This is a genomic window from Streptomyces sp. NPDC013457 (genome assembly GCF_043089925.1).
GTDB lineage: Bacteria > Actinomycetota > Actinomycetes > Streptomycetales > Streptomycetaceae > Streptomyces.
Genome location: NZ_JBICBL010000001.1, coordinates 55421 through 112100, shown reverse-complemented (window position 1 = coordinate 112100; position 56680 = coordinate 55421). Strand labels below are relative to the sequence as shown.

48 protein-coding genes, 1 tRNA gene and 4 pseudogenes (2 of these 53 cut by a window edge) are annotated in these 56680 nt (G+C 70.8%); 24 read left to right on the top strand and 29 right to left on the bottom strand.

Annotated features, from left to right (window positions below; translation table 11 throughout):
• From ACF1G2_RS00580 to ACF1G2_RS00570, 3 genes are all read left to right on the top strand, one after another.
• Window positions 1-707: the end of a cation acetate symporter gene (locus ACF1G2_RS00580; RefSeq protein WP_391796093.1), read on the top strand. The gene continues 871 nt to the left of window position 1, outside the view; 707 of the gene's 1578 nt are visible here — the last part of the coding sequence; its start codon lies beyond the left edge, outside the window; it ends in the stop codon at window positions 705-707.
• Window positions 708-1175: 468 nt separating this feature from the next.
• Window positions 1176-1598 carry a DUF6003 family protein gene (locus ACF1G2_RS00575; protein WP_391796092.1) on the top strand — a complete coding sequence of 141 codons (423 nt, stop codon included), beginning with the start codon at window positions 1176-1178 and terminating at the stop codon, window positions 1596-1598.
• Window positions 1599-2268: 670 nt separating this feature from the next.
• Complete coding sequence (locus ACF1G2_RS00570; protein ID WP_391796091.1) at window positions 2269-2931, top strand: class I SAM-dependent methyltransferase; 663 nt, start codon at window positions 2269-2271, stop codon at window positions 2929-2931.
• 82 nt (window positions 2932-3013) lie between these two features.
• Here ACF1G2_RS00570 and ACF1G2_RS00565 read toward each other — a convergent pair whose 3' ends face one another.
• Window positions 3014-3967 carry a YihY/virulence factor BrkB family protein gene (locus ACF1G2_RS00565; protein ID WP_391797000.1) on the bottom strand — a complete coding sequence of 318 codons (954 nt, stop codon included), beginning with the start codon at window positions 3965-3967 and terminating at the stop codon, window positions 3014-3016.
• On the bottom strand, window positions 3967-4770 hold the full coding sequence (locus ACF1G2_RS00560; protein ID WP_391796090.1) for a phosphatase PAP2 family protein: 804 nt from the start codon (window positions 4768-4770) through the stop codon (window positions 3967-3969). Before ACF1G2_RS00560 ends, ACF1G2_RS00565 begins: the two co-directional genes overlap by 1 nt.
• 485 nt (window positions 4771-5255) lie before the next feature.
• Here ACF1G2_RS00560 and ACF1G2_RS00555 point away from each other — a divergent pair, with 485 nt between their 5' ends.
• Window positions 5256-5873, top strand: coding sequence for a LuxR C-terminal-related transcriptional regulator (locus ACF1G2_RS00555; protein WP_391796089.1), 618 nt, complete (start codon window positions 5256-5258; stop codon window positions 5871-5873).
• Between the two features lie 235 nt (window positions 5874-6108).
• Here the strand turns inward: ACF1G2_RS00555 and ACF1G2_RS00550 are convergent, their stop codons facing one another.
• The 4 genes from ACF1G2_RS00550 to lanKC all read right to left on the bottom strand — a co-directional run bounded on the left by ACF1G2_RS00550 (window position 6109) and on the right by lanKC (window position 12932).
• Window positions 6109-7818, bottom strand: a complete 1710-nt coding sequence (locus ACF1G2_RS00550) for an ATP-binding cassette domain-containing protein (protein ID WP_391796088.1) — start codon at window positions 7816-7818, stop codon at window positions 6109-6111.
• 134 nt (window positions 7819-7952) lie between these two features.
• On the bottom strand, window positions 7953-9959 hold the full coding sequence (locus tag ACF1G2_RS00545) for an ABC transporter ATP-binding protein (protein ID WP_391796087.1): 2007 nt from the start codon (window positions 9957-9959) through the stop codon (window positions 7953-7955).
• 181 nt (window positions 9960-10140) lie between these two features.
• Window positions 10141-10269, bottom strand: coding sequence for a SapB/AmfS family lanthipeptide (locus ACF1G2_RS00540; RefSeq protein ID WP_015037662.1), 129 nt, complete (start codon window positions 10267-10269; stop codon window positions 10141-10143).
• The gene (gene lanKC, locus ACF1G2_RS00535; RefSeq protein WP_391796086.1) at window positions 10266-12932 is read right to left on the bottom strand and encodes a class III lanthionine synthetase LanKC; all 2667 of its coding nucleotides are present in this window, start codon (window positions 12930-12932) and stop codon (window positions 10266-10268) included. Before lanKC ends, ACF1G2_RS00540 begins: the two co-directional genes overlap by 4 nt.
• 527 nt (window positions 12933-13459) lie before the next feature.
• Between lanKC and istA the strand changes: the two are divergent.
• Window positions 13460-14714 (top strand): annotated as a pseudogene (gene istA, locus ACF1G2_RS00530) (IS21 family transposase).
• Window positions 14715-14717: 3 nt separating this feature from the next.
• Complete coding sequence (gene istB, locus ACF1G2_RS00525; protein WP_391796085.1) at window positions 14718-15539, top strand: IS21-like element helper ATPase IstB; 822 nt, start codon at window positions 14718-14720, stop codon at window positions 15537-15539.
• 1 nt (window position 15540) lies between these two features.
• Here istB and ACF1G2_RS00520 read toward each other — a convergent pair whose 3' ends face one another.
• Window positions 15541-16008 (bottom strand): hypothetical protein, encoded by a 468-nt coding sequence (locus ACF1G2_RS00520; RefSeq protein ID WP_125819619.1) that lies wholly within the window; start codon window positions 16006-16008, stop codon window positions 15541-15543.
• Between the two features lie 161 nt (window positions 16009-16169).
• On the opposite strand from ACF1G2_RS00520, the gene ACF1G2_RS00515 reads away from it, so the two are divergent.
• Window positions 16170-16541, top strand: coding sequence for a hypothetical protein (locus tag ACF1G2_RS00515; RefSeq protein WP_391796084.1), 372 nt, complete (start codon window positions 16170-16172; stop codon window positions 16539-16541).
• Between the two features lie 247 nt (window positions 16542-16788).
• Entirely contained in the window at window positions 16789-17040 is a 252-nt protein-coding gene (locus tag ACF1G2_RS00510; RefSeq protein ID WP_391796083.1) for a hypothetical protein, read from the top strand.
• 150 nt (window positions 17041-17190) lie between these two features.
• On the opposite strand, the gene ACF1G2_RS00505 is transcribed toward ACF1G2_RS00510, so the two are convergent.
• The 3 genes from ACF1G2_RS00505 to ACF1G2_RS00495 all read right to left on the bottom strand — a co-directional run bounded on the left by ACF1G2_RS00505 (window position 17191) and on the right by ACF1G2_RS00495 (window position 19987).
• Entirely contained in the window at window positions 17191-17796 is a 606-nt protein-coding gene (locus tag ACF1G2_RS00505; RefSeq protein WP_391796082.1) for a dihydrofolate reductase family protein, read from the bottom strand.
• Between the two features lie 228 nt (window positions 17797-18024).
• The gene (locus ACF1G2_RS00500; protein WP_391796081.1) at window positions 18025-19257 is read right to left on the bottom strand and encodes a PP2C family protein-serine/threonine phosphatase; all 1233 of its coding nucleotides are present in this window, start codon (window positions 19255-19257) and stop codon (window positions 18025-18027) included.
• 650 nt (window positions 19258-19907) lie between these two features.
• Window positions 19908-19987: transfer RNA gene (locus tag ACF1G2_RS00495), tRNA-OTHER, on the bottom strand.
• Between the two features lie 264 nt (window positions 19988-20251).
• On the opposite strand from ACF1G2_RS00495, the gene ACF1G2_RS00490 reads away from it, so the two are divergent.
• Entirely contained in the window at window positions 20252-21463 is a 1212-nt protein-coding gene (locus ACF1G2_RS00490) for a glutamate--cysteine ligase (protein ID WP_391796080.1), read from the top strand.
• Window positions 21464-22485: 1022 nt separating this feature from the next.
• Entirely contained in the window at window positions 22486-22743 is a 258-nt protein-coding gene (locus tag ACF1G2_RS00485; RefSeq protein ID WP_391796079.1) for a hypothetical protein, read from the top strand.
• A 13-nt stretch (window positions 22744-22756) separates the two neighbouring features.
• Here the strand turns inward: ACF1G2_RS00485 and ACF1G2_RS00480 are convergent.
• Both ACF1G2_RS00480 and ACF1G2_RS00475 read right to left on the bottom strand, forming a co-directional pair.
• Window positions 22757-23059: pseudogene (locus ACF1G2_RS00480) on the bottom strand (transposase); the annotation flags it as partial.
• Between the two features lie 725 nt (window positions 23060-23784).
• Window positions 23785-27168, bottom strand: coding sequence for an RHS repeat-associated core domain-containing protein (locus tag ACF1G2_RS00475; protein WP_391796078.1), 3384 nt, complete (start codon window positions 27166-27168; stop codon window positions 23785-23787).
• Window positions 27169-27759: 591 nt separating this feature from the next.
• Between ACF1G2_RS00475 and ACF1G2_RS00470 the strand changes: the two genes are divergently transcribed.
• On the top strand, window positions 27760-28167 hold the full coding sequence (locus tag ACF1G2_RS00470; RefSeq protein WP_391796077.1) for a DUF2267 domain-containing protein: 408 nt from the start codon (window positions 27760-27762) through the stop codon (window positions 28165-28167).
• Between the two features lie 232 nt (window positions 28168-28399).
• Here ACF1G2_RS00470 and ACF1G2_RS00465 read toward each other — a convergent pair whose 3' ends face one another.
• From ACF1G2_RS00465 to ACF1G2_RS00440, 6 genes are all read right to left on the bottom strand, one after another.
• Window positions 28400-29830: an ATP-binding protein gene (locus tag ACF1G2_RS00465; RefSeq protein ID WP_391796076.1), complete on the bottom strand. Its 1431-nt coding sequence runs from the start codon at window positions 29828-29830 to the stop codon at window positions 28400-28402.
• A 222-nt stretch (window positions 29831-30052) separates the two neighbouring features.
• On the bottom strand, window positions 30053-30643 hold the full coding sequence (locus ACF1G2_RS00460; RefSeq protein WP_391796075.1) for a hypothetical protein: 591 nt from the start codon (window positions 30641-30643) through the stop codon (window positions 30053-30055).
• A gap of 157 nt (window positions 30644-30800) precedes the next feature.
• Window positions 30801-31583, bottom strand: a complete 783-nt coding sequence (locus tag ACF1G2_RS00455; RefSeq protein WP_361647916.1) for a cytochrome c biogenesis protein CcdA — start codon at window positions 31581-31583, stop codon at window positions 30801-30803.
• Entirely contained in the window at window positions 31580-32179 is a 600-nt protein-coding gene (locus ACF1G2_RS00450) for a TlpA family protein disulfide reductase (RefSeq protein ID WP_391796074.1), read from the bottom strand. The genes ACF1G2_RS00455 and ACF1G2_RS00450 overlap by 4 nt, the downstream gene beginning before the upstream one ends.
• The gene (locus ACF1G2_RS00445; RefSeq protein WP_391796073.1) at window positions 32179-32955 is read right to left on the bottom strand and encodes a thioredoxin family protein; all 777 of its coding nucleotides are present in this window, start codon (window positions 32953-32955) and stop codon (window positions 32179-32181) included. Before ACF1G2_RS00445 ends, ACF1G2_RS00450 begins: the two co-directional genes overlap by 1 nt.
• A 269-nt stretch (window positions 32956-33224) precedes the next feature.
• Window positions 33225-33446 (bottom strand): hypothetical protein, encoded by a 222-nt coding sequence (locus ACF1G2_RS00440; protein ID WP_391796072.1) that lies wholly within the window; start codon window positions 33444-33446, stop codon window positions 33225-33227.
• Here ACF1G2_RS00440 and ACF1G2_RS00435 point away from each other — a divergent pair.
• The gene (locus tag ACF1G2_RS00435) at window positions 33439-33765 is read left to right on the top strand and encodes a hypothetical protein (RefSeq protein WP_391796071.1); all 327 of its coding nucleotides are present in this window, start codon (window positions 33439-33441) and stop codon (window positions 33763-33765) included. The two genes, ACF1G2_RS00440 and ACF1G2_RS00435, sit on opposite strands and share 8 nt — an antisense overlap.
• Window positions 33766-34225: 460 nt before the next feature.
• Window positions 34226-35023, top strand: a complete 798-nt coding sequence (locus tag ACF1G2_RS00430; RefSeq protein WP_391796070.1) for a CAP domain-containing protein — start codon at window positions 34226-34228, stop codon at window positions 35021-35023.
• 8 nt (window positions 35024-35031) lie between these two features.
• Here ACF1G2_RS00430 and ACF1G2_RS00425 read toward each other — a convergent pair whose 3' ends face one another.
• Window positions 35032-35739, bottom strand: coding sequence for a response regulator transcription factor (locus tag ACF1G2_RS00425; RefSeq protein WP_391796069.1), 708 nt, complete (start codon window positions 35737-35739; stop codon window positions 35032-35034).
• Between the two features lie 246 nt (window positions 35740-35985).
• Window positions 35986-36792, bottom strand: a complete 807-nt coding sequence (locus tag ACF1G2_RS00420; RefSeq protein ID WP_391796068.1) for a hypothetical protein — start codon at window positions 36790-36792, stop codon at window positions 35986-35988.
• Between the two features lie 528 nt (window positions 36793-37320).
• Here ACF1G2_RS00420 and ACF1G2_RS00415 point away from each other — a divergent pair.
• A complete protein-coding gene (locus tag ACF1G2_RS00415; protein ID WP_391796067.1) occupies window positions 37321-37743 on the top strand; it encodes a DUF3592 domain-containing protein in 423 nt (140 codons plus the stop codon).
• 306 nt (window positions 37744-38049) lie between these two features.
• Here the strand turns inward: ACF1G2_RS00415 and ACF1G2_RS00410 are convergent.
• The 3 genes and pseudogenes from ACF1G2_RS00410 to ACF1G2_RS00400 all read right to left on the bottom strand — a co-directional run.
• Window positions 38050-38308: pseudogene (locus tag ACF1G2_RS00410) on the bottom strand (hypothetical protein); the annotation flags it as partial.
• An 80-nt stretch (window positions 38309-38388) separates the two neighbouring features.
• Entirely contained in the window at window positions 38389-38547 is a 159-nt protein-coding gene (locus ACF1G2_RS00405; RefSeq protein ID WP_391796066.1) for a hypothetical protein, read from the bottom strand.
• Window positions 38548-38746: 199 nt separating this feature from the next.
• Window positions 38747-39162: pseudogene (locus ACF1G2_RS00400) on the bottom strand (CBS domain-containing protein).
• Window positions 39163-39543: 381 nt separating this feature from the next.
• Here ACF1G2_RS00400 and ACF1G2_RS00395 point away from each other — a divergent pair.
• The 4 genes from ACF1G2_RS00395 to ACF1G2_RS00380 all read left to right on the top strand — a co-directional run bounded on the left by ACF1G2_RS00395 (window position 39544) and on the right by ACF1G2_RS00380 (window position 43912).
• Entirely contained in the window at window positions 39544-40386 is an 843-nt protein-coding gene (locus tag ACF1G2_RS00395) for a MerR family transcriptional regulator (protein ID WP_391796065.1), read from the top strand.
• 495 nt (window positions 40387-40881) lie between these two features.
• Entirely contained in the window at window positions 40882-41649 is a 768-nt protein-coding gene (locus ACF1G2_RS00390) for a VOC family protein (protein ID WP_391796064.1), read from the top strand.
• Window positions 41650-42026: 377 nt separating this feature from the next.
• Window positions 42027-42920, top strand: coding sequence for an SDR family oxidoreductase (locus ACF1G2_RS00385; protein WP_391796063.1), 894 nt, complete (start codon window positions 42027-42029; stop codon window positions 42918-42920).
• On the top strand, window positions 42917-43912 hold the full coding sequence (locus ACF1G2_RS00380) for a PHP domain-containing protein (protein ID WP_391796062.1): 996 nt from the start codon (window positions 42917-42919) through the stop codon (window positions 43910-43912). The genes ACF1G2_RS00385 and ACF1G2_RS00380 overlap by 4 nt, the downstream gene beginning before the upstream one ends.
• A gap of 227 nt (window positions 43913-44139) precedes the next feature.
• Here the strand turns inward: ACF1G2_RS00380 and ACF1G2_RS00375 are convergent, their stop codons facing one another.
• Window positions 44140-44526: a hypothetical protein gene (locus ACF1G2_RS00375; protein ID WP_391796061.1), complete on the bottom strand. Its 387-nt coding sequence runs from the start codon at window positions 44524-44526 to the stop codon at window positions 44140-44142.
• A 594-nt stretch (window positions 44527-45120) separates the two neighbouring features.
• On the opposite strand from ACF1G2_RS00375, the gene ACF1G2_RS00370 reads away from it, so the two are divergent.
• The 3 genes from ACF1G2_RS00370 to ACF1G2_RS00360 all read left to right on the top strand — a co-directional run bounded on the left by ACF1G2_RS00370 (window position 45121) and on the right by ACF1G2_RS00360 (window position 46829).
• Complete coding sequence (locus ACF1G2_RS00370) at window positions 45121-45597, top strand: hemerythrin domain-containing protein (protein WP_391796060.1); 477 nt, start codon at window positions 45121-45123, stop codon at window positions 45595-45597.
• 50 nt (window positions 45598-45647) lie between these two features.
• On the top strand, window positions 45648-46043 hold the full coding sequence (locus ACF1G2_RS00365; RefSeq protein ID WP_391796059.1) for a hypothetical protein: 396 nt from the start codon (window positions 45648-45650) through the stop codon (window positions 46041-46043).
• A gap of 81 nt (window positions 46044-46124) precedes the next feature.
• Window positions 46125-46829, top strand: coding sequence for a DUF6766 family protein (locus tag ACF1G2_RS00360; protein WP_391796058.1), 705 nt, complete (start codon window positions 46125-46127; stop codon window positions 46827-46829).
• A gap of 111 nt (window positions 46830-46940) precedes the next feature.
• Here the strand turns inward: ACF1G2_RS00360 and ACF1G2_RS00355 are convergent, their stop codons facing one another.
• Together ACF1G2_RS00355 and ACF1G2_RS00350 are read right to left on the bottom strand one after the other, a co-directional pair.
• Entirely contained in the window at window positions 46941-47129 is a 189-nt protein-coding gene (locus tag ACF1G2_RS00355; RefSeq protein WP_391796057.1) for a hypothetical protein, read from the bottom strand.
• A 214-nt stretch (window positions 47130-47343) separates the two neighbouring features.
• Window positions 47344-47667 (bottom strand): plasmid stabilization protein, encoded by a 324-nt coding sequence (locus ACF1G2_RS00350; RefSeq protein ID WP_391796056.1) that lies wholly within the window; start codon window positions 47665-47667, stop codon window positions 47344-47346.
• A 243-nt stretch (window positions 47668-47910) separates the two neighbouring features.
• On the opposite strand from ACF1G2_RS00350, the gene ACF1G2_RS00345 reads away from it, so the two are divergent.
• The 3 genes from ACF1G2_RS00345 (at window position 47911) to ACF1G2_RS00335 (ending at window position 51431) form a co-directional block, all read left to right on the top strand.
• Entirely contained in the window at window positions 47911-49176 is a 1266-nt protein-coding gene (locus ACF1G2_RS00345) for a cation:proton antiporter (protein WP_391796055.1), read from the top strand.
• Window positions 49177-49445: 269 nt separating this feature from the next.
• Window positions 49446-50099: a hypothetical protein gene (locus ACF1G2_RS00340; RefSeq protein ID WP_391796054.1), complete on the top strand. Its 654-nt coding sequence runs from the start codon at window positions 49446-49448 to the stop codon at window positions 50097-50099.
• Between the two features lie 69 nt (window positions 50100-50168).
• Window positions 50169-51431: a DUF6357 family protein gene (locus ACF1G2_RS00335; RefSeq protein ID WP_391796053.1), complete on the top strand. Its 1263-nt coding sequence runs from the start codon at window positions 50169-50171 to the stop codon at window positions 51429-51431.
• A gap of 449 nt (window positions 51432-51880) precedes the next feature.
• Here ACF1G2_RS00335 and ACF1G2_RS00330 read toward each other — a convergent pair whose 3' ends face one another.
• The 3 genes from ACF1G2_RS00330 to ACF1G2_RS00320 all read right to left on the bottom strand — a co-directional run.
• A complete protein-coding gene (locus tag ACF1G2_RS00330; RefSeq protein ID WP_391796052.1) occupies window positions 51881-53506 on the bottom strand; it encodes a hypothetical protein in 1626 nt (541 codons plus the stop codon).
• 1 nt (window position 53507) lies between these two features.
• Complete coding sequence (locus ACF1G2_RS00325) at window positions 53508-56261, bottom strand: hypothetical protein (protein ID WP_391796051.1); 2754 nt, start codon at window positions 56259-56261, stop codon at window positions 53508-53510.
• 324 nt (window positions 56262-56585) lie between these two features.
• On the bottom strand, window positions 56586-56680 hold the end of the coding sequence (locus ACF1G2_RS00320; protein WP_391796050.1) for a DUF427 domain-containing protein. 724 nt of this gene lie beyond the right edge of the window; 95 of the gene's 819 nt are visible here — the last part of the coding sequence; the start codon falls outside the window, past its right edge; it ends in the stop codon at window positions 56586-56588.

The following is a 56680-nucleotide window of genomic DNA, read 5'->3' as shown; positions in this document are numbered from 1 at the left end:
GGACCGTGCGTCATACGCTCATGATCGTCGGCGCGTTCTGCTTCACCACGGCTCTCATGGGTCTGGCCGCCTCCGCGTTGATCGGCGCCCCGGCGATCCTGGCCGCCGATCCGGGCGGTAACAGCGCGCTGGTGATGCTGGCCGACGAACTGGCCGGAGGCGCGGACGCGCCCACCGGCGGCGCGCTGCTCGTCGTCCTGGTCGCTTCCGGAGTCTTCCTCACCACACTGGCCGTCGTCGCGAGCGTCACCCTGGCGGCAGCGGGGACGATCGCCCACGACGTGTACACCCATGTGCTGCGCCGTTCCCGAACCACCGAAGGGAGGGAAGTGGCCGCCGCCCGCCTTGCGTCCGCCGGTGTCGGCGTACTGAGCATCGCTCTGGCGGTCTGGGTGCAGGGGTGGAACGTCCAGTTCCTGACTGCGCTTTCCCTGGCGGTGGCCGCTTCCTCGCTGCTGCCGGCCCTGGTGTACTCCCTCTTCTGGAAGAGCTACACGCGAACCGGGCTGCTCTGGACGCTGTACGGAGGTCTGGGCTGCGCCGTCGGGCTCCAGCTGTCCGGTCCGGTCTTCTCGGGCAACCCTCTGGCGCTCTTCCCCGACTGGCACGTCGACTGGTTCCCGCTCCAGACGGTCGTCCTCGTGTCGCTGCCCGTCGCCTTCCTCCTGGGCCGACTGGGCAACACGCGAGGCACGCGGGTGCCGTAGCCGTCGGGGTGGCCCTGTTCCGCGGTCTCCTCCCACAGCTTCCAGGTATGGGTGGAGCCCTCCTGCCATGTGCCGGTCGACGGGGATGATCTTCGTGTCGCCGCCGGCCTCTTCGGGGAGCACCGCCTTGGCCGCAACAGCATCACCCTCGACCAGGGGCCCGGCGACGAGAGGTCACTCCTCCGGGGTGCCTCCGCGGGGGCGGAGGGCGCCGCCGACGTGGTGATCGACCACCTGTCCGACGGCTCGACACCGACCTGTCTCCCGCGCTGTGCGGGTGGGGCGCAGGGTGGGCGACCCCGTCGGCGCCGGTCGAAGTGGGGGCCGGCGCGTAAGCGGTGGGGGGAGGGCAAATTCCGTGGGGATGACGGCCTGCCCGCACAGCGGTTAGGCGAAAGAGGTGCGCAGCCGCGAGAGCGCTAGCATCAGTGCGCCGCTGATGGCCCACCGAGAAGGCGATGTCGCACGATGGCTGATGACGCATACCTGTTCCTGCTCCCTCCCCGGCATCCTCGGATCGGGGCGGCCCTGGCCACCGTCGGTGCGCTCGAATGTTCCGAAACACCAGCCGTGCACGGATGGTTGCAGGCGCACGGCGTCTCCGCTTCTTCCGAGGAGGTCAGGATCCTTCCGGCGGAGGCCGAGCTCTTCATCCCGCAGGACGCCGAGCGGCTGCCCGTCCCCCTGAGCGAGGAGGAGACGCTGCGCGTCCAGCAGGAGTGCGCGCCCCAGTCCGTCACGGACATGGAGCACGAACTGCTCGAGTTCCGCGACGCTACCCAGGACTGGGAGGCTCTCGTCCACCGCGCCCTGACCGCGGGCATCCCCGCGCAGCGCATCGCCCAGCTCACCGGCCTGGACCCGCAGGACATCGCGCGCCTGACCGCCTGACCGCGGGCCCCGAGGCCGACCGCCCGGAACGGTCCGAACACCGGGCATGAGGGCGGCCGTTCGGGGCAAGCGGGCCGTGAGCGGTGGGGACCGCTCGAATCGCCGGTCCGCGACCGTCCCCCAGGCCGTGGACAGCACGAAGACCGGTGCCCGCGCCTCACCAGGCGCGGGCACCGGTTCCGTGAGGGCTCCGTGCGCCGATGCCCAGCCGCCCGCGCCCACGCCACGCGCACGCAGGCCCCGACGGCCGCGCCCTCCGGGCTGTGTCGACGACGTCGCCGACGACGGCGGGCAGGCCGCCGCGCCGCTCCGGCGGCGGCCGGCGACTCAGTGCGCCCACACGGGGACCAGGAGTCCGGGCGCCGAGGGGCGCGCGAAAGGGCGTTCGGCGAAGGCGGTACGCCCGTGCAGGACAGCCCTGTTGTCCACCAGCAGCTGGTCACCCCGCACCAGGGACACCCGCAGGGCGTGAATCGCGGGGGAGTGGTCTCGGGCGGCCGCCCCGGTCACCAGGCCGCTGGGCGCTCCGACCAGGAGGGCGGGCCTGGCCGAAGCTCTGGTCGCCGCCCCGTTCCCGCAGCTGTCCGCGGGCCGGGTGCTCCTGGTCCGGCCTTTGCCGAACCGGCAACAACAGTGGCGTCGTGGACCCACCTTCAGGAACGGTGGACCGGTGACCGAACACATCGCAGCAGAGGGATCGCCCGCCGACACGTACCGGGGAGACCCGACCGTACGGGCCGAGTGGGACAACCGCTACGCCGACCGCCACCGACTCTGGAGCGGCCGCCCCAACGGAGCGCTGGTGGCCGAGACCGCCGACCTCACCCCCGGCCGAGTGCTCGACGTCGGCTGCGGCGAAGGCGCCGACGCCGTCTGGCTCGCGCGCGGCGGCTGGGACGTCACCGCGCTCGAGGTCTCGGGCGTGGCGCTGGACCGGGCCGTGGGCCACGCCCGTGATGCCGGAGCCGTCGTCCGCTGGATCCACGCGGAGCTGACGGAGGCGAAGCTGCGGCCGGGCTCCTTCGACCTGGTCTCCGCCCAGTACCCGGCGCTGCTCCGCACCCCCGAAGCCGCAGCCGAACGCGCCCTCCTGTCCGCCGTCGCACCCGGGGGCGTCCTCCTGCTGGTCCACCACGCCGGCATGGAGGCCCAGCGACCGGACGAGGGCGGCTTCGACCCGGCCGACTACGTCTGGCCCTCCATGGTCGCCGCCCTGCTCGACGACGACTGGCGGATCGAGGTCGATGAACAACGTCCCCGCGTCGGCCCCGAGGGCGGCGCCGGCGCCCACCACACCGACGACATCGTCCTCCGCGCCCGCCGCCTCCGCTGACCGACGCGACCGGACCGCCACGACGCACCGCCACGACGCACCGCCACGACGCACCGCCACGACGCACCGCCCAGGGAGGGCCTCAGACGCCGGGATCGGGTCCGGCCGGCTCTTCCACGCCGGCCCGGACGGCCTCCAGCTGTGCCGCGAACGCGACACCGAGGAAGAGGGCCAGCGACGTCAGGTACGACCACAGCAACAACGCCATGATCGCGCTGAGGGGCCCGTACACGCTGGTGAAGGAACCACTCGCCCCGACGTACAGACTCAGCGCCCAGGTGGCCCCGTTCCACAGCACCAGATACAGGATCGCGCCGAAGGCCAGCCACGTGTAGCCGGGCTGGTCCCGGCGCGGGGAGAGACGGAAGATCGCGCTGGTGGCCAGCACAGCCAGCAGCACGCCCACCGGCCAACGCAGCATCTCCCAGGCACGGGTGGCGTCCGGCCCGACGCCGTAGACCTCCGCGAACGCCCGCGTCAGATCGGAGCCGAGGACGGTGAGGAGGAAACTCAGCCCCAGCGGCAACCCGGCCAGCACGGCCATCACCATCCCCCGCACGTACTTGCTCAGGAAGGGCCGGTCCCGCTCGACGCCGTAGATACGGTTGGCGCCACGCTCGACCTGGCACAGGCTCGTGGTGAGGTTGACCAGCGAGAAGAGCAGGCCCAGCCAGAGCGCCGCCTGGCCCCCATCGCCCGCGTGCCGACTGCTCAGCCGCAGTGCCTCGTCGACCATCTCCTGGCTGGGGCCACTGGTGATCCGACGGATCGTCAGCTCGGCGACCCGGCCTATGCCTTCCGTGTGCAGCACCCCGGACAGGCCGATCGCCACGATCGCCAGCGGCACGAGGGAGAGCACCGTCTGCAGCGCCAGCGCGCGCGAGTGGCTGAAGCCGTCGGCGTAGCGAAACCGTACGAACGAGTCCCGCGCCAGGCTCCACCCCCCGTACTGCCGTAGAGCGGTCCACGCTTCGTCGCCGGAGAGTTCGTCCCCCACGACGTCGCGTCGCTGCGGCACGCGTGTGGCGGTGCCCATCATCGTCCTCCCTGTCGCGCGGCCGGTGACGGCGGCAACGGCACGTCGGCGTCCGCTCGCGGGACGTGCGTACCGCGGCACCCGTCGTCGCCCCACCTACCGGGCGCCGACGGCGAACGCGGACGGGCCGGAGGCTCCCCGCCGGGGGAGCGGGACGCCAGCAGTGCCCAGCCCACCAGCAGAAGCGTCAAGGTGCCGTTGAGCAGACCGCCCAGGACGTCGGTGGGATAGTGCATGCCCCGGTGGATCCGGGACACCCCCACCGCCGCGGGGACCAGGAGCAGCAGCAACGACGCGTACCGCCACGGCCCTCGGGCTGATCGGGCGAACACCAGGACGAGCCACCCGCCGTACAGCGCGACCGCCGCCCCCACATGGCCCGACGGAAAACCCGACGTCGGCGGAGCCGCGTCCAAGTGAGGGACACCGGGACGCGGACGCTCCACGAAGGCCGTCACCACGAGGAAGACCGCCGCCTGGAGGGCGACCGCAGCCCCCAGGAACCCGGCCTCACGCCGCCGCCGTCCGCCCGAGGACAGCACCAGCAGGGCGACGGACACCACCGTCACGCCCACGACCGTCTCCGTACGGGCCAGCGTCGACAACCACTGGGAGACGACATCGACCCAGCCATCGCGGTACGCGACCGCCTCGCGTACGACGCGTTCCTCCGCGGACTCCAGCCGGCCGCCCGCCCCGCCCGACGTCAGGGCGAGCCCCAGTCCCACCATCACGGACGCCTGCACCGGTACCAGCACCGCGAGCCAGGAGATCCTCGCGGCCGTGCCCCACCTCGTCGTCATGAACATCTGGTTGCCCGGCCACGGCCGGATGATGTGCCCTTGCCCGCGCGCCATGTCTCAGGCGCGTTCGGAGAGGAAGACCGGCCCCCGCAAGAATGTCCGGACGTCCTCCGATCGTTCGCGTCGACAGGGGTACACAGGCCGGGATGGCACCGAGTCCTGATCACCTCATGTCGTTCGGCCACGCCGGTGCCTGAAGCTCACGCCGTCGCCCGTCCCAGCTCAGGGAGGCAGGGGGCGGACCCGTGCCCGGCGGCGCCCACGAGGATGCGACCGGATCTGGACATTCCCGACGGGCGCCGTGCGGCCTCCACCCGGTCGGCCTGCGCACCGTTCGTACGCAGGGAACGGATTCGGCCCCAGCGCCCCGACGTGCGCCCCCTGTGCGCCCGATGTCGCGTTCCCGCGCGGGAGACAGGGGCAGAGGGGTGAGGGGCTGATCGCGTCACGCCCCAGGGGCGTGACGCAGACCGAAAGGGGTGGGAATGATCAGAGTCACGGTCGTGTACGAGGCGCAGCTGCTGCGTGCCGCGCTGGTGGAACTGCTGCGGTCGGACGACGAGGTCTCGGTCGTCTCCGCGGTCTCGCAATGGCCGCAGGGGCCGGCGGCCGGCGCGCCGGCACCGGACGTGTACGTCGCCGATGCCGAGTGTCTGCCGCCTCCAGGGGCGGAGCCCGACACACCGACCACATCGGTGGCGGCGTCACCGGAGGCGGGCGGATCGGCCCTTCTGGCGCTGATCCCCGCCCACCGGCCCGGAGTGCTGCGCCGGGCGCACGCGGCAGGGGCGACCGGCTTCGTCGACAAGAACGGATCGAAGATCCGACTACTCCAGGCCGTCCACCGGGTCGCCGCCGGGGAGCGCTTCCTCGACGACACGCTCGCCCTCGGCTTCCTCCAGGCGGCGGAGATGCCCCTCACCCGACGTGAGTTGAGCGTGCTCTCGCTCGCAGCCAAGGGAGCCCCCGTCGGCGAGATCGCCGCGACGCTGTACCTCTCCAAGGGGACGGTACGGAACTACATGGCGAGCGTCATCCGCAAGGTCGGCGCACGCAACCGGGTGGACGCCATCCGGATAGCCCAGGGAGCCGGGTGGACCTGACGGTCGCCGGTCGGGTCTGAGGGCAGCCGGTCGGGCCTGAGGGCAGCCGGTCGGGCCTGGCGGTCGCCGGTCGGGTCTGAGGGCAGCCGGTCGGGCCTGGCGGTCGCCGGTCGGGTCTGAGGGCAGCCGGTCGGGCCTGGCGGTCGCCGATAGGGCCTGACGGTCGCCGGTCGGACCGGACCCGCTGGTCGGGCCTGACTGTCCGCGTGACATCTCCGCGGGCGAGGCCCCTCCTTCAGCGCTGGATGTCGTTCCAGTGCCCCACCAGATCGCGATAGAGCGCCGAACGTACGAGCAGCTCCTCGTGCGTGCCGCACCGGGCGCGGGTGCCGTCGAGGACGAGGATCCGGTCCGCACGCAACGCGGACGACAGCCGGTGGGCGACGACGACCAGGGTTCCGGGCCGGGCGCGCAGTGCGTGTTCGGCCCGGGCCTCGGCCACGGGGTCGATGTGGCAGGTGGCCTCGTCGAGAAGCATCAGCGGGGCGGGGGAGAGGTGTGCGCGCGCGAGGGCGATCAGCTGGCGCTCGCCGAGCGAGAGCACGTCCGGCCGCACCGGACGGTCGAGCCCGCCGACGCGTTCGACGAGCGGTTCGAGCGAGAGAGCCCGTACGGAGTCGTCGACGTCGGACTGACGGGCGTCGGGCCGTAGGTAGCGGAGGTTGTCCCGCAGGGTGCCGCTGAAGACGTACGCCTCCTGGGGGATCAGGATGCGCAAGGCGGTGAGTTCGGGCGACGGGTGGCGGCCGACGGGGCGGCCGGAGAGGAGCGCTTCGCCCCGGTCCGGCGTCAGCAGGCCCGCCGCGACCTGGAGGAGGGTCGACTTGCCGATGCCGCTCGGGCCGACGACGGCGATGTGCTCCCCGTCCTCGACGGTGAGGTCCAGGTCGTCGAGTACGGCACGGGCACCCGGTCCGTATGCCACCCGGACCCGGCGCAGCTCCAGCGCGGCCGTCGTCCCTGCCGCCGCGGGGCGCACGTACGCGCGGGGCGCGGTGGCGGAGGGCGGGTCAGGGGTGGGCTGCCGGCCGGAGTGGGCCGCGGGGCCGGGGACCGGCTGCCCGGTGAGCCGGTCGAGAATGACGAAGAGCCGCGCCCCTGCGGCGCCCAGAACGGTCATGAGCGTGTGAAGGGCCGGCAGCAGTGCCTGGAGGATGTAGGTGAGCGCGCCGACCAGAGCGCCCGCTGTGACGCCCTGGCCGAGCAGCCACGGGGTCGCCGCCAGGAGCAGGAACACGGGCAACTGGCCTGCCGTCGCCACGGACAGCGTGCGGACCGCCGCCCAGCGGGCCAGGGCGCGCTGCGTGGCGGCGGCCTCCTCGATCGCCCGGCCGTTGCGGTCGGCGGTCGGTTCGTGGGAACCGCAGGCGACTATGTCGCGCAGGGCGGTCCGCGTGACCTCCGCGCGCCGACCGACGGCCTCGTCCGCGTCGAGGTAGCGGTGCTGGGCCCGTGCCATGGGCCGCAGGGAGGCGGTGAACAGGGCGATGCCCAGGACAAGGGGCGGGCACACGACGAGGAGGAACTGCGGCGCGAGGGACATCAGGCCGATCAGGGCACCGACCGCGACGAAGACGAAGGAGCGGGCCGCGAGCACCAGCCCGGCGAAGCTGTCCCGCGCGATCTCCGTCTGGCTCGTCAGCCGGGAGACGGCGGTCGTGTCCACGGTTCCGCGCCCGGCCGTGGCCGCGCGCAGCGCCCGCACGACCGACCGGCGTACCAGGTGATCGCGCAACGGTTCGGTGAGGTACGGGAGTTGGGTGAAGACGCCCCGGACGACCGGCGCGCCGAGGACGATGACCACGGCGGCCCCCGCGAGCCAGAGCAGTCCCGCCGGGGTGTCCCTCCGCAGGAATCCGTCGTCCAGCGCCCGGGCCACGCAGTAGCCGCCGAGGAACGTCTGCGCCGACTCGGCCGCGGACCAGGCCGCCAGCCTGGCCAGCACCCCCTTGCGGCGCCGGAGGAACGTCCGTCCCGAGGCAAGAACGCGCCGTGACGTCCGCTCGGCGGCGGGGGCAGGGTCACCGAGGGGCGACCGTTGCTCCGGGCCAGTCGTCCTGCCCCTGTACGCCGCCGACGTCACGCGTCGCTCCCGAGCTCGTCGCGGACGGGCCGCCAGGCCCGGCGGTCGTCCCGCGCGGCCTCGACTCCCGGGGCAACTGCCGCGCCCGCGGCCCTCGTCGGGGCGACGGCTTCGGCCGGGGCGACGGCCTCCACCGGGGCGACGGTCGCCGCCGACGTCGTGGCCGGCTCGGCCAGGAACACCGCACGGTAGTCCGGGTCCTCCCACAGCAGGCGGTGCGGTCCGAACCCCCGTACCCGTCCCGCCTCCAGCCAGACCACCTTGTCCGCACGGGCCGCCGTGGAGACCCGGTGGGCCACGACGAGCTTGGTGCACGGCCGCAGTGACGAGGAGAGGGCGAGCTCCACCTGCCGTTCCGTCGCCGTGTCCAGGCTCGACGTCGCGTCGTCCAGGATCATCAGCCGCCCGGCCCCGATGAACGCCCGTGCCAGGCCGAGGCGTTGACGCTCGCCGCCGGAGAGAGGCGCGTCGTCCAGAGGTGTGTCGTATCCCTGTGGCAGGAGGCGGACGAACGCGTCGGCGCTCGCCGCCCTCGCGGCGTCCCGGACCTCCTCCGCCAGGGCTTCGGCGGTACGAGGAGCCGCGGCGGTCACGGCACGACGACCCGTCTCCACGGCACTCACGGCACCGCTACCCCCACCGCCACCTGCACCCCCATCCGCACCCCCACCGCCACCCTCAGCCGGCTCCCCGACGGCCCCGATCCGCCCCGAGGCGATCGCGCTGTGGACCGTGGGCGTGGCGTCGCTGTCGAAAGCGGGGCGGGCGAAGGCGTAGGAGGTCGCCGAACGCAGCTCCGCGCGGGTCAGTTCGGCCAGGTCGACGCCGTCCAGGAGGACGCGCCCTTCGTCAGGGTCGGTCAGCCGGCCTGCGACGGCGGCCAGAGTGGACTTGCCGGCGCCGGAGCGGCCCACGACTGCGACCGTCGAACCGCCGTCGATCGCGAGCGTCACGTCCGTGAGCAGCGGGACGCCGTCGCGCACCACCCGTACCCGCCTCAGCTCCAGGCCACCGGGCCCGTCGGGCGGCAGGACCGCGGAGCCATGGGTCATGGGAGGGAGATCGGCGAGTGCGGCGGTGCGGCGGCCCGCCGTGCGGGCCCGGACCAGTGTGCCGAGCGGCGCCGCGATGGATCCGATCCCGGCGGCGAGGGCGGCGTACCGCGAGGTGGCGAGCAGGTCGCCGACGCTGAGCTCCCCGGCGGCCAGTCTCGTCCCCGCCACCGCGACGACGGCCGTGGTGAGCAACGGAAGCAGCACGCCGCTGCGGGCCACGGCGCGGCCGTGGACGAGCCACATCCGGGTGCCGTACCGCGTCATGTCCTCCAGCGAGGCGAGGATGCGTTCCTCCTCGCGGCGTGCCGTGTGCGCGGCGGCGATGGTCCGCGCACCGCTCAGCGCCTCGGTCAGCCGGGCGGCGACGGCTCCCTGTGCGTGCTGGTACCGGCCGACGGAGTCGGACGACTGCTGCGCGAAGGTCCGCAGCACCATGAGGAGCAGCGGCAGGCCCGCCGCGAAGACGGCCGCGGTCCAGGGGTCGATCAGGGCCAGCGCGACGAGCGCGCCGGCCGGGACGAGGACGGAGGACACCGAGGTCGCGAGGGCCGCCGGTGCGGCGCCGCTGTCCGTGGCGTTCACGCACAGCCGGGCGGCGACGTCACCGCCGGAGTGGGGCTCGGCTCGGTGGGGGGTGGTGGCCGACAGCCCGGTCGACGCGCGGAGGCGGACCCAGGCGGTGGCGCGGGCGGTGGTCAGTTGTGTCAGCAGGACGGTGGCGGTCTCCATCAGGACCTCCGCGGCGAGCAGTACGGCGGCCCAGGTCAACCAGGTCCCCGCGGCGGGGTGTCGGTGCAGTAGCAGGTCCAGCGTGCGGCCGGTGACTGCGGGGACGGCGAGCGCGCAGGCGGCGCCGGCGACCGAGCAGGCGAGCAGCACCGCGGTAGGGCCGGCGGTGTGTCGTACAGCGCCGCGCAGCAGCCGGTCGGCCCCGGTCCGAGAAGCCATCCGATGCCCCTTTCTCCTGACGGGCGCGGCGGGCACCCGCGACGCTCGCCCCGGTGCCCGGTGCCCGGTGCCCGGTGCCCGGTGCCCGGTGGCCGATGGCCGGTGCCCCGGGAGCTCGGCTCCCGGGGCACCGTGACTACGCGCCGGCGCCTCTACGGACCGTTCGCGGAGCCGGATGGACTCAGTTACAGGTGGTCACGCTGAGGCTGCTGTCGCCGCAGAGGAGCAGGCTCGCGCGGCTGCCGGTCTCGACGTCGCCGATGGCCTCGTCCTTGGGGGTCTCCAGCGACTGCAGGTCGAACAGGTTCATGATCGTTTCCTTTCGTGTGGGGACGGTGGTGCCGTGCGACCCCGGAGCGGGGCCGGTTCTTGGGGCCGCCGGAGCGGCGGGAGGAACGGCAGGTGTGCCGGGCGGTCGCCCAGAGCTGCCGAGAGGGCCAGCAGGACGCCCGCCGTGCCGGTGGCGAGGTCCATCGAGAGCCGCATCATCTGTTCGCCGGGGAAGGCGAGATGGCCCTCGTAGGACATCGCGTGCCAGGACAGGCAGCCGACCTGACGGCGTACGTCCTCGGGCCCCGTGCCGGGCCCGCCGGCGTTCGTGCGGGCGAGGTGCAGGACCATGCCCGCGACACCGCGGAAGAGGCCCGGCTGGGCGTAGAACGTGGCCTGCGCCGCCTGGACGATCTCGTACCGGGCACGGTCGAGGGCCTCGTCATGGCGGTGGAGGAGGAAGTCGTCGATCACCATGCCGATGCCCACGCTCCCGGCACCGAGGTACGGCATCGTGCGCCAGCCCTCGTCGACCTGAAGTGTGCCGGAGGCGCCGCGCACGCAGCGGGTGAGATCGTCGTGGAGCGCTTCGGCGGCGAGGTCGAGAAGCGCGGAGTCCCCGGTGCGTTCGTAGAGCCGTACGAAGAGCAGGGCCCGGCCGGCCGCACCGTGGAGCAGCCCGGTCCGTACCCGGCCCCCGGCCCCTGGCCCCGCGGGCCGCGGGGACGTGGCGGGCGGGCGGGCCGCCAGTTCGGCGCACCTCAGCGCCGCCGCGTGCAGGCCGGACTCGCCGGTGGCGGCGGCGAGGGCGTCCAGGGCGAGGCCCATTCCGGCGGTCCCTCCGTGCAGATCCGGCGCGAGCGCGTCGTGGTCCTGCGCGAGGACCAGCTCGGCCAGTTCGAGGGCGGAGGCGGTGTGCCCGAGTCGCTGAAGGGTCCACGCGACGCCGGTCAGCCCGTCGTAGAAGCCGAGCGGCGTACCGGACCCGGGCTGCTTGGCGTACCGCAAGAGCCGTTCCTCCGCCGCCGGGATCCGCGCGGCCCCGCTCTCGTGCAGGGCGTGCAGGACTCCCGCCGTGCCGTAGCCGACGGACATGCCGCCCCCGGCCGTGGCGAACTGAGCGATGTCGCCGGGGAAGAAACGATCCTCCCGGTCGGGCGTCGCCGACGCCAGGATCGCGCGCACCATCGCGTCACGGCTGCCCGGCCACTCTCCGGGCTCGACCGGCAGGAACGGAGCACGGCCGCCGGACGCGGTGGCGCGCGGTGAAGTGCCGGCCGGCTCCCGCACGATCTCCCGTACCGCCGCGTCCAGGAACTCGCCGGGCACGGGGAATCGCGCCGCCGCGACCTCCGCCAGATGCGCCGCCTTCCCCCGGTCCACGGCGAGCAGGCTGGTGAGCGGGACGAACAGCGCGATCCGCAGGCAGGCGAGAGCGTAGCGGTCCACGTCGAAGCCGCGCCGGTCGGCCGGTGCGACGAACGCGGGGTTGGCGACGGTCTGCCGGCCGCCCTCCGCGGCCGGCTGGGCCGCCTCGAAGTCCAGGAGCACCACGGAGGTCTCGTTCTCGGAGACCATGACGTTGAACAGGTGCAGGTCGTTGAAGACGATGCCCCGCGCGTGCACCTCGGCCACGGCCTGCTCGACGAGGCCGTGGATCCGCAGGGCCCATTCCGTGTACTCGGCGAGCCGCTCCGCCGGCGGTTCGGCCTCCATCAGGGGATGCCTGCGGGCGAAGAAGGTGTTGAGCGGCCTGCCCTCCACGAATTCGAGGACCAGGAAGTGGTGGTCGCCGATGGTGAAGCTGTCGAGGACCTCCGGTGTGCAGGCGAGTCCGGAGAGCTGCTCAAGCGCGGTACGTTCGCGGTGCAGGCGGGTGACGGCGTCGGCACCGTCGGCGGCCAGCCCGGCGTGCGGACGTGCCTCCTTCAGCACGACCCGCCGCCCCGTCGCGCGGTGCCGCGCCTCGTACACGCCCCCGCCGTTGGAGAAGTGCAGGGCCTTCTCGATCTCGTACGGCATCTCCTGGACCGTCACGGCGGCTCGCGCATCGAGGTGCGGGCGCAGGAACGGCGGGGGAGTGACCCACCCGGGTATACGGAAGACGGGTCCGCGCTGATCGGGTACGAGGGTGCCGGAGCCGTCCTCCATGGCGGGCCGCAGCTCGCCGTGCTCGTCGTAGCAGTGGCGGCGCGTGAAGCTGCCGTACCGCAGATGCACGGGGCCCCGCCCCCAGCGCAGATCGCTGAGGATGTACGGTCCGGGCTCACCGTCGAGCAGGTGCGCCAGGTCGGTCGCCAGGCGCTCGCACTGCTCGTCGTCGGCCGGGTAGACGGTGATGAACTTGCCGCTGGCCGCGCGGTCCGCGTACTTGGCGTTGCGCTGGTGCAACAGATACCGGCTCGGCACGAACTTGAACGCCACCTCGTGCCGCAGACAGTGTTCCCGGACCCTGTCGAGGACCCGCTCCGCGTTGTCGAGACAGGCCGAGACGTGGATCTTCCAGCCCTGCGACGGGAGCGTTCCGCCCACCGGACGCAGGGCGAGCCAGTCACCCGTGCGATGGGTGCTCCACCCCTCGGGCACGGGGAGGGTGGCGGCCGGGTAGAGGGAGTCGCCGGCTCCGTCGGCGAAGACGAGACGGTGGGGCGCGTCGTAGAAGTGACGGTCGGCATCGCAGAAGACCGCGTACCCCTTGTTCACAACGCACTCCCTCGGTCGGTGACGGAATGACGTTGTCACGCGCCGTGAGGGCCGGGACAGTCGCCGCTGTCACGTCTCGCGCATGCAGTACGCACAGGTAACCGATGCTCTCCGCCCACCGGTTGCTCGGCCTGCATCGCGATGCGGAGAGGGGCGCGGAGGTGGTGCACGCGCGGCGGAACGAGGAGTGGGGGTACGCCGTCTCCCGAGCCCGCGATCAGGAACGGGCACTCATGCCCTGGACCCCGTCGCGCGTCTGCGTCAGGGGGGCGGCCGGGATCTGTGTGAGTGTCAGGTCCATCATGCCTGTTCAGGTGGTGTTTCGGTAGGACGTACGGCACGCCCGTTCGGCCTTGTGACGCCCGGCGCCGCGCGTCAGACTCATCGTCATCCACCTCCAGGCCAACCCGTCGGCAACCCTTCTCGGTTGCCGGCGTCTTCGCTGTGCAGTCTCGCCGTGTCGCTGCTTCGTGAAAACTGACCCCCTGGCAGTCTCCGAATCTTGACCCCCTCCGGACTCTTGGAGGGTGCTGAACGTGGAGGACTGGGCAGAGATACGCCGGCTGCATCGAGCGGAAGGTGTGCCCATCAAGGAGATCTCGCGGCGACTGGGGGTGGCCCGCAACACGGTGCGGGCCGCGTTGTCCTCGGAGCGACCGCCGAAATACGAACGGACACCTCGGGGATCGGTCGTCGACCCGTTCGAGCCGCAGATCCGCGTCCTGCTGAACGAGTGGCCGCGGATGCCGGCACCGGTCATCGCCGAGCGAATCGGCTGGCCGCACTCGATGCCGCCGCTACGGAAGCGGCTGGCGGTGATCCGACCGGAGTACGTCGGCATCGACCCGGTCGACCGCGTGACCTACGAGCCCGGCGAGATCGCCCAGTGCGATCTGTGGTTCCCCGAGACGAAGGTGCAAGTCGCTGCCGGGCAGGAACGGGTTCTGCCGGTGCTGGTGATGTCGCTCGGGTTCTCCCGCTTCATGACCGCGACGATGATCCCGACCCGCCAGGCCGGCGACATCCTATCGGGCATGTGGTCACTGATCAGTGGCATCGGCAGGGTCACCAAGACGCTGGTCTGGGACCGTGAGTCCGCGATTGGCGGGACCGGGCGGGTGACCGCTCCCGCGGCGGCGTTCGCTGGAACGCTTGCCACCAAGATCAAGCTGGCGCCGCCCCGCGACCCGGAATACAAGGGAATCGTTGAACGCAACAACCAGTACTTGGAGACCTCTGTTCCTCCCCGGCCGGCAGTTCACTTCCCCGGCCGACTTCAACCACCAGCTCGGCGACTGGCTGATCAGGGCCAACGCGCGGACGGTCCGCTCGATCCAGGGCCGGCCGGTCGACCTGCTGGAGACCGACTACCTGTCGATGCTCCCGCTGCCGCCGATCACCCCGCCCATCGGGCTGAACCACCGCATCCGGCTGAGCCGGGACTACTACGTCCGCGTCGACACCGTCGATTACTCGGTCGACCCGCAGGTCATCGGCCGTTTCGTCGACATCACCGCATCCCCGCAGGAGGTCAGGGTCCTCTGCGAGGGCCAGCTCGTCGCCCGACATGCCAGGTCCTGGGCCAAGCAGGCGGTGGTCACCGACCCGGTCCACGTCGCAACCGCCGCCCGACTGCGTCAGGCCTTGGCGTTCGACCGCGAAAGACGTGCGGCAGCCACCCGCCAACACGCCGACGGCCACAGCGTCGCGCTGCGGGCCCTGCCGGACTACGACGCCCTGTTCGGCGTCGACTTCAACCCGTCGTCCACGAAAGCGAAGTGACCCATGACCACGGCCATCACGCCCGACCAGTCCACCGCGGTGACCGGGCCGAAGGACGGTATGCCGTCCATGCTCGCTTACCTGACCCGGGTGCTGAAGATGCCCACGATCGGTGCGACCTGGGAAGAGCTCGCCGATCAGGCACGCGACCAGAACTGGTCCCACGAGGAGTATCTGGCCGCCCTGCTGCAGCGGCAGGTCGCCGACCGCGAGTCCAAGGGCACCATGATGCGGATCCGCACTGCCCACTTCCCCCAGGTCAAGACGCTGGAGGACTTCAACCTCGACCACCTGCCATCGCTGCGGCGCGACGTCCTTGCCCACCTTGCGACCGGCACTTTCGTCGCGAAGGCCGAAAACGTGATCCTGCTGGGGCCGCCCGGCATCGGGAAAACCCACCTGGCCATCGGCCTCGGGGTCAAGGCCACCCAGGCCGGCTACTCGGTCCTGTTCGACACCGCCAGCAACTGGATCGCCCGCCTCGCGACAGCCCACCAGGCCGGCCGCCTGGAGGCCGAGCTCAAGAAGATCCGCCGCTACAAGTTGATCATTATCGACGAGGTGGGCTACATCCCGTTCGACCAGGACGCGGCGAACCTGTTCTTCCAGCTCATCGCGTCGCGCTACGAGCAGGGCTCTGTGATGGTCACTTCGAATCTCCCCTTCGGGCGGTGGGGAGAGACCTTCTCGGATGACGTCGTGGCAGCCGCGATGATCGACCGCCTGGTCCACCATGCCGAGGTTCTTACCCTGACCGGCGACTCCTACCGCACCCGCCAGCGACGCGAACTGCTGAACAAGGAGAACGGCGCCGAACGCCGATAATTCACAGCGCCCACCAGCAATACAACCGCTGACCGGAGGTCCGAGCGCGCTGAGCCAGTCCAGCCAGGCCCTTCAGAACGTCCGCCGCGACTTCGGCGCCGATCCGAATCTGCTGGAGTTCGTCGGTCTTCGACCATGGCTCAGCAAAGCGAACGAGGTCGTCCTGCGGCGCCGTGACGAGGGCATCGAACAGGGTGTCCGACAAGCTGACCACAAAGGGCGGGCCGTCCTCCTCCGACGACAGTAGTTCTCCGGACCGCGGGCGTTCGCTGGCCTCCTCATAGCTGCAGCCCGTCATGATGGCCTCAAGTTGGGCGATCGCGACGACCGGGTCGATGTTCTTGAGGAGGAACACGTCGAGCTCCGCTCGACCCGGTCCTCCCGGAGTCTGGAGGACCGCGACGGCGGCTTGGTCGTCAGCGGCGGAGAAGTAGTCACACAGCGTCATGCCGCCGATTCTGGCATCCACGGCTGACAACCCTGCCGACACGACCAGGGCACTCGGCGGCCAACAACATTGGGGGTCAGTTTTCAGAGACTCGCCGGGGGTCAGATTTCAGAGAGCGTTGACACGCCGCGGGACATGCGCCGGCTGGGGGTGGGAGACGAAGGGGATCGATGGATCAGGACATGGTTGTGCTGGCAAGGGTCAAGCTGCTCAGTGCCAACCGGAAGGTGGTGCGCGGTGCCGAAGGGCTGTGGATCTACCGCCTTCTGACACGGGTCGAGCCGGAGGTGTACGGGTCCAAGCTGGCGTACGTCCTGGTGGAGGAGAGCGCGTCGCCCCTGGTACGGGACCTGCCCGAGCGACGGCCGGCCCTGTTGGACGAGGCCGTGGAGGTGGCGCAGGCCCTCGGTGAGTCGAACCCCCACCGGGCGAAGGTGCTGGCGAGGGCCTTGGCCGCCAGACAGCGTGAGGGCGCCGTCCGTCAGGCGAACTCGGCGTCCGATGGGCGGGAGAGCCGTGTGCCTCTTGAGGAAGAGCGGCGCCAACGCGCATGACCTCGTGTCAGGCGTCGACTTCCTGGACGGTGTAGGAGAGGCCCCAGCTCTGCCGGCCGGATGGAGCCGCGTCTGAGTCGTCGAGCACACAGCCCGGAGCGCGAGGGCCCCTGACCTCAATCGGGATCCCATGCTCCTGATGCCAGACACGGGGGGAGGGGCCCGCCATGGGGAAGGCCCGGGGCGCCATGCCCGGGGCCCTACCCGGCCGCCGGCCCGGCCCAGACACGCTCCGTACCATCCAGAGGTGATCACCCCGCTGTTCCGCATATCCAGACGCCGACTCATCGCCCTCACCGTTCTGGCGGGAATCGCCGCCTTCGGGTGGTACGCCGCCCAGCCGGTCCATCCCGCATGCACGGTCTACTCAGGGGCCTACGTGCCCCTCGACGCTTCGTCGGCAGAGGTGGATGCAGCGACCCGGCAGGCTTACGGGAAGGCCCTGGCCAGCGGCGCGTGCGGACCATCACGCGCCCGGTTCCGAGACTGGATCGACTGACCTGAGGATGCGGGCCTCCTGACTCTCCTCCGTTGACGCTGCTGGGCATCGACCCAACCGAGTCCGAAACAGGGAGAGTCGCTGGGGTGCTCAGGCTCGCTCCGTGCCCGCCGGCCGGTCTGATCCGTCCAGGCGGGCCGGCGGGCGGCGTCACGCAGGGACGTCGAGCGGCGGGTGCTCGAGCACGCGGGGCCTGTACTCGACCAGCTGGATGCGGCCGTCGAAGGTGCGGTGCTCGATCATCTCCAGGGCAACGTCCGGATAGCCGTCGTAGATGCGTTCTTCGCCCGTGGCCCCGGTGATCACCGGGAACATCACGACCCGGAAGCGGTCGACGAGTCCCGCTCGTAGCAGGGACCGGCACAGGCTGAGGCTGCCGATCGTGCTGAGGAGCCCCGAGCCACTCGATTTCATGGCGCGGACCGCCTCGACGGCGTCGTCGCGCACGAGCGTGGCATTGGCCCACGTCAGCGGCGCCTCGAGTGAGGAGGAGAACACCACCTTGGACGCTTGCGTGAGCTGGTCGACGGACGCCTCTTCCTCGGGCCTGAACTCGTCCTGGCCGCTCGGGACGTCACCCGCTGCGAAGCCGGACATCAGACGGTAGGTGTTCGCTCCCATCAGGTACGTGCACTCGGGCTGCTCGCCGAGCCATGCGAGGTACTCCGGACCCTCGAGGCCCCAGAACCCGGGCCATCCCTCTCCCGATGCGTATCCGTCGAGGGAGGTGATGAAGTCGATCAGAAGCTCCGACATGGCGGTGTCCTTTCCTGGGGCGTCACGAGCTTGGACCGGCCGGGAGCCGGCGACTCATCGGCCGTGAGCCGGGCGTTTCCGGCGAAGGGAGGCCCCGGCCGACGGATATGCCTTCAGCCTTCGGTTCGCCTGAGCTCAAGAGCCTTGTAGGTCTTGGGGCGCAGCGGTAGTGCGGTGTCGATGGGAGTGCTCCCGGGCGTTGCGCACCGCGCGCAGGTGCGCGCGTCGTCACAGCCGCATGACGATGAGGGCGGTGTCGTCGGTGAGACCCGCCGGGGGGATCAGGTCTCCCAGGAGTGCGTCGGCGAGGGTGTCGGGGTCGGTGGCGTGGTGGCGGGCGACCGAGCCGGCGAGGCGCGCGAGGCCGGTGTCGATGTCCTCATGGCGGCGTTCGACGAGCCCGTCGGTGTAGAGGAGGAGGACGCAGCCGTCGGTGAACACGGTCTGGGACTGGGGCCGGGGAACGTGGTCCGGGCGGGCGCCCAGTGGTGGATCGGTCGCCTGGTCCAGGAAGGTGACGGTGCCGTCGGGACGACACAGGGCGGGCGGGGGGTGGCCGGCGCTGCTGTAGGTGAGGGTGCGGGCGTTCCAGTCGACGAAGACGGACGCCGCGGTGGTGGATTCGGCACCTTCGACCGAGCGGGCGTACAGGCCGAGGACGTCGAGGGCCTGGGCCGGGCCGGTGGCGACACGGGAGGCCGCCGACAGGGCGCTGCGGAGCTGGCCCATGACGCCGGCGGCGCGCAGTCCGTGGCCGACGACGTCGCCGACCGCGACAGCGGTCCGGTTGCTGCCGGGCATGTCGACAAGGTCGTACCAGTCGCCGCACACGTTCAACGCTCCTTTGGCGGGCCGGTAGCGTACGGCCGCGCGATGGTGGCCGAGTGGCCGGGGCGCCGGCAGCATCGCTTCCTGCAGGTGGAGGGCGACCTCGCGCTCGCGGGCGTGGGCCTTGCGCAGGCGTTCGTTGACCTCCTGCAGTTCCCGGGCGCGGGTGTAGAGCTCGGCCTCCAGGACCCGGGCACGGCCCCCCTCCGGGCGCCCGGCGCGGGCGCGGATGAGTTCGGTGACTTCTTCGACCCGGTGCAGCACCAGGGCCACGGTGCCGTCGGGGGCGAGGACGGGGACGTTGACCGGACTCCAGTACCGCTCCTGCCACACCCCGGGCCGCTCGGAGTCCTCCACGTCGTAGCGCTGCAACGCCATCGTGTCGGGCTCCCCGGTGGCAGCTACGCGGCGCAGGGAAGCGTAGAGGTTGCGCATACCGGTCGCGGCCGGATCGCCGGGGTTGTCGGGGAACACGTCGAACAGGAAGCGGCCGATGAGCTGGCTCCGCGTCCGCCCCGACAGGCTGACGTACGCCTCGTTGACGTCCGCGTACACAAGGTCGAGCGTCAGCAGCGCCACACCTGCGGGAAGGGCCTGAAAGACGGCCTTGTAGTCGTTGCCGGGTCCGTTCACGCTTCCACCTGCCGCGCCTGCGGCTCTCGTCCGTCGTGTGCGTTTCCACCCTGGCACGCATGTGGGCCGCGGGCCCGTCGTGGTGCGCCCGGTATGGACCGTTCGGCCTCCTTGCCGGGCGTTGGTCAGCCCGGCGACGACACCCTCGACGGTCTGGACCCCAAGCCAGGCCCTTCCTGTCGGGTGGACGACTGCTTCGGCAAGCGGCGGGGCCCCCACCGCCACGCGAGTGGTGATCACAGCGGACGAGAGTGACGACGATCGGTAGGCACCGCGTGGCCTGTCCGGCCCGCGGCGCCTCGATCCCCCCATTGATGCCTGAGCCGGTGATCGCCGACTCTCCGGACGGACCGAGAACAACGTCGCCTGCCGCTGCCGCTGCCGTGGTCGACCGCGGCCGAGGCGCTGGCGGCGATCCTCCAGCTGAGACGGCCGAGCACCCTCGACACCACACACCACGGGTACGCCGCAGCGCAGCGCGCTGACGGCGTCGCGGGCGCCGGTGGCATCGAGAACGCGGCGCGATGCCGGATATCAGGCCGTTCCGCGTTCCGGCAGAGCTGGAGCCTGGCCCCGGTGTCGGTAGCCTGCGGGCGGATTCCGTCTACCGGAGAGGCCTGCCCCCTGTCCCGCAGCCCGCAGTGAGGAGCGGTCGCCGCCGGGATTCGAACCCGGGTAACGCATCCGGCAGGCCGGTGTACGTCGTCCTTGGCCGCTAGACGAAGGCGACTGCCTCGGCAGGGTACACAGAGGCGCGTGGCCGGTGCACCGGAGTATCCACGCCCGCACGCCATGCCCCCGTTCGGGGCGCCCCTGATCCCGCCTCGCCCTCATCTCCTGGACCGCCGATGCGCGATCCAGGTCGCAGCCTCGGCGTGCGTGCGGGCCTGAGATCCGTATGCGACAGCCGTCCCCGATGTGATGCCGGGGAAGCAAGGAGGGGCGAGCAACGGCGCCTTCGCCATCTGACCCGACTCTCACCACGCGTGACAACATGGTCACCATGACGAGTAGAGGGCACACGTCGTCCACCACACAACCCTCCACCGCAAGCCATGACGGAAGCCGTCCCCTTTCCCAAGAGACCGGGCCGCTGACCGTCGGCGTCGAGGAAGAGTTCCTTCTGGTCGACCCCGTGTCACGCGAGTTGAGCGCCGCCGCCGAAAAGGTCGTGGCCGAAGCCTCACACGACCTCGGCGACCACGTGGGACCTGAACTCACGCGCTACCAGGTCGAGACACGCACCGATCCCCATACCCACCTCGCCGACCTCGCCGACCAGATCGGTTCCGCCCGCGAAGCCCTCGCCCGCGCAGCGGCACGGCAGGGCCTGCGTATCGTCTCCACCGGAACACCCGTCCTCGCTCCGCCCGGACCGCCACCCCTGACCGACGGGCCCCGCTACACCCGCAGCGCCGCCATGTTCCGGGGTCTGGACGACGAGCAGGTCGCCTGCGCCTGCCACATCCACGTCGGCGTCCCCGACCTGGCCACCGCACTTGAGGTCAGCAACCACCTCCGCCCGTGGGTCCCCCTCTTCATCGCCGTCGCGGCCAACTCCCCGTACTGGGCCGGGCGGGACACCGGCTACGCCAGCTGGCGCACGACCACCTGGGGCCGGTGGCCGGTCTCGGGACCCCCGCCCTACTTCGAGTCCGCCGACCATTTCGAGGACCTCGTCTCCGGCTTCCTCACCACAGGCGCCGTCATGGACCGGGGCGGCCTGTACTGGGACATCAGGCCCTCACACCACGTCTCCACCCTGGAGATCCGCGCCGCCGACGCCACCGCCACCGGCGACGACACCGTCCTCCTCGCCGGCCTCGTCAGAGCCCTGGCCGCCACCGCCCTTACGGCTATCCATGGCGGAGAACCGGCGCCTCGCCCCCATCCCGAGATGCTCAGGGCGGCCTGCTGGCGCGCGGCCCGCGATGGCCTCGCCGGCGACGGCATCGACCCGTTCACCGGCCGACTGACCCCGACCGTCACCCAGATGGGCCAGCTCCTCACTCACATCCGGATGGCGCTCCATCAACACGGCGACACCGAACTCGTCCACACCCTCTGGTCACGCCTACGTACCCACGGCAGCCGATCCGACGCCCAGCGCACCGCCCACCGTCGCCGCGGCAGCCTCACCGACGTCGTCGACCACCTCATCTCGACCACCACTCCGAACGGCCACACCGACCGCACGCCGAACTGACGGAGCCGGCGACGGGCGTGGGCATGATGACCGCCTCATCCTCATCGTTCTCGTGCCGCACCATCCGGAGACCGGTCCTGGGGCTCGGCCGGCGCGATCGCCATGGCCCCGGCGCCTCTGCCGTTCGGGGTGTTGTCGCTGTGGCCGGCTGAGTCCGCAGGGGGCCGGGGGCAGGCTGTCTCGTGGGCGTGGGGACACGGTGCGGCAGAGGTGGTCGTGGGAATCCGCATCCGTCGCAGGAGATCACGGGTGGTGCGCTTGCTCAGCGTGCTGCGCCAGGCTAGTCCCGGGTGGCGGGAGCGCAGGTGGGAGAGTGCGCGTGTGCCCAGGCCCGTGCTGTGGAAGCGCTCGTCGATGACGACGGCGGTGATGACACCCTGGGCGCAATCGGTGCAGAGCCGGTAGTGGACCTGGCCGACGACCTGGCGGATGTGGACGAGGAGCAGGCATTCCTCGCCAGGCCCGGACGTGTCCGGGACGTGCGTGGACAGGAAGTCGATCGCCCGGTAGGCGAGGATACGTCGGCGCAGGCGGCCAGTGAGCCGGCTGCGGCGCGAGTGTCTGGCGCCGGTGTGGCTGGGCGGCGGTGTCCGGGCTTCGGGAGCCGGGCCGAACAGAACGCTGCTGCTGGGACGCGCATGTTGTCCGTGCATGACCTCTCGTGTGCCCGGAAGACCCCCCGATACCCGCCCTGGTACGCATCGCCCCTCTTGGTGCGATCTCTCGGGGTGGTATCGGTGGTGACAGCGGCAAGATCGCCCGCCGCCTCACCCTGGACGTCCGCCTCGCCGCCGGGTCCCCGGAGCCCCCTCCGCCCACACCTATAAGAGCGCTTTGTCCCGGCGAAGGTGTTTGGTAAGCCGATCGAGGATGACGGCGGGGTGCTGGTCAAATTAGGGGCGGTGGAGCCTGTCCCATCGAAGCCCACGTCCGTCCGAGTTCGCTCGGCAGTGGGCACTGCTGTGGTGCTCTGGCAGGGGGCTCCTGAGGCAGTGGGGCGAGAACACCATGTCGAGTGGACCGTGGATGAGGACATGGTCTGGATGGAGAACGCTCGGCCACGTACTGATGGGACGCCTGAACTGCGGGAAGACGATGACCGCATCATCTTTCGTGGACGGCTACGTCTCGATGAGGACGGAGGCGCGGTCCTGGACGTGGGCGGTTCGGTGGTCCTGTTCGACCTTGCCGAACCACCGCTGCCGGAAGGTGTTGATGGCTCTTGGGTCGAGGTCTATGTGGCGCAGGGGCACGTCACTGTCTGGCGCTACGAACTCTGACTGTTGAGGACGGTCAGGAGCCACGCCAGATCGGAGTGGACTCTCGGGTGAGTCTGCGGATCATGAGGTCGACCATCAACAGCTTGATCATCGCTTGGGACCGGTGTGGGTGGGTCTCGTGGTTGCGGGCCAGGCGTCGGTCGTGCATGAGCCAGCCGAAGGTCTGCTCGACGACCCAGCGCCGCGGGATGACCTTGAAGCCTTTCTGGGCGGGGTCGCGGCGGATGACTTCGACGTCCCTACCCAGGCGTGCCCCGTGCTCGATGGCTTGGATTCGGTAGCCGCTGTCGGCCCAGCCCTTGGTCACGCGCGGGTGGGCTGTCCCGGCACCCGACTTCCCTCGACCCACCCGCGAATGCTGCTACGCCTGGAACCCGTTCTCGACCACCTCAACGTCCGGTGCGGACACCGGGGCCGCGGGACCGCCGGGGGCGTGCCGGAAAGCGAGCTGACGCTCCGGAGTGTCACAGATCGGCGCGTCATTTCGTCCATGTGGTGAACGCCCTCGGATCGAAGGCTGTGTCCCTCGCCCGCGGGCATCAACCGACCGCCCGAGCACCGCACGTTCGGTAGACGTCAACGGCAACGGCTGCCCGCGTCGCTGCCCGTGGCATGAAGGGTTAGTGCCGCTACCGCTACCGCTACCGCTACCGCTACCTACCGCTGCCGCTGCCCGCGGCACGAACCTTCATCGACGCCGTGACAGGACGAACACAAGGGCTGCGAGAAAGACGAGCACGATCAGAGCGATTCCCCACATCGGCAACCCGGACGCTGATGAGGGCATGAGAGCCGCGATCTTCATTTCTGCCCCCGCCCGGAAAGGACGAACCATCCTCCGGCGCCTATGAGTGCCACCGCCGCGACGAGGGGAATCGCCGCTCGGCCATGTCCGGCCGAAGCATCGCGGGCTCCCATCACGAGCAGCAGCGCGCCACAGCAGATGGCGACCAGGGCGCCGGCAATCACTACACCTCGACGCATCGGAATCCTCCTGGGTGCAGGGGGAGGACGGTGTGCGGCGTCCTCCCCCTGCGGTCGTCAGTTGTTGTAGACAGCGGTCGTGGCCGCAGCGGCACCCGCGGCGACTACGGAGCAGCCGGTGAATCCGGCGCCCAGGGACAGTCCCAGAGTCGCGAACGTCCCAGCCGCGGCTCCCGCCATGCACAGACCTTCGATGCCGAGGCCCATCAGGATGCCCATCTTGGTGGCGTTGGCGCCCTCGGTGTTTCCGGTCAACGTGTCGGTCACCAGGCTGACGGCGTCACCGATTCCGGTGATGCCCCCGAAACTGAGCGTTCCCTGCGGGTCGATGCGGTTGACGGGGTCGCCTTCGGCGTAGAGGTAGGGATTCTTCTCCTGGCCGGACGGGTCAGGCTGGGTGAAGCGGCCGATGTTGGGGTCGTAGTAGCGGGCGGCGAATTGGTAGAGCCCCGTGGTGTCGTGGTAGCCGCCGGCGAACTGGTACGGCTGCGGGACCTGTTCCGTGGTTCCGGCTCGTTGGACGCCACGGGGGCTGTAGGAGTACGTGTTGACCCTGGTACCGGTCTCGTCGGCGAGCGCGACGACGGAGCCGACCGCGTCGGTGAGGTAGTAGTAGGACTTGCCCCCGGTGGTCATGGAGTTCAGGGTGCCCCCGGGCTCGCGGTTGAATCCCGTGTCCACGCCGACGATGCTCTTCGCGGACAGGCCGAGGGGTCCGTTGTGGAAGAACGTGTCGCCGAGCTTGATCCGCTCGCTCTGGTCGGTGGAGCCGTACTGGCCTGCGTAGGTCTTGCCGCCCACGGTGACCGACGTCATCTGGGAGTGGTCGGACCAGGTTTCGGCCGTGCGGGTGCCTTCGGGGGTGGAGGCACCGGCGGTCTCGTTGCCTACCAGGTCGTAGGACCAGTTGGTGGTGACGCCGTTCTTCGCGGTGATCTGCTGGGCGTCGTTGACGGTGTAGGTGGTGCCGCGCGGGCAGCCGGGGTCGACGCCCTGGGAGGTGAGGTTGCCGGCGAGGTCGTAGCAGTACTGCCAGGAGGAGTTCAGGGTGGTGCCCTTCTCCTCCTTGGCGTAGGAGAACCGGCCCGCACCGTCGTAGGTGTAGGTGGTCTTCATCCCCGCGACCGCGTCGTTACGGGTGCGGATCTTGCCGCCGTCCTTGAGGGGGGTGGTGGCGTTGGCGTCGTGGTCGTAGCCGTAGGTGTAGGCGAGGTCGACCAGGGTGCCCTTCGGGGAGGTCGCCCGGATCTTCTCCGGCCGGTTCGACTTGTCGAGCGTCACCTCCTGGACCGTGCCGCCGGGGTACGTCGTCTTCGTGCGGACGTCATTGTTGTTGTACGTGTACGTGGTGACCTTCCCGGTCGGGTCCTTGAGCTCCTTGAGCTTGTTGACCTCGTTCCAGGTGTAGTCGGTGACTCCGGCCGGATCCTCGTAGGTGTCGACGTTGCCTGCCGGGGTGTAGGTCAGGCGGGTCTGCGAGCCGTTCTGCAGCGTGCGGACGGTCTCGCGGGACAGCGGGTCGAAGGCGTACTTGATCACTCCGGCGCTGTCCGAGCGCTGGGTGAGGTTGCCGTCGCCGTCGTAGGAGTAGGTGACGGTGGCGTAGCCGGAGGTGTCGACCTTGGTGATCCGGTCACGGTGGTCGTAGGTGTAGAGAGTCGTGACACCACGGCCGTCCTTGACGGTGGCAGGCCGGCCCAGGTCGTCGTAGGTGTAGGTCGTCGCACCGAGCGGCGCGGGCGGAGTCACCTTGGTCAGATTGCCCCTCCCGTCGTACGTGAAGGACGTGGAGACCGACTTCGTCGAGCTCATCTTGGTCGTGGCCTTGCAGCGCTGGCCCTCGAATCCACCGCAGGTGGCAGTGGCGGGGTTGTAGTCGAAGGACTGGGTACCTCCGCCGGCGCCGGTCACAGCAACGGACTTGGTGTTGCCGGCCGTGTCGTAGGTGTAGTCGGTCTTCTCCCCGTCGGCCGTGGTCATGCTGCCGGGAAGGTCCGCCCCCGACAGGGTCTGATAGCCGGCCATGCCGGCAGTCGCCCCGGTCGGGAGCTTCGCGGAGGTGAGATTGTTGCGGGTGTCCCACCCGTAATCGGTCACGTTGCCCGCCGCGCCGCCCACACCCATGGCGTCCGTGGCGGTGTCGACGTTGTAGTTGGCGTCGAAGGTCTTCGACCGCGAGTGGCCGAGCGCGTCGGTGACCTTGGAGACCTTGCCGTCACCGTCGTGCTCGTACTTCGTGGCGTGCTGCTCCGGGTCCGTGACGGTCGTCGTTCCCCCGTCGGAGGGGTACGCGCCACTGTAGGAATAGGTGTAGGTCGGGCCCGTGTGACCGGAGGTTCCTGTCCCAGTGGCGCGCAGCATCGAGGTGAAGCGGCTCTCGGCGTCGTAGCTGAAGACCGTCACCCGCCCCTCGGGGGTCGTGACCTTGGAGATCCTGCCGTCGGCGTCGAAGGCGTAGACCGTGGTCTTGCCTTCGGTGTCCGTGGTGCGCGAGAGGTTCCCGCCGCCGTCGAGGTCGAAGACTGCGGTGCGGCCGGTGTGGTCCTTGGCCTGCCACTGGTCGGGGTAGGTCTTGAGCAGGTCGATCCAGCGGCCCGAGCGGGTCTCGGTCAGCTTGAAGCCCTTGTGCTCGCCGGTCTCGTCGTGCTGGTCGACGGTGATGGTGCCCTTGTTGCGGTCGGTGACCTTCGTCAGCGTCCCGTTCGCGTCGTAGGTGTCCTTGACCCCTGACTTGCGGTCGGTCAGCGTGTAGGTGCCGTCCGCCTGCTTCTTCAGGTCCTTCGAGTACCCCTTGGGCGTGGCGAGCGTGCCGTCGCTGTTCTTGGTGAAGCGGACCGCGTCGCCCGTGGCGTCGTAGACCACCACTTCGGTGGTGAAGTCGTGCAGGTAACGCTCGTACTCCTGCCACCAGCGGTTCGACACCTTGCCGTAGGGCGCGTCGAGCGAGTTGTAGGTGCGCGCCAGGCGCAGCTTCTGGCCCACGCCGGCGACCTCGAAGTCGGTCGCGGCCAGCATCAGGTTGCCGTTGGACAGGTTGATCCGCGCGACGAGGGAGTCGGTGATGCGAAACTCCGAGATCTGATGCCAGGGCACCGATCCCTGCCCTTCTGGTACCCAGGTGAGAACTCCGGTTTCCGCCGAAGGGGCCGAGGAGGAGCGCTGCTGCTGGGAGGGCGCTTTCGCGGCCCCACGCGCGCGTTCCCTCTGTGCCGTTCGCCAGGCGGTCTCCTCCTTCGAGGGAGCCGCCTCGGCCTGAGAAGCCACCGGCTTGTTCGATCCCACCTTCACGGGCGGAACTTCCAGCGGCGCCGCCTTCGTGCCCCACACCGAACCCGAACCCGGACCCGGGCCGGCTCCGGGTGGCGCGGCGAGTGCCGGGAGCGACGACGCGCCCAGCGCCAGGACCGCGATCGCTGCCGTCAGGGAGTGTCTTGCCGTCATACGGGCACGCCGAGAAGGCGTGCCGGAAGCACGCGAAGTCATGCACTTCCCCCCACGAGAAGAGATGTCACAGCAGCCCCACCGGCCACTGGAGCCGCACACGCTGCCACAGGCATTCCGGGAGCGGGCCCGCCCTGCCCGCGATTTCTTCGCACATGCGGGCGATAACCAGCCGAAGATCCGCAGGAAGAGGCCTCCTTGCATCCATGTCGGTAGGCAACAGTTGCCGTAGGGCACCTCGCTGGAGGGCTATCGGAAGACGGCTGGAAACCGACCGCTTTCCGACCCTGTCTGCGCACGGGTGTACGGCCGCGACGGGGTCCGGCGGAGCTGCTCCGTCGCCTCACCCGGCGCGCGCTCAGGGGCGGCGAGCACCTCTTGTTCCTCGCGCACTCGGCTCTGGGCGAGGACAGCCGCTTCAGCCTCTTGCAGGCGTGTCGGACCCGAAGTCCTACTCCCTTTCGCGAATCCTCCGTTGCCGCGTGACTCGGGGTTGCAAACCGCAGCGAAGGGTAACTGGTATCTCACTTTCCGTGACGGATTGTCTGGTCTCCCCGACACATCGCGGAGAGTGATACGAAAGGAGCGCCTGTGACCGAGTCTGTGGAAGTGCTGCTCGACCGGGTTCTGAAGCGTGGAAGCTACGACCAGCGGGCGGAGGCCGCCGGAGCGGTCCACGGTGTGTTGGAGGTCCTCGGGGCGCATCTGGTGGGCGACGACCGCACCGACCTCGCCGGCCTGTTGCCGTGCCAGTGCGGCGCGCTGCTGACCGAGGTGCCACCAGCCAGTGAACCTCTTACTCCGTCAGGTTTCGTCGAGGCAGTGGCCGCTCGCGACGGCATCGACGTGGCGGATGCCCGACGAGCCGTCACAGCGGTGCTCGGCGCCGTGGCCGATGTCGCCGACGACGCGCTGCTGCACCGCATCCTCACTCAGCTTCCGCCGGGTCACGCCGGCCTGTTCGGCCGGACAGATCCCACGCCGACTCGAACAGTCTGAGTAGCCTGCGCCGTCGCGGGACACGCCGCCCGGGGGAGTAGACGCCCGGGGAGAACGGGGCGGTCGCCCCCGCTGCTCGCCCTGAGGGAGCGGCGGCAGGGCGGCCGACGGTCGGGGTCAGCGGTGGTGGGTGGGCAGGCAGGGCGACGGCGGAGACGATGCTCTGCACGGTTCTTCGCACGCCCGGCTCCCACTCGCACGCAGAGGCGTATTCGTCATAGCCCCTGGGCTGTCAGTCGCCTGCCGTGCCCGCCGTGCCCGCCGCGCCCGGCGCCGTCCGAGCCGCGGTTGCCCTTCGACCCCTGCGGCGCGAGCGCGGACGCCCCGGCGCCGGGTCCGTCGCCAGCTGGAACGTGACCGCCACGCGGGCTCCGCCCAGCGGACCGCGCGTGATGCGGACGGTGCCCCGGGCGGCGAGGGCCGCGCGACGGGCGATGTCGAGCCCGAGGCCGGTGGAGCCCGTACTCCCGCCGCGGGCGAGGGCACCGTCCGGGTCGGCGATGCCGGGGCCGGCGTCGTGAACGGTCAGTTCCACGGTGTGGGCGGTGCGGCACACGGAGACCTCCAGGGCGGTGCCCCGGGAGGTGTACCGGAAGACGTTGCCCACGAGCGCGTCCACGACGGCCGTGATGTCCGCTTCGGGGAGGCAGACGGGGGTCGTCTCGTCCGTGATCTGCAGTGTGCAGGGACGGTCCTGCTGACCCGCGAGCACGGCCCAGAAGGCCGCGCGCCGACGGACGACGTCGGCGACCTCGCAGCGGTCCCCGCCCTCCCGCGGCCCGTCGGGCGATTCCTCGCCCCGCAGCGCCCGGCCCATCGGGCCGACAGCGAGCGGCGTGCGAGCCTCGGCGATGATCGCGTTGAGCTCCCGCTCCAGTTCGGCCACGGCTGTCTGGATGCGTCCGGTGTCGGCGCTCGGCGCGATCCGCTCGACCGCCAGGTGCAGGGCGGTCAGGGGGGTACGGAGCCGGTGGGACAGGTCCGCGACCAGTTCCCGTTCGACGGCGAGCAGGTCCGTCATGCGGTCGGCCATGGTGTTGAAGGCCGTGCCCGCCTCCTTCAGTTCCGGCGGCCCCTTCGTCTGGACGCGGGTGTCGAGGTTGCCCGCGCCGAGCCGGCGTGACGCCTCGGCCAACCGCTTCGCCGCCGTGACGACGGCGGAGCCGAGTCGGTCGGCGACCAGGACGGAGCCGCCGAGCAGGACGACCGCCAGACCGGCCATGACGCTCCACGACAGGACGACACCCCGGGTCAGGTCGTCGTCGGGCACGAAGTTCTCCACCACCGCGACCCGGTCCTGGGGCAGAATCACCGGCTGCAGGTAGATCCAGCCGCCGGGCACGTCCCGGGAGATGGACTCGCGTTCCTCCTCGGCGCGGCCCAGCAGATCCGGCGGAGCGTGCCCCGCGCCGCCGACCGTGCTGTGGTCCGGAAGATGGATGACCATGTGCTCGGCCGCGCGCAGCCCCGCCCCCGCCTCGCGCAGTTCGGCCGCGTCCGTGGTGAGGGCCAGAATCGGCGCCATCGCCGCCGCGCTCTGCTCGGCCGCCGTGATGCTCTGCTCGCGGGCGAGCGACATCACAAGAAGCCCCAGAGGGATCAGGAACGACAGCGCCACCATCGAGGTGACGGCCAGGGCCACCCCCGCCAGGGAGCGCCTCACCGCGGGGCCCCGGGCTCGTTGCGGCGTCTTCGGGGCCCTCGGTTCACGGGTGCAGCGCTCCAACGGGTAGCCGTGCGCCCAGCGCCACGGTCGGGGGATTCGGGTCCGGATCTGGGTCTGGTTCCGGGTCCGGGCGACAGGCCGCCGGAGGTCTCCCGGTACGACGTCCTCTGGGAGTGGCGCGCGCCGTCACCGGCCCCCGTGATCTGGGACGACGGGCCGTCAGGAGGTGCGGAACGACAGGCCGTCCTCGCCGGTGCGCAGGGACACCGCCCGGTCGGCCACCGGGATCGTACACCCCTCGGTCGAACTGCAGCTCGCATAGCCGATCAGCACCTTCGCCTCGCCCGGAGCGGTCGCCCGGATCGGCAGCGTCACCGTGACGGGGCCGTCGGGGTAGACCGGTACGGCGGCGCGCACCCCCGGCACCGTGATGCTCTTGACCGGCTTGTCCACCGTCATCTCACCGGCGGTGGCGACCGAACCGACGGGACGGATCTCGGTCGGCCGCCCCACCCCATCGACGCCGTCGGCGGGGAGCGCGGTGCTGTAGAGGTGGAAGCCGGCTTCGTCGGGCGTGAACGTGGCGACCAGGGTCCCCGCGTCGGACTTCCAGTCGGCCACGCTCAGCCGGACGGTGACGCCGTTCTCGTTGAACTCCGTCACGGCGGCGGCGTGCGACGGCGCGGACTCCTGGCCGCAGCCGGTCAGCGAGGCGGCGGCCAGAAGCGCGGCCGCGGTCCAGGCGAGGCGCGTGCGCCCGGCGCGGGGGAGACGGGGGGCAGGGCAGGGGGAGGCCATGGGGTGTCTCATGTCGTCCTTCCGGGTCTTTCTCGTGTTTCGGGGAGGTGGGCCGCACGCCGGGGGCGCGACCGGCCCTCTTGGGTACGGGGGAGTGGAGCCGTACGGTGCGCGGCGGGAGTCGGGCTCTCCCGGGCGACGAGTGGCGGTGGCACTCGGGTACCGGTGCTCACAGGGCCGCGGTCGTGCCCTGCAGCCTTACCTGCAACGCGTACACCAGGTCGGTCCACAGGCCGGTGATCAGCAGGACGCCGACGAGGACCAGAAGTGCGCCGCCGGCCCGCATGACGGTTCCGTGGTGGTTCCTGACCCATCGAAAGGCGCGCAGGGCCCGCTGGAAGGCGAGTGCGGTGAGGAGGAAGGGCGCGCCCAGCCCCACGCAGTAGCAGACCATGAGGAGGGCGCCGCGCCCGGCGCTGGCCTCGTTCCAGGCCAGGGCCTGCACGGCGGCCAGGGTCGGCCCGATGCACGGCGTCCAGCCCACGCCGAAGACGACGCCCAGCAGGGGCGCGCCGGCCAGGCCGAACGAGGGCCGGCGGCTGCTGCGCAGCTCGCGCTGGGTGAAGCCGGGCAGCCAGCCCGCGAACGCGAGCCCCATGACGACGGTGAACAGGCCGAGGACCAGCGTGATGCCGTCCTGGTAGGCGAGCAGGTTGCGCCCGACGAAGCCGAACAGGGCGCCCCCGGAGACCAGGACGCCGCTGAAACCCAGAACGAACAGCGCCGCTCCGGCGACCATCCGCCCGCGCCGCCCGCCGTCCGCCTCGGCGAGGTCGGACACCGACAGGCTGGTGACGTAGCTCAGGTAGCCCGGCACGAGCGGCAGGACGCACGGAGAGAGGAAGGACACCAGGCCTGCGGCCACGGCCACCGGCACGGCGAGGAGCAGGGTGCCCGACACCGCGCCGGCGGCCGGCCCGGCGGCGAGCGCCGCCCACGTGGGGCCGGTCATGCGTCCTCCCCGGCGACCTGGTCCACGAGGGGCTCCAGCCGCGTGCGGGTGACCGGACCGGAGACGGCGACGGCGATCCGGCCCTGCCGGTCGATGACCAGCGTGGAAGGGATGGCCTGCGGGTTGAGCAGCGCGGGCGGGAAGGCCAGCAGCAGCTCTCCGTCGGGATCGTGGATGCTCGGGTACCGCAGCCCGTAGGTCCGCTCGAACTCCCGGGCCGGCCCGGTGGAACGGTCGCGGACGTTGACGCCCAGGAGCTCCACGCCGCGCGGCGCCTGCGCACCGCGCAGCGCCTCCAGGTCGGCGGCCTCGGCGCGACAGGGGGCGCACCAGGAGCCCCACACGTTCAGGACGACGACCTTGCCGCGGTACGAGCGCAGCGCCAGGTCCCGGCCCGTGAGGTCCCGGCCGGCGGTGTCGGGCGCGGAAGGGCGTTGGGCGACCGGCAGCACCGCCGCGGTCTCGACGGTGCCTGCTCCCGGCGCGCCGCCGTCCTCCCCCGCCACGCCGCCCCCGCCGCAGCCGGTGGCCGCGAGGGCGAGGAGGAACAGGGCGACCGTCGCCGACGCGCCGCGTCTGTGGCCACGGGCCGTCATCAGGCCCACTTCCGCAGGAACGCGCCGAGGCCGGTCTCGGTCAGCTCGGGGTTGCCGGTCGAGTGCGTCTCGGTCACCACCTTGCCGTTGCCGTCGAGAACGACCAGGACGGGCATCTTGTACGCGCCCTCGCCGGAGCAGTAGTCGCGCAGGAGGTCGAAGGCCGAGGAGTCCTGGCTGCCGATGTCGACCTTGACCACGTGGTAAGAGGCGTCCAGGAGCGCCCCCACGCCGCTCGTGGCGAACACCCGGTCGGCGGCCTTGCAGTTGCCGCACCAGTTGGCGCCGAAGTCGATCAGCACCTTCTTGCCGTCGGCCTTGGCTGCGGCGACCGCGGCCCTGACGGCCCCACGCGCGTCCGCACCGGTCGGGTAGCCGCTGGTGAAACCGGAGGAGCCGGAGACGGGCGCGCTCTTCTTCACCGCGGGCTTGGTCGGGGCGGGAGCCGCCGTCGTCCTGGCGGGGCGAGGGGCGGCCTTGGTCGTCGCCGCGGAACGCTTGGCCACGGGCGAGGAGGCGGAAGGGCTCGGCGGGACCGACGTCGCGGCGGCGGTGGGGGAGGCGGCCGCCTCCATGGGCGCCGGGGTGCCGGTGCCCTGGTCGGCGGGCGCGTCCGGAGCCGCCGCCACCGACACGTTCTGCGCCGCGTCGTTCTTCGAGCCGCCCGTTCCCCAGGCCGTGGCGACGGCGGCGGAGGCGACCGTGAGGGAGACGGCCGAGAAGCGGACGAGGCCCTGAATGCCGGCGGTGCGCTGTCTGCGCCGATGTGCGGCCATGACGGATCAACCCCTTGTGTCGGTGAGCTCTCCGGGGGCCTGGAGGCGGCCGGTGCCGGAGCGGGCGCAGGACGCGGCCCGGCGTCCTGTCCGCCGGGGCCGGAGCGATCGTCCTGACCGACCGTGAGCCTAGGTGCCGAAAACGCGTCCTGGACCGTCCTGATGCCACCCATCAGGCACGCTTAAGGAACTGCTCAGGTTCGCGACCGCACGCCCTCCACCAGGGGTTCTCCGGGTTCTCCGGCCGTCCGCGGCGTCGGCCCGAGGACTTACAGCCGGGTCTCGCGCACGCTGGCCTGCGCCCTCGGCACGACGGTCGCCGTGATCTGCGAACGGTGGTCGTCGCTGGTGAAGACGACCACCAGCGTGCCGGGATCGCTCTGACCGGTACTCGTGCGGAACCCTGGATCGGGAACGGCCGAGACGAAGCACACGCTGTCGCGGCCGTACTCGACGGTGACCTTGCCCCCCTCGGAGGGAACCGTGTGCAACCCGGGACCGCCGCTGCACTTCGAAGCCGACGGCCGGGGCGTGGGCGTGACGGGCGCCCGCGTGGCCGAGGGCGACGGCGAGGGCGTACGGGTGACCGGCGGCGGTGACGAGGGGGACGCGGGTGTGGTGGTGGGAGCCTTCGGCGTGGTCGCGACGGACGAGGCCGGCACCCCGACGAGGACGGACGGAGAGGGGTACACCGCCTGGACCGACCGCGCGGCGGGCGGGGTCGGTCGGGTCAGGCCGATGACGAAGTACACCGTGAGCATCACCGCGGTGACGCTGGCCGCGGTGCACGACAGCCATATGAGGAGATAGCGCGGGAGGCGTGGCACCGCATCAGTGTGGCCGACGCCCACCGCACCACCCACCCCGCCCTCGCTCACGGAGAGCACGCGTCCCCTACGGGCCGGCCGCGACCGGTCGGGCTCGCGGACCCGCCTCCGCCCCGAGGCGTACGGAAAGGTGGCGGACGCGGTCGGGGCGACATGGGCCCCCGCATGCCGCCTCGAGGTTCGCCCCGCCAATCGCCCCTCGGTCTGGCTTCCAGGCGGGGCCCGAACCTGAGCTGATGCTTAGGTCCTCCTGAGCGCATCCCTCAGACGGCGTTTTCGCAGCTCCGACACGCCTACGCTCCCGTCACGGCAACCGGCGGCGGCTCTCCGCCGCACGATCCCGGCCGTACTGACAGGGACGGCCGCTCCGCGCCGCCGCGCCCGGCCCGTGCGGCCACCCCGCAGGTCCACCCCGTAACCGAACCCCTTGGAGGAGTACCGAGATGAGCTCCCGAGCCGCCCATGGACGTCGCGGACACCGCGCCCCGCGCAACCCGCGCGTCACAGCCACCGTGGCGGGCCTCAGTATCCTGGCCGTCGCCGCCGCCGGCCTGACAGGCGCCGAACTCGTCGGCTCCGCGCACGACAAGGCCGAGTCCGTCGCCATGGGCGGCGACTCGCCTGACCCGACGCCGACCACCGCACCGCCGACCGGACCGACGTCCGCGTCGGCCGCCCTGCCCATCCTGACGACTCCCTCCGCCACGCCGACGACCCCCACGGCCACTCCACCGCCCTCGGCCACCGCCAAGGCGGCCAGACCTTCCGTGTCCCAGGGCGCGCGGAAGCCCAGGCCCGCGCCCCCGGCCACCGCGAAGCCGCCGGCCACCGAGCGCGACAGCGGTACGCGCCCGGCGGGCAGCGGCGAGGCCGAGGAGGTGGTACGCCTCGTGAACGTCGAACGCGCCGCGGCGGGCTGCAAGGCCCTGACGATCGACGCGGACCTCACCGAGGCGGCTCAGGAGTACACCGACGACATGGCTGCCACCGGCAACTTCTCCCACACGGGAACCGACGGCTCCCAGCCGCAGGATCGCATCGAGGCGGCCGGATACACCTGGTCACGGTCCGGCGAGAACATAGCCAAGGGACAGGCCGACGCGGCCGCCGTCATGGACGCCTGGATGCACAGCCCCGGCCACCGTGCCAACATCCTCAACTGCGACTTCACCGAGATCGGCGTCGGCGTCAGCACCGACGGAGGCCCTTGGTGGACCCAGGACTTCGGCACACCTTCCTGAGCCCCTCGTCAGTGCGGCGCCACCAGCTTGATGCCCACCCCGCGCACGGTACGCAGATACCGCGGTGCCGAGGCCCGCTCGCCGAGCTTGCGGCGCAGCGCCGACACGTGCACGTCGATGGTCTGGTCCTCGATGTAGGCCTCCTGCCAGACCTCTGCGAGCAGCCGGTGCCGGGACACCACCGTGCCGGCGTGCCGGGCGAGAAAGGCCAGCAGGTCGAACTCCCGGCGCGTGAGGACCAGTTCACGCCCCGCCAGATAGGCCGAACGCGCCGGCGGATCCACGGTCAGCTCACCGACCGTCACCAGACTCGACGGATCGGCGGGCGGGGCCTGCCCGGCGACCGCGGCGGGGACCGCGGTGCGCCGCAGCACCGCCGAGAGCCGGGCCAGGAGCTGCGCCCCGGAGAACGGCTTGACGAGGTAGTCGTCGGCGCCCGCGTTCAGGAGCTTGACGATCTCGCTCTCGTCGTCGCGGGCGGTCGCGACCACCACGGGCACGTTCGATATCCCGCGGATCATGCGCAGCGCGTCGCCGCCGTCCAGATCGGGCAGGCCGAGGTCCAGCACCACCGCGTCCACCGAACCCTGCGCGACCTCGCGCAGCGCGCCGAACCCATCACCCGTGCTGCGCACCGCATGACCGTGCTCCGCGAGGATCTCCATCAGCGAGGCACGGATGCTGGGGTCGTCTTCGACCACGAGTACGCAGGGCATGGCGGACACCCTACAACCGCCCGTCCGCCCTCCGGAGAGCTCTCACCAGGCACCGATTCCGGGCGAAACCTCCCGGATCACGGCCGATCCCTGGACCGCTTTCCCGCACGCCCCGGTACCGGAGAACCCGGCTCCCGCAGGCATGGCCCCTTCGGAGCGGGCCCCCGGACCGTGCCTTCGTCGCATGGCATCGCGCCTGCCGCGCAACGGTGTTGAAGCCCCATCCTTCCGGGATCGGAACTGAAGTTACCGACCGAGAGCTGACCGGAGCGTCACGCCGTAGCGGACACGCAAGCGCCGCACCTCCCAGAGCGAAAGCAGAGTGACCGACAAAGGACCGCCGAGCGAGAAGACGTAGATCACGAGGGGAGGAGCAGCCACATCCGCATCGTCGAAAAGCTGCAGGCCGAACAGTGACCAGACCAGAAGAGGCGATACGAGGGCGGGCAGCAGCTCATGCACATCCCCAGCACGAAAACATGAGTTCAGCCCCTTCACAGCTGCAGCGAGCGTGAACAGCAAGGCCGCAACGAGAACGACGGCGCAGACAAGTGCGGCCACGAAGAACAGCACGCTGATCACCAGACCGGTGATCAGCGTGCCGATGACGGTACCGAACAGTCCGAACGTGAAGTCGTGCGGGCCGATGTCCCCAGGCGCGACAATGTCACCACCCAGGGCTGCCACCATCAGCCAGACCGCACCTACTCCCAGGGGTATCGCACCCAGCGCGGCCAATGGGCCACCCACGCGAGCGGCGTACCCGCGCCCCAGAGGAGCTCGCGCCAAGGCGATGAAGGCTGTAATTCCGACGACGACAGCGGCCAGCACAATGCCGCAGCCGATCAACAACTCCTGCAGCTTGCCCATCAAGAAGCTCTGACGGTCCACACGCATGGGGTAGGCGAAGAGCAGCCACAGCGTCGCGGTCAGCCCCACAGCTGAGCGGAGACTCTGCATACGGGCGATGACCGGATCCTCGATCCGGTCGGGCCGAGTCGGGTCGCCGACCCGCGAGGCCGCCGAGCCCAAGGTGTTGACGAGATGACGCACAGCCAGCTGAACTCCCCCGCAATCCGAAACGCGCAGCAAACCCGGCTGCGCCCCACTGCGGCAGCCTAGTCGATCATGTTCGCGTCATCGGATGCCTCCACCCGTCGTGGAGAACACGCGACGCGCAGTCGGCCCAAAGCTAGCCTCGCCACCCCGGATCGCGACCCGTGCCGGTGGCCGTCAAGGTCGGCTCCGCTCGCGGCCCGCGTCCCTGCGCCCGGCACACGCCCCGCGACACTCTCCGCACCCGAGCGCGGCTCGGCCGCTTCCCGGGCCGGCGGCTGTTCGGCCCGCTGACGGCCTTCGGCCGGGACTCCCGGGTACGCATCCGTGCGCGTCAAGGGCGTGCACGGCGGGGCGCGGGGGAATCCTCGACCGGGGCCAAGCTGGATCACAGGCCGTGCGCGTCCGTCCCCCTCCGGAGACGTTCCGGGACCGCCGGTACGCGCGGACCCCGCAGGTCGCCGCGAGACGGACAGCACTCCAGCAGCGGGCAACCGATCCCCGCACCCGCGCGTCGGACACCACATGGAACGCGAATGGCTCTTCTTCCTCATACCGCTGGTGATCGGCGTGATCTTCCTCTGCATCGGCGTGCACGGACTCCGCCTGGCCGGCGCGCTCCGTCGCACAGGCATCACCGCGGCGGGGAGAGTGGTCCGTCACGAAACCAGGCGAGACCACGACGGAGCCAAGTACTACCACCCGGTCGTGGCCTGGACGACCCGCGACGGCCGCGAGTGCGAGCACTCCTCCAGGCTCGGCCGCGGCAGCACCGCACGCGGCTTCGGCGTCGGTGCCTCCGTCACGATCCTCTATGACGAGAACAATCCCCGCCGGTTCGCGATCCAGGGCTGGGACTCGGCAACGGTCCACACGGTATTCGCCGTGGTGGGAACCATCGCCACAGCAGGCACCGTGACGGTCCTTCTCCTGCTCATCCTTCTTTGAGTGCCGTGGGGTCAGGTGCGCATTCGCGTCTCCCCCCGTGCTGAGTTCACCGGCTTCGAATCGTGGCCGGCCGTCTCGCGTCGACGTGAGGAGGTCCAGGACGACCGATTCGTGTGACCCCAGCGGTTCGCGGTGTGCTCAGTCGAGGCGTTGACGGTCGTCGTCGCTCCCTGTGCGGGTGTCCCGGGGCGCGACGTTACGGCTCCGCATCCTTGGGGTGGCCTCCGCCGATGGCGCGCTGACGCGTCGACTCGGCGTCTGGCCGGAGTGATCATCTTCCTGGTGTGGCTGTGGATCGCCAATCTGGATGGCCAGGATGCCGTAGTACGTCAGGGCTGCGGCGCGGTCGGTCAGCTCGTCGTCCTTGAATTCCTTCAGCGTGCCGCGCAGCACGGCTTTCCAGGACCGACGTGGCATCTGGGAGCCGGTCCGGCGGCCGCTCCTCCACCTGCTTGGACGGTCCGGTACCGACGAATGAGCCGGTATTGGGGCCGCGGGGCTCATCCCGCTCTGGACCCGTCCTGGGATTCGTAACCCGGCCACTTACCACCGTCGCCCGTTCCATGCACCGTCGGCAGTGAGCAGGACGATCGGTACGGGTGGGCGGGTCACCCGTACCGATCCGGGCGTGGGGGAGGGGAACCACTAGCGGAAGCGGCGCGGCAGGAGCCGCGCGCGCGTTGTTCGGCCCGCGTCACGCATCCTGCGGCCTTCGGCCTGCAGGGCGGGATTCTGCAGAGCCTTGCCGTCGGACTCCTTCATGAGTCCCCGGACCTGCAGGTAAGCGGCCTTCGCGATGCCCATGGTTGCTGCCTCTCCGGTTTGGTCTCTGGGCTGAGCCCGCCCTCAGAGCTAGCAGCCGCCGGTCGTTCTGTACGGTTTGCCCTAGATTTGCTGGCGGAAAACGCCCGCGAGTGGTGAGTCATAGCCGCCCCCCGGGCCATCCGTTGAAGGCCTGGCGACAGGCGTCGATGCCGCCAGGTCGAGCGTGGCGACAGGTGGGTCAGTTGACGGAGAGGGCTTCGAGGAGGTCGCCGATCTGTGGGTCGGGCAGAGCGTGCGCGACGTCTGCCTGGGCGACGATGCCGACCAGGCGGTGACCGTCGATGACCGGCAGTCGTCGTACCTGGTGATCGGCCATGGTGTGCAGAATCGCGGCCGCGTCGTCGTCCGCGCCGATGGTGACCGCTTCGCCTTGGGCGAGTTCTCCAGCCTTGCATTGGGCGGGGTCCTTGCCGGCACCCAGGACCTTCACAACGATGTCGCGGTCGGTGAGCATGCCCTTGAGCCTGTCGTCCGGGCCGCAGAGGGCAGCGCGCCGACACCCATGCGTGCCATCTTCTTGGCGGCCTCGAGGACCGTCTCCTCGGCGCCGATGCACTCGGCACCTTCCGTCATGATGTCGCGGGCCGTGGTCATGACCTCCACTCCCTTCGTGCTTGTCGCCGTGTTCCCGGGCGGGAAAGCCGGCGGTCGGGCATCGAGCGGGTGCCCCGTCGCGCGCGTATGACTCAGATGTGCACGCGAGTGTTGGTGCCGACGTTGCTGTCAGCCTGTTCCTCCTCGAAACAGCAGTCGCCTGCCGCCGATCGCGCTCCGTGACTCTCCTCAGGTCTCGCTCTCGGTTGCCCAGACCTGCTGATGTGATCTCCCCACCCTTACGGGCCGCCCTGGGACGGGTCACCCCTGGCGAGGGGCCGCCCGGAAGTCCGTCAGGGTCCGGGTGGTGTGTAGTTGCACATGCCGTAGCGGCATGTGGTGTCGTCGAGGGCACCACGGCACGAAAGGTCCCTGTCTGCGATGTACCCCTCCGTCAGGCCTCCCCGCGACGTCAAGATCGGCGATGCCGCCGCCTTCGCCGGAACCACCCCGCGCGCCATTCGCCACTACCACCAGATCGGCCTGCTGCCGGAGCCCGAGCGAGGCGGAGACGGACGCCGCCGCTACGGCTACGACGACATGATCCGCCTGCTGTGGATCCGCAAGATGTCCGCGACCGGCATCAGTCTGGACGACATGCGGGCCGCCTTCGACGAATCCCGCGACGTCGAGGACGTCCTGGGCCGGCTGGAGGAGACCTTGGCCGCCCAGGAGGCCGACATCAAGCGCCAGCGCGAGGCGGTCCAGCGCCTCCGGGCCGTGGGCAGCCCACTCGGACTGCTCTCCGCCTTGGTCACGGACCGGCTCAGCCACCTGCCTTCCGGCGCGCTGCGGCCCTCCGACCTGGACGCCCTGCTGGTCACGGAACGGATCTTCGGGCCGCTGGGAGCCGCACTGCAGGCCGGCGTGTTCATCGTCCTGGCGACCCATCCCGCTCTACGGGCCGAGGCAGACCGCCTCGACGCGGCGGATGCCACCCTCGATGACACCGTCGACCCCTACGACCCGAAGGTCGAGGCACTCGCCGCGCAGCACTGCGCCCACCACAAGGCCCTGCTCGAGGCCATCGAGGCTGCCGGACTGGACGTGGCCGAGGAGAGGGTCTTCGAGATCTACGACGCCGAGGCGAGCGGCGAGGAGGACACCCGGATGAGTGCCGTCGAGGCGGTGAACAAGATGCCCTACGGCTTCTCCGCGGCCCGGACGCGGTGCATGGAACTCACGGCAGAGCTCCTCGGCGGGGACCTGTCCGCAGGCAGCTGAGCGCTGGTGCGGTCATGCACGGGGTTCCCGGATCGCACGCCGCCGCGAAGCCGGCGTCTCGATACGGCACGCACACTCCACGAGCGGCACCTCCAACCGTCGCTCCGCGCGTCCGATCCCTGCGCGCGTCCCCTCCTTGCAGGCTGCCAGGTGTGAGCGCCGGGCCGTCGGTCCCGGAGCCACGCCCGCCGCCCACAGGGCCGGGAGACGTGTCGGTCGGACCGCCGGACCGCCGTGTCCCCCCATCGTGACCGGGCCCCCACCCGACCGCCGGTTCGATCCGGTCGGTCCGTGCACCGGGCGGCCGGGCGCGAGCGGCATGATCCTCGCCGCCCGGCTCGTGTGCTGTCGTCACTCAGCCCCTACGCGGCAACGGAACATCAGCCCCTACGCGGAACGGAAGAGCCGTGAGCATGGTGATTACCGTGCTGCTCCTGGGGCACCCGCGGTCCACCTCGACAGGAGACGTCGCGGAGAGGGGTTCCTGTGGTTCGGGTGGCAAGGGATGTGATCGGCGATCCATGCCGACTCAGCCTGGCGGCGCGCGACCGGCAGGCGGCCGAACGCTTCTACGGGGCGGTGCTGGGGTGGACTTTCCGGAATGGCGGGTTCGGCGGAGTCTTTTCGGTAGCTGAGACCGGCGACGTACCAGTCGCCGGCATCGGCACCGTGGCCGCTGAGTCCGCTCTGCCGGTCGCCTGGACTCCGTACTTCGCCGCGGACAGTGCCGACGCGGCCGCTGAGCGTGTACGTGAGCGAGGCGGCACGGTCGCGGTCGGGCCCGTCTCGTTTCCCGTCGGCGGCCGGGCGGCAGTGGCTGCTGATCGGGAGGGCGCCGTCTTCGGTGTGTGGGACGGTGACGTTCTCGCCGATGGGAGCGTCGCCTCGGCACGTGCTCCCGCACGGCTGGAGCTGCACACGGGCGAGGCGTTCGATGCCGCCCTCTTCTACGGCGAGGTACTCGGATGGGGTCCGGGCGGCGGATGCTGTGACACCGCGTACGAGGAGGATCAGGTCGTACTGCGAAGGCGTGGCCGTCCCGTTGCCAGGCTCTGCGGCCCTGTCGGGCGAGCTGCTGCGAAACCGCGGCTCAGGCCTCGCTGGATGGTCCCCTTCAGAGTGCCAGATCCGGAGGAAGCCGTCGCGCACGCGCTGGCCGCTGGCGGCCGGACCGTACCCGGCCACGGCAACAGCCACATCACGCTGCGGGACCCCGCCGGGTGCTTGTCCGCGCTGGACGATGCACCGACCCCTGACGCGTGACCACCGGGCGAGGGCAGGAGCCAGCGATGCAGGCACCGCAGGTCACGGCCGGAGCTGTGTCCCCCCGACGGATGCTGCCGCGGCCGACGCTGCTCCGGTCGCGGCACCGCCGGTTCGGTGTCACAACGAGGGGGACCCCCTGGAAGAGGGGGTGGCCGACGAGGGTCGACGAGGCCCCGACAGCCTCGGAGAGGACACCGCCGGAGGGCGGAGCCCGGATCCGCCCCCCTCAGCCGCACCCCCGGACAGCCCCCGTTCGGCGGGTGTCGCCGCGTGCGGCGCGGGATACGGCATGACCACTGGGGTAGTCGGATCACACGCCTGCCCGGCCTCACATCCTGAACCTGACCACCCGTCCGTGCCGGAAGGAGATAGCGATGCCCTCTCACGACCAGCCCCGCCTCATCGATCCTGTGGGGCTGCACCCCCGACCCCCGTTTCCCGAGCAGGACCAGGACCATCCCGGCTCGACCGAGGCGATGGAGCCCCGCCCCGACCACGGCGAGGAGACCTACGAAGGCCACGGCCTGCTGCACGGCCGCAAGGCGCTGGTCACCGGAGGAGACTCCGGAATCGGCCGGGCCGTCTGCCTGGCCTTCGCACGTGAAGGCGCCGATGTCGCCTTCACCCACCTGCCCGAGGAAGCCGATGAGGCCAAGGAGACCGCGCGCCTCATCCGCGAAGCAGGCCGCACGGCGGTGGCCGCGGTCTGCGACATCCGGAACGAAGACGAGTGCACCGCCCTCGTCGACCGAACCGTGTCCGAACTCGGCGGCATCGACCTGCTCGTCAACAACGCCGCCTACCAGATGGCCCAGCCGGACGGCATCGAGGCAATCTCCACCGAGCAGTTCGACCGGGTGATGAAGACCAACCTGTACGGGATGTTCTGGCTCACCAAGGCCGCTCTTGCCCACATGCCGCGCGGCGGATCCGTGATCAACACCACCTCCGTGCAGGGCTACCAGCCCAGCCCGCACCTCCTCGACTACGCCATGACCAAGTCCGCCATCATCTCCTTCACCCACAACCTCGCCCAGATGCTCGCCGAGCGCGGTATCCGGGTCAACGCCGTCGCTCCCGGCCCCGTCTGGACGCCGCTGATTCCGGCGACGATGCCCGACCCGACGCACTTCGGGGAGCAGTCACCGCTCGGCCGCCCCGCGCAGCCGGTGGAAATGGCGCCCGCGTACGTCTTCCTCGCTTCCGACCGGGCCTCCTACATCACTGGCGAGATCGTCAACGCCACCGGCGGAACACCGCTCCCATGAACCCGGACGAAGCCCTGCGTCGCATCGCCTTCCTCCTCGAGTGGCGTGGGGCGTCTCCCTACCGGGTGCGCGCCTTCCACACGGCGGCGGACGCCGTCCGTGACCTACCGCCAGGCCCGGTGGACGCCGTCCGGGCCGAACGGCTTCGCGGTGTCGGCCCAGTCACCGCCGAGGTGATCGCTCAGGCTTCGACGGGGAAGGTGCCGAGCTACTTGGCCCGCCTGCAGGCCGAAGCCGACCCGGCCGCCCACGCCGGCTGGGACCTCGCGGCCGCGAGCAGAGGGGACTGCCATCTGCACTCCGACTGGTCGGACGGCGGCAGCCCGCTCGAGGACATGGCACGAGCGGCCCGCGCCATAGGCCACCAATGGGCCGTTCTGACCGATCACTCACCGCGGCTGACGATCGCCCACGGCCTGAGCCCCGAGCGCCTGCAACGCCAACTGGATGCCGTGGCCGCCGTGAATTCCACGATGAGCCCTGACTTCCGGCTGCTCACCGGCATCGAGTGCGACATCCTCGACGACGGCTCGCTCGACCAGGAAGAGGAACTGCTGGGCCGTCTCGACGTCGTGGTGGCATCCGTACACTCCAAGCTCCGCTCAGAGCCCGAACCCATGACCGCCCGCCTCTTGGCCGCCGTACGAAACCCGCGCGTGGACGTGCTCGGGCACTGCACAGGGCGGATCATCACCGGACGCGGCCGCCCGCAGTCCCGCTTCGACGCCGCGGCCGTCTTCGCCGCGTGCGCGAAGGCCGGTACCGCCGTGGAGATCAACTGCAGGCCGGAACGGCGCGACCCGCCGGACGACCTGCTCGAACAGGCCGCTGCCGCGGGCTGCCTGTTCGCCGTGGACACCGACGCACACGCGCCCGAACAACTGCACTGGCAGAGCTCCGGGTACGCACGCGCCGCACGGATCGGCCTGGGAGCTGATCGACTGATCACGACCTGGCCGCTCGGACGGCTGATGGCACACAGGAAGAGCTGATGGCAGCCCGCGAAGCGTGATGGCGGGCGCCACGATGTGACGCCCCGTGCGGCTGAGCACCGTAAGGCCCGGAAACACGGGGTACCTCGTGGTCCGCGCGTCGCGCCGTACTGAGCAGCAGGCAGATGCCATGACCTGCCTCGCCGCCCGTCGCGCGGACGGCCAGGTGTACTTGCCTGGCCGTCCGCGGGACGCGCCAGGAGATCAGCGCCGGCGACCCCGCGGGATCAGTGCGCTTCCCCTCCGTGAGAGGGCTCCTGGGCGTCGACGCCGGTCACGGCGGTCGCGTCCCTGGTTCCGCTGGGACGACGGCTCTGGCCCTTGGGACCTGTGTCGTGCATACCCTCGTCGCCGCCCTCGGCCTTGGCCCGCGTCTCGCCGCGTCGGCTCGAGCTCTTCACGGGCCGCCCGTGCGGGTTGCCCGTCTCCTCTTCGGAGGTCTGGCGGCCGGAACCCTTGCGCGGAGCGTTCTCGTCCGGGTGGAACGAGCGCCGCGCGCTCGGGTTGTCCTGCGTGTGGGTCGCGTCGACATCGGGAGCCCAGCCGTGCTGCGTGGTGCCCTTGTGCGGAGTGGCACCTTCACCCTCGGGGTGAGACCTCGGATCCCTGGTCATGAGACTCGCCTACCTTCCGGCTCCCGGATTTCGCTGAGCCCCGCGTATCGTCCGGTTGCCGAAGCGGGGGCCCGCAGCTGACATGCGGCGGCTGTCCACTCGCCGGCAAGCCATTCCTCCGTACTCCGATTTGTTGGGCGCGGTGAAGGAGAACGTGGAGGCCGTGCCGGCGCAGTGCGGCGTGGGCGGCGTTCGAGCCGGCAGCGAACAGTACGCCCGCGACAACGCCAGCTCCGGGCTCGCGACCCTGCTGCGTGAGCACGCCACCTGCCGACGCGGCGAGATCCGCCTGCGCTTTCCCGCCAAAGCCGGGCAAGGAGGTCCTCCGTGCGCTCGTGGACGAGCAGGCTAATGCTGTCGTTTACGTGCTGCTGCGCCGTGAGGACGACGGGCCGAGACCGTTCGCCTGCGAGCGGGCCGTCCTGCGGCCGCTGTGCTCCGGTCGTGGGCGCTCCTCCGCGGGTTAGACCGCGTGGGGGGACCTGTCGTGGCGTCGTGACGCGGGGCGGCGGACTCTCCGGTTCGACCAGGGATGGTGGTGCGGATGGGGGCCTCATGCCGGGGTGCCGTCCGCCGCTCGAAGGGAACCGGAAGATGGATGCGATCGTGCTGTTGCGCGAGGACCACAAGACCGTGGAGAAGCTGTTCAAGCGGTTCGAGAAGACCGACGACGACGAGCTCACCGAGCGCAGGTCCATCGCGGACGAGGTGATCGAGGAGCTCACCGTGCACGCGTGGATCGAGGAACAGGTCTTCTACCCCGCCGCCCGCGAGGCCGCGCCGGACACCACCGATCACATCCTGGAGAGCATCGAGGAACACCATGCCGTGGTGTGGATGCTCTCCGAGCTCAAGACCATGGACCCCGCCGACGAACGGTTCAAGGCCAAGATGAGCGTCCTGATGGAGAACGTCCGCCACCACGTCGAGGAGGAGGAGCAGGAGTGGTTCCCCGACGTCCGCAAGGCCATGGGACGCAATCGTCTCCTCGAGGTCGGCGAGCAGCTGGAAGCGGAGAAGGGCAAGGCTCCCCGCGACCCTCTGGCGGTGCCGAGCGCAACCAGCAAGTGACGGCCGCCGACCACCCCCTCCATCGCCGCGCACAGCGGAGCCGCCGCCCCGTGGCAAGGGTCGCGGCCGTTGCCGCAGCGGTGGCGATGCTGTGCGGGTGCGGGGCCACCGAGCCGCGGCTCGGTGGCGCGCGGCGGGCGGCGACGGCCTTCGAGGAGGCCCTGGCGCGTGCCGACTACGCCGGCGCCTGCGCGCTGTTGGCCCCACAGACCCGCCGGCAGCTGGAAGAGGATGCCGCCGAGCCGTGCGGGCCGTCCCTGGCCGGCGAGGAGCTTCCGGCCGGCGGCACAGTGCGAGACACCCAGGTGTACGGACGGCAGGCCCTGCTGCGCCTTGAGGGAGACAGGCTCTTCCTGTCGCAGTTCGACGACGGCTGGAAGGTCGTCGCGGCAGGCTGCGAGCCCGAGAGGGACCTGCCTTACCGGTGCTCGTTGAAGGGTGGCTGACGTGCGCTTCCTTTTCGTCAGCTGCCTGGTGGTCATCCTGGGCGGGCTGGGCTACTTCATGGCGATCGGGGCAATGCAGCGGTGACGAACGGCAGGCGAACGGCCGCCGCCAGGGGCAGCTTCTGGCGGGACAACAGCCTCACCCTCGCCTTCGGCGGCGCCTTCTTCCTCGTCCTGGCCGGGCAGGCGCTCGCCGGGCACGCCGGGTTCAACGAGGATCTGGCCGTCGACGGAATGCAGCAGCTGACACTGGGCGAATACCTGATGTCTTCCGACTTCGCCGTCGACGTGACCGAGAACTGGCAATCGGAGTTTCTGCAGTTCTTCCTGTACATCTTCGGGACCGTCTGGCTCCTTCAGCGCGGTTCGCCCGAGTCCAAGGAACTGCACAAGGCCGGGACGGAGAGCGATCAGGAGCAGAGGGCCGGTGACCACGCCCGTCCCGGATCGCCCCGCTGGGCGGGAACCAAGGACTGGCGGCAGCAGCTCTACTCACGCTCCCTGGGGACGGTGATGGCCCTGCTGTTCCTGTTGTCCTGGCTCGCCCAGTCCATCGCAGGCGCGGCGGCCTACAACGAACAGCAACTGCGCGAACTCCTCCCGCCCGTCTCATGGGCCGCCTACTTGGCAAGCGCCGACTTCTGGAACCGGTCACTGCAGAACTGGCAGTCCGAACTCCTGGCGGTGGGAGCGATGGCCATCCTCTCCGTCTATCTGCGCCAGCGGGGCTCCCCGGAGTCCAAGCCCGTCGGTGCCCCGCACACCTCCACGGGAGTCGAGGGCTGACCGAGGGGGAGACCATGGCGGAGCGAATCTTCCGGCTACCCCGCCGGGCAGGCCGAATCTCGCCCCGCGCGTGGAGACCCGCCGATCGAGGTGGCCCAGTCAGGGCGCCGACTACGGGCCCGCGGATCCGGGTTCGGCCATGCGGCGGTGCCCTTCCACCTTGAGGCCGTCGGGCAGGATCTTGGTGGCCGCGCCCTGGGCCCGTGTCTTCAGCGATCCGGCGACGACCTTGTCCTTCCCGGCGAAGAGCGCGTCGAGCCCCTGCTCGGCCACGGCCACGGGACGGCCCGTGGCGCTCACCGCGCCGACGAAACGCTCGGCCTCCTCGTTGCGCGCCTGGGGTGAGCCGCGGGTCGACGCACAGCAGGTGGGGCGGGTCGGGACCGTCCAGCCGGTCCAGGACCGCCGTCCCGGTCCGCGGCAACGCGCCGTACCCGCGAGAGGCGACGAGCGGAGGCAGAGGCGGGTTTCGCCGCCCACAGCTCTTCGGCGGAGGCGCTGTCCCCGGCGGGGGTCAACGGCCGAGAGCACGCTCGAGTTCGGCCTTGTCCATCTTGGACCGTCCTTCGATGTTGCGCTGCTTGGCCTCGTTGTACAGCTGCTCCTTCGTGGGGCCCTTGGAGCCGCTGTGCGAGCGCTGCCCGCCGCGCTTGGAGGAGGACATGTCGTGAGTGGAGGACCGGCTCGCGGTCTTCGACTCGCCCGAGCGGGCGCGTTCCTTGTTGACGGTCCGCGCGGCGATCTCCTCGGCACGCCTGGTGCTCTCACCACGCTCCTGGGCGCTTTCCTTGATGTGCTCGTACTGGCGTTCGCGCTTGGGGCTGGATCCGCGGGGCATGAGGACTCCTCGACTCGACGTTGACCTGCCGGACCGATGGAGAGTCCACCGGACCCACACCGCGTCTGCCCGAACCACAGCCACACACACCACCGGCCGGCCAGTGCTTCCCGGCCCAGGATGGACGGCCCGAACAGCCCTGACCGTCCGAGTCCCGCGGCGCGAACCGACCGCGTACGGTCGGCGCGCCCGGGGCCGGGCCCAGAGGGGGCGAGAGGGAAACGATCCGACAGGATGGAGCGGATGACACTCTCCGACGCCGTGTATCTGGCCGCGGGGATCGGCGCGCTCGGAGCGGCCGTCGTCCCCAGGCTCGTCTTCCGCCGTCCCCTGTCCTTGCCGATGGTGTTCCTGGCCGCCGGGGCGCTGGTGGCCCTGCTTCCGCTGTCGGTGCCGGTGGTGGATCCACGGGAACACGGGATCTGGGTCGAGCACGCGACCGAACTGTGCGTCATCGTCTCCCTGATGGGTGCCGGGCTTGCGCTCAACCGGCGGGTGGGGCTGCGTTCCTGGGCGGCGCCCTGGCGGCTCGTGGGACTGGGTCTGCCGTTGACCATCGTGGTGATGGCAGCCGTCACGGCGCTCGTCATGGACTGGCCGCTGGCGCCGGCCGTGCTGCTGGCCGCCGTGCTCTCGCCGACCGATCCGGTCCTGGCGGCGGAGGTACGCGTGGGTGAGCCCACCGATGCCCAGGACGACGAGGACGAGGTCAGGTTCGCGCTGACGGGCGAGGCGGGGCTGAACGACGGTCTCGCGTTCCCCTTCGTACTGGCGGCGCTCGCCCTGGCGGCGACGGCCGACCAAGGCGTGGAGGCGGGCGGCGTGGGGCTCTGGTTCCTCGACGCCGTGGTGGCCAGAACGGCGATCGGGATCGCGGTGGGGATCGTGACGGGGTGGCTGCTCGGGCTGATGTTCTTCCGGGCACGCCAGCCCTCGCTGAGGCTGTCCGAGCACATGGAGGGATTCGTGGCCCTGGGAGCCACTTTCGTGGCGTACGGGACGGCCGAACTGCTCCACGGCTACGGCTTCCTCGCCGTGTTCGTCACCGCCTGCACCATCCGGGCCGCCGAACGCAGTCACGGCTACCACAAGGTGCTCCACGAGTTCACCGAGCAGATCGAGCGGCTGCTCACCGTCTTCCTCCTCTTTCTCCTGGGCGGCTTCCTCGTCACCTACGGGCTGCCGGAACTGACCTGGCGAGGGGCTCTCGTCGGGGTGGCCCTCCTCCTCGTCGTCCGGCCGGTGGCCGGGTGGGTGAGCCTCCTCCGAGGCGGCACCGGTCCACGCGAGCGCGTGGTCACGGCCGTCTTCGGCATCCGAGGGGTCGGCTCGCTGTACTACCTCGCCTACGCTCTGGGGCACAGTGAACAGTTCGACGGTCACGCCCCGCAGTTGTGGTCGATCGTCGCGTTCACCGTGCTGCTGTCCGTCTTCCTGCACGGCGCCGCCGCCACCCCGGTCATCCGCCGTCTCGACGCCCTGCGAGACTCCTCTGCCACTCCGCCCTGAACACCCCGTAGGACGGCCAAGGACAGCGAGGCTATCGACACCGGATGGCGACAGTCGCCGTGACGGCGATGCGACGCTCCACTTCGGCGCGTGGGGGCGCTGACGGCGGTGGTGACGGGCGCAGCGCTCGAGTGGTCCGATGGCTGACGGGGCACGGGGACAGGCTGACCTGCCGATTCACCGGTGATGTTCCTCGGCTGTGAACGGCCGGCACGGCCGTCCGATTCGACTACGCTGGCGGAGCTCGCACACGTGAACGAAGGACGCGCATGGCTCGCCCCTACAACCCCGGACCGAAACAGTTCGTCTTCACCGTCGGTGACGGCAACGACCAACAGGTCTCCGTGGGCGACCCTCAGGAAGCCTACGTCGCGTTCTCGGCGTTCTTCCGCGATCGAGCTTCTGACACCTACACCATCAATGATGGGCTGTCAGGGCAGAGTCTGGTCATCATGCCCGGGCGAGGTGTGATCTCCCGGATCCAACATGCGGACCAAACTCGGTCCGAATACCTCCGGGTCGACAGGTCCAACCGCTACCTCCCGAGCGCGATGCTGTTCTTCGAGAACGGATACACCGGCCTCGACCACTTCGGCCAGTGGTTCCCCGACCTCGCCGATCTCGACGGGTCACCCGAGACCCGCGATGCCGCGCGCGCCGCCACGATCACGTCAGAAGCAGCTGCGATCCGGGAAGTCGCTCGGATCTGGGCTGATTCGGGCTATGTGGACCCCAGCGACCGGTACTACGTCTTCTTCGACTCGCACGATGCCGACGACGACCGAGCCGACCGAGCAGTGCTTCTCAAGCTGATCGAGTTCCTCGGAATCGAACGGGTCGACACCCCGGCCGGAGGCGCCGGGGGCGAAGTCTGGGTGCGCACCGACCCGCGCCTCGACATCGAATTCTCACGGTGGTCGTGACCACACGCTGCGGGGGCCGCTTGCGACATCGCCGTGCCGGCCGGTGCCGATTCACGGAAGACTGGCGTCATGAGAGACGTCGTCTTCGCGCGCACGAGCGGCTGGATCCCGAGCGTGATCCGCGAGGATGGCGAGCTGAAGCTGATGCTCGGTGCAGGGGCTGACGCCAACCACGAGCCTCGCCTGTTCACCGTCTCCATCAGCGAGGCCCATTTGGCGGTGATCCGGGAGGACCTCGCCAGGCACCTGCTGCTGTGGAGTGCGGTCCTTCCGCTGTGCGACGCCGCCGGAACCCGGGGCCGGCTCGACGAGGACGCAGCCGTCGCACTCCTGGACCCGATCCTCCTTGCCGCGCCTGCGGACGTCGACGCGCTCTTCCAGCGCGTCCGGTGGGACAGGGGCCGGCTCATCGCCCACGGGGCCGACATCGGTCTACTTGAGCGCGGTCAGGTGTGTGCGGCACTGGGCGGGGCGACCGAGACGTCAGACGGGAAGCGAGCTCAGGAGTACCACGCGGGCCGCCGTCGCGCCGAGCGCGGAGTAGTGCTCGGTCGACTCGACGCCGCGATTCTGAGGTACACGGGCCGGTATGTGCACGGCGCGACGGTTCCGAGGCGCATACCCGACGCCGTCGACCCCGCGCTGCTGCCCCAGGTCATGCGGGTGGTCGCCACCGCGGAGCAGGCGTGCGCCGGGATGCAGATCGGCCGCGATCCGCGACGGGGAAGCCGCGCCACGGACAGGCGTGACTGGCACCGGATGGAGGCGACGGTCGAAGCAGCCATACGCAGTGCACACCCTGAGCTCGTCGATGACGCGGTGCGCGCCGTGAGCTTCCTGATGTGCTCGGAGGCCGCGGACCGCTCCAGGAACGCACCCGTCGATGACGACGAGGAGGCTGCCGACCACCGCTCCGACGTCGGAGAGAGCGCGGGGAAGACGGCCTTGTCGTTCACCGACGACAAGGGCGTCGAGAAGAAGTGGCGTCAGGACGGACCCCGTACCGCGGCCGCGGAGTTCTGGGAGTTCGTCGGTGACCGCTCCGCCGCGGACAACGCGGTGTTCACCATCGAGGACGAGGAGCTGGGCGAGGGGATCCAGCTCCACTTCTACGCGGACTCCGCCGCCCGGATCACGACGCTGCGTGAGGGGAGGGGAGCGGCGGATCCGCAGTACCGGGTCGAGTACAGACTGGTCGACGGGATCGGCGGATATCGAAACCTGGTGAAGGCCTTTGTCCGCGGCGGCTGTGTCGCACTCGAACAGCACGGTCCCTGGATGTCGGATGTAGCCGAGCTTGAGCGAGCACGTCGGCGGCGCGACACCCGGTAGCCCAGCAGAGCCCGCCCACTGTGCGTCGTCCCTGCCTGATCCGAGGTGATGGACGCGCCCTGCCTTCACGGCCGGCGCCGCGTCGCGAGTGGATGCTCGGAGAGGTTGTCGGCGTGGGCAGTTCCTCGCCGACGGACGCGAGCGCGGCCCCGGGAGCGTACTTGGCCCTGGTGGACCAGGGAGTAGCCGATCAAGTGCGGGTCACGGCACCGCACCGCCGATGTCCTGGGTCACGTCGCGCCAGAACGAGTCGGCCTCCAGCTCTCCTGTCCGCACCCAGCAGCCAGGCGGATCCGCACCGCGGTCCGATGCCGGCCGCCGAGCGCACCCGGTGAGGCGCGCGAACGCCCGCCAGTGGCAGGCGAAGAACGAGGCCAGGTTCAGGAGATCGTCCTAGCGGCGTCCTCACGCCGCCACCCGAGGCGGGGGTGGCCATCCGGGCCCGGCACTCAGCGCAGCGGAAACTGGGCCGCGTGTCCGAAGGCGATGGCCGGGACCATGTGGTGCGCGTCGAGGGTGCCGAATTCCGGGATGGTCTTCTGGTGGCCGGGGGCCTTCACGTCGCCCAGCAGCGCCGGGTTGGAGAAGTGCACCCACGTCACGCGCCCGTCCTCCGTGCTGCCCTCCTCCACGTACACGCCCTTCACGGGCGCGGACGGCTTTCGGACCACACGGTCCCGTGGGACGAGGCCGTTCTCCGGGCCGGAGTACGTGTCCTGGGAGTGGTACGCGCGTAGGCTGCGCCGGTCCGCGCCGGGCCCGGCGAGCCAGCCGCGGAAGGCGGTGACCATGTGCTGCCGGCCCTGGCTGTCCACGCCGTCGATGTCCCACAACTCCCGCCAGTTGCTCGTCAGGTGCGCGGCGGGTGCGTGGAACAGCTCCGGCGGGTAGCGCTTCTCGTCCAGCCGGTCGGCGGTGCACAGTTTCACCACAGCGTTGATCCCGGCGCTGAAGCCGGAGACGGTGGCCGTGAACCGCCCGGGCAGCCGCCCGGAGCCCCGCGGCCCGTCCCAGGGGAACAGGTGCGTACGGCCGTTCAGCAGGCGGAGTTTCACCTGCGGCGCGCTGTGGGCGGCCACGAGCTGGCGCGCGTACAGGAAGCGCAGCACCTCCTTGATCAGGCGGGCCAGGCCGGGCTGGGTGTCCAGCGGGCCCCAGTCGGTGCTGGGCTGGCTGGGCATGATGACCACCGGGTTCCGGCCGGCCGCCAGCATCTGGTAGACGATCTTGTAGCCGACCAGGAGGTAGTTGACGAGGATGCCGACGTACGGCTGTTCCGCGGTCTTCGGGGACTGGGGCGCGGTGACGGCGTACGGGTAGGCGCCCAGGAAGGGGTACGAATCCGGCGGGTAGCCGCGGTCGGGGAAGGTCGGCGGGGAATAGAAGACGACCACCTCCGGGGCCGGGCCGAGGGGCGCGTACGGTACCCAGGCGCCGGTGAGGAACCGCGGCAGCCGCGCGCCCCCGCCCCCACCGCCTCCTGTCCCGCCGCCCCCGCTGCCCGGGGCCGTCTGGGGCTGAGCCCCGTACTCCAGGAGCACGAACCGGCCGCGGTCGGCCAGGTCGACGGGGATCACGGAGTGCTTGAAGCGCTGCCACTCCATGGCGGTGAGGTCGCCGAAGACCGGTTCGTCGAGGCGGTGGATCGTCTCCCGGTTGTGCCGGGCCCCACGGTAGATCCAGTCGGGCTCGCCCACGTCGTCGACCATCGCGGCCCCCGGATTGTCCGGCAGAGGCCGGTTCGGGTCCACGGCCACGGTCGGTGCCAGACGGACCGTGCCGATCACCGTGTTCACGTGGAGTTCGGGGCCCAGCAGGAAGGCCTGCCCCGCAGGGTTGGACGACTGCCAGCCCGAGCCGGCGCCCCCGCTCCCGAACACGAACCGCTCGGCCGCGAACCCGTCCATCACGACCGTGACCTCGATCTCGTCCCTCGCGAGCGTGACGTCCACCGCCTGGCCCGGCCGCACGGTGAGGCTCGTCGGCAGCGGCCCCGGGGCCGTGAAGACGAGGGTCACACGCGCGCCGTGCAGCGGGGTGCCGTTGACGTCGCCGACGTTGACCGTGACGCGCACGTCAGAGCTGCTGGCCGGTCTTGGGGTCGTAGCGCACGGCCACGGCCGCCACCTGGTCGGTCGGCAGCACCTCCACCCACTGGTCGAAGACCTGGTACGGCTCGGCGGGCCGGAACCCGCCCTCCAGGGGGTCGAAACCGCTCTCGAACACCTTCTCCGAGGCCGCCGTCTTACGGTGGTCGGAGTTCGACTCCTTGAGCTCCTGCGCGACCATGGCCAGCACCTCGCCCACCTTTTTCCCGCCGAACGAGCCCGGGTCCCCGTCCTGGAGGGTGTACGCGACATCCAGCCCGGCCTCGCCCTCGACCCCCTTCAGCCAGGCCAGCGCGGCGGCCTCCTGCCCCGGCCGGACGGGCATGACGGCCTTCACCCAGGCCGCGTTGAGGAACTCGTTGCGCCGCGGGTCGGCGTCGATCTGGATCAGCCAGCCCAGGGAGCTGCCGAGCGGCGCCGGATCGGTCTGCTCGGTGATGAGGTAGTCCACCCGGTACTCGGACACCGGCGGGTTGTGCCCGCCCGCCGCCTTGTACTCGTCGGCGCGGGAGTACCAGCCCGCCACCGTCTGCCCGGCCAGCGGCAGGGCCACGCTGCCCGGAGCCGGTGCCGGCTCCTCCGCCGGCGGTACGGGATACCTGCCAACGCTGTCCCGGGTGACGGGCGGGGGTGCCAGCGGCCCCGGCCGCCAGAAGTCGGGGGCCACGAAGTACAGCATCTCGTCCACGTCGAAGAACCGCTGGATCTGCTCCGCCTCCACGTACGGCAGGCTCGAGGGCGTCCCGGCCGACGGCGGTGCCGGATAGTGCCCGCTGTTCTGCAGCTTCCGGATCAGATTGCGGAACACCCACCGGCGCTCCTCGCTGCGCAGGTCCTCCGAGGGCCGGGAGCGCATCTGGCTGACCAGCCGCAGCCGCTCGCGCACCGCCTTGCCGTACGCCTCGTGCTGGAGCCGCTCCACCTGCCTGCGGTAGGCGGCCTCCGCGTCGTCGTTGGCCTGCTTGCGCTTGGCGACCGCCGAGGCCGTGGGCTTGTACGTGAGCATCGCGTCGAAGGGCAGGGAGGGCTTGCCCTGCCAGTTCGCGTACGTCAGCCGCAGTTTGAGCTTGTTCGGGGTGGTGGTCGTGTCCGGGTTGGGCACCAGGTCGGCGGAGTCGAAGGGGGCGAACTCCACCCGGGCTCCGTGCCGTTCGATCGAGGCGATGCCCGTGAGCTCGTAGTCCGCCGGCGGCGGGGGCAGCGGCTTGGTGAAGCAGAACTGCACCGTGTCGTCGACGCCGGCGGTCGTGGTGTTGATGCCGCGGCAGGCGTTGGTGGGGTTCGGGGTGTACGTCAGCTCGCCCTCGTCGTCCGGTCCGTCGTTGTGGAGGAAGGGGATGTCGAAGTGGAAGGGGATCAGCCTGTCCTCCAGGTCGGGCAACTTCTCCGGCCTGGGTACGGCGGTCAGGTCGGGCGCCTCGACCACGTGGACCATGTCCCCGAGCCCCAGGTCGAAGCCCGGATCACCGAGGTACACCTGCCAGCACAGCCGCGTGCCCACGTGCTGGAGCTGCACGCCGACCTTGCGCATCTTGCGCCGCATCTCGTAGTTGACGAGCTCGGTGGTGTTGTTCTGCAGGAAGTACCGCCGGCTCGACGTGTCGGTCGACTCTGTCACCGTCTTGAAGGTGGTCTTGAAGTTCCGTTTGATCTCGCTGCTCGCCTTGGCGGTCTGCGTGCGTGTCTGCTTGTGCGTGGCCTCCGAGCCGCGTTTGGCGGTGTTCTGCGTGCTGAAGCTCAGGCTGGCGTCGGCATGGTAGATCTTCGCGTTCACCCCGCCCGTGGCGCTGACGCCCAGCTTCGTGTCGCTCGCGTTCTCCTCCTTGACCGCATCCGCGACGTCGTCCTGCTCGGTCAGGCTCTCCTCCGTCTTGCGGGTGACCTCCTCCGAGACCTCGGCCGACTTCTCGACGAGCGTGCGGCGCGTGCTCGTCTCGACCACCTCCACCGAGCCGCCGGGGCTGACCCAGATGTGCCCCGCCGGTACGCCGAGGAAGGTGTCGAACTCGAAGAAGTACTCCCTGAAGAGGTTGACCAGTCCGACCGGCGAGAGCCCGCCCGCCGCCTGCGCCGCGAACCGCCCGGCGAGCGCGGCCAGGGCCTCGTGGCCCAGGCTCCGCGCGACGTCCCCGCGGAAGCTGTCCGGGACGAGGCGCGCGTACGCCGACTCCGGGTTCGCGGCTGCGGCCGACAGGGAAGACTGGGCGCCGAGCCAGCCCACCAGCGGCTGGTACACCCCGAGGAGCTCACTGGCGTACGGAAGGGTGCCCGCGAAGTCGTACACGGGCTGACCGGTGTACGCGGGCGCCCCCGGGGCCGGCATGACCATGGTCTGCGCCGGGCCCGCCGTGCCGCCGGAGACCGTGGCGAACGGCGCGGCGGTCCAGCCCGCACCGGACGCCGACTTGAAGAGCTGCATCTCACCGGTGGAGGTCCGGGCCGGGGCCACGAAGGAGATCGTGAGGTTGCCGGGCGAGGTCGCCGTACGCCCCACGAAGTGGAGGCCCGACACCGGGTCGTCCCACAGGAAGGATCCGCTCAGCTCGGTGACGTCCGCGTACAGGCTCGGGTCCACCACCTGGACGCCGGCCGGCAGCGCCAGGGCCATGCGCAGGCCGTTGGGAATCTCCGCCCCCGTGCCTTCGACCTTGTACCGCCAGATCCGGTACGAGCTGCCCGCGCCCGACTGCGGGATCGGATCCGTCCCGACGAAACTGACCACCAGCGCCATGGTGAAGATCCCCTCGGAGTGGCTTTCGCTCTGCCGGGGTCCTTCCCGTGCCGTGTGCACATGCCGATGGCGAGCGGCGGGAATCACCTGAGCGGCGGGCGCGCGCGGACCGGACGAGCCCCCAGCGCCCGCCCAGCCCAACCGTGCACGCCTGCTGTGCGCCCCCGCCCGCAGGCGCCCGGGCGCAGCCCGGGACCGCGGTCGCCTCGACCTCCCGACTTGGCAGCACCGCGCAGCGGATGGTGTCGGGGTGGGAGCTGAGCCCGGTCAAGCGACCGACCCGCGCACGCCGCGCCCGGTGAGGTCCTGTGTGGACTACCGCGACGGCCTGCTGAAGAACGTGACCGGTCGTTCCCGCCGTACTCCGTCGTCGACGACGTCGACAGACTCGTCGTAGAAAGCCACCCGGT

What these genes read in the sequence shown, in the direction of transcription:
- ACF1G2_RS00335 (WP_391796053.1), top strand. Translation starts at nt 50,169, where the DNA reads ATGAGAGACGTCGTCTTCGCGCGCACGAGCGGCTGGATCCCGAGCGTG.
- ACF1G2_RS00505 (WP_391796082.1), bottom strand. Translation starts at nt 17,796, where the DNA reads ATGTCGGAGCTTCTGATCGACTTCATCACCTCCCTCGACGGATACGCA.
- ACF1G2_RS00475 (WP_391796078.1), bottom strand. Translation starts at nt 27,168, where the DNA reads ATGACGGCAAGACACTCCCTGACGGCAGCGATCGCGGTCCTGGCGCTG.
- ACF1G2_RS00425 (WP_391796069.1), bottom strand. Translation starts at nt 35,739, where the DNA reads ATGCCCTGCGTACTCGTGGTCGAAGACGACCCCAGCATCCGTGCCTCG.
- ACF1G2_RS00345 (WP_391796055.1), top strand. Translation starts at nt 47,911, where the DNA reads ATGACACTCTCCGACGCCGTGTATCTGGCCGCGGGGATCGGCGCGCTC.
- ACF1G2_RS00515 (WP_391796084.1), top strand. Translation starts at nt 16,170, where the DNA reads ATGGTTGTGCTGGCAAGGGTCAAGCTGCTCAGTGCCAACCGGAAGGTG.
- ACF1G2_RS00395 (WP_391796065.1), top strand. Translation starts at nt 39,544, where the DNA reads ATGTACCCCTCCGTCAGGCCTCCCCGCGACGTCAAGATCGGCGATGCC.
- ACF1G2_RS00430 (WP_391796070.1), top strand. Translation starts at nt 34,226, where the DNA reads ATGAGCTCCCGAGCCGCCCATGGACGTCGCGGACACCGCGCCCCGCGC.
- ACF1G2_RS00350 (WP_391796056.1), bottom strand. Translation starts at nt 47,667, where the DNA reads ATGCCCCGCGGATCCAGCCCCAAGCGCGAACGCCAGTACGAGCACATC.
- istB (WP_391796085.1), top strand. Translation starts at nt 14,718, where the DNA reads ATGACCACGGCCATCACGCCCGACCAGTCCACCGCGGTGACCGGGCCG.
- ACF1G2_RS00415 (WP_391796067.1), top strand. Translation starts at nt 37,321, where the DNA reads ATGGAACGCGAATGGCTCTTCTTCCTCATACCGCTGGTGATCGGCGTG.
- ACF1G2_RS00445 (WP_391796073.1), bottom strand. Translation starts at nt 32,955, where the DNA reads ATGGCCGCACATCGGCGCAGACAGCGCACCGCCGGCATTCAGGGCCTC.
- ACF1G2_RS00375 (WP_391796061.1), bottom strand. Translation starts at nt 44,526, where the DNA reads ATGACCAGGGATCCGAGGTCTCACCCCGAGGGTGAAGGTGCCACTCCG.
- ACF1G2_RS00545 (WP_391796087.1), bottom strand. Translation starts at nt 9,959, where the DNA reads ATGGCTTCTCGGACCGGGGCCGACCGGCTGCTGCGCGGCGCTGTACGA.
- ACF1G2_RS00460 (WP_391796075.1), bottom strand. Translation starts at nt 30,643, where the DNA reads ATGAGACACCCCATGGCCTCCCCCTGCCCTGCCCCCCGTCTCCCCCGC.
- ACF1G2_RS00370 (WP_391796060.1), top strand. Translation starts at nt 45,121, where the DNA reads ATGGATGCGATCGTGCTGTTGCGCGAGGACCACAAGACCGTGGAGAAG.
- ACF1G2_RS00555 (WP_391796089.1), top strand. Translation starts at nt 5,256, where the DNA reads ATGATCAGAGTCACGGTCGTGTACGAGGCGCAGCTGCTGCGTGCCGCG.
- ACF1G2_RS00455 (WP_361647916.1), bottom strand. Translation starts at nt 31,583, where the DNA reads ATGACCGGCCCCACGTGGGCGGCGCTCGCCGCCGGGCCGGCCGCCGGC.
- ACF1G2_RS00540 (WP_015037662.1), bottom strand. Translation starts at nt 10,269, where the DNA reads ATGAACCTGTTCGACCTGCAGTCGCTGGAGACCCCCAAGGACGAGGCC.
- ACF1G2_RS00380 (WP_391796062.1), top strand. Translation starts at nt 42,917, where the DNA reads ATGAACCCGGACGAAGCCCTGCGTCGCATCGCCTTCCTCCTCGAGTGG.
- ACF1G2_RS00490 (WP_391796080.1), top strand. Translation starts at nt 20,252, where the DNA reads ATGGTCACCATGACGAGTAGAGGGCACACGTCGTCCACCACACAACCC.
- ACF1G2_RS00385 (WP_391796063.1), top strand. Translation starts at nt 42,027, where the DNA reads ATGCCCTCTCACGACCAGCCCCGCCTCATCGATCCTGTGGGGCTGCAC.
- ACF1G2_RS00560 (WP_391796090.1), bottom strand. Translation starts at nt 4,770, where the DNA reads ATGACGACGAGGTGGGGCACGGCCGCGAGGATCTCCTGGCTCGCGGTG.
- ACF1G2_RS00340 (WP_391796054.1), top strand. Translation starts at nt 49,446, where the DNA reads ATGGCTCGCCCCTACAACCCCGGACCGAAACAGTTCGTCTTCACCGTC.
- ACF1G2_RS00405 (WP_391796066.1), bottom strand. Translation starts at nt 38,547, where the DNA reads ATGGGCATCGCGAAGGCCGCTTACCTGCAGGTCCGGGGACTCATGAAG.
- ACF1G2_RS00565 (WP_391797000.1), bottom strand. Translation starts at nt 3,967, where the DNA reads ATGGGCACCGCCACACGCGTGCCGCAGCGACGCGACGTCGTGGGGGAC.
- ACF1G2_RS00575 (WP_391796092.1), top strand. Translation starts at nt 1,176, where the DNA reads ATGGCTGATGACGCATACCTGTTCCTGCTCCCTCCCCGGCATCCTCGG.
- ACF1G2_RS00450 (WP_391796074.1), bottom strand. Translation starts at nt 32,179, where the DNA reads ATGACGGCCCGTGGCCACAGACGCGGCGCGTCGGCGACGGTCGCCCTG.